Annotated in this window: 49 protein-coding genes and 5 pseudogenes (1 of these 54 running past the window's edge); 36 read left to right on the forward strand and 18 right to left on the reverse strand. The window is 70.2% G+C overall.

The genetic code is table 11. The features are described 5' to 3' along the window. Positions 1–265, forward strand: a 265-nt coding sequence (locus E0F75_RS35175) for a lysyl oxidase family protein (protein ID WP_267499940.1), incomplete at its 5' end; no start/stop codon positions are given. 246 nt (positions 266–511) lie between these two features. On the opposite strand, the gene E0F75_RS35180 is transcribed toward E0F75_RS35175, so the two are convergent. Then, positions 512–769 carry a hypothetical protein gene (locus E0F75_RS35180; protein ID WP_229315047.1) on the reverse strand — a complete coding sequence of 86 codons (258 nt, stop codon included), beginning with the start codon at positions 767–769 and terminating at the stop codon, positions 512–514. Positions 770–1,263: 494 nt separating this feature from the next. Between E0F75_RS35180 and E0F75_RS35185 the strand changes: the two genes are divergently transcribed. Then, entirely contained in the window at positions 1,264–1,806 is a 543-nt protein-coding gene (locus E0F75_RS35185; protein ID WP_229315110.1) for a GNAT family N-acetyltransferase, read from the forward strand. 316 nt (positions 1,807–2,122) lie between these two features. Here E0F75_RS35185 and E0F75_RS35195 read toward each other — a convergent pair whose 3' ends face one another. Continuing rightward, positions 2,123–3,670, reverse strand: coding sequence for a DUF4157 domain-containing protein (locus E0F75_RS35195; RefSeq protein ID WP_229315048.1), 1,548 nt, complete (start codon positions 3,668–3,670; stop codon positions 2,123–2,125). A 498-nt stretch (positions 3,671–4,168) separates the two neighbouring features. Between E0F75_RS35195 and E0F75_RS35200 the strand changes: the two genes are divergently transcribed. From E0F75_RS35200 to E0F75_RS35210, 3 genes are all read left to right on the forward strand, one after another. After that, the gene (locus E0F75_RS35200) at positions 4,169–5,110 is read left to right on the forward strand and encodes an SMP-30/gluconolactonase/LRE family protein (protein WP_229315049.1); all 942 of its coding nucleotides are present in this window, start codon (positions 4,169–4,171) and stop codon (positions 5,108–5,110) included. A gap of 464 nt (positions 5,111–5,574) precedes the next feature. Further along, positions 5,575–6,018: a CBS domain-containing protein gene (locus tag E0F75_RS35205; protein WP_229315050.1), complete on the forward strand. Its 444-nt coding sequence runs from the start codon at positions 5,575–5,577 to the stop codon at positions 6,016–6,018. 112 nt (positions 6,019–6,130) lie between these two features. Continuing rightward, complete coding sequence (locus E0F75_RS35210; protein ID WP_229315051.1) at positions 6,131–7,336, forward strand: amidohydrolase; 1,206 nt, start codon at positions 6,131–6,133, stop codon at positions 7,334–7,336. Between the two features lie 286 nt (positions 7,337–7,622). On the opposite strand, the gene E0F75_RS35215 is transcribed toward E0F75_RS35210, so the two are convergent. From E0F75_RS35215 to E0F75_RS35225, 3 genes are all read right to left on the reverse strand, one after another. After that, a complete protein-coding gene (locus E0F75_RS35215; protein ID WP_229315052.1) occupies positions 7,623–9,659 on the reverse strand; it encodes a prolyl oligopeptidase family serine peptidase in 2,037 nt (678 codons plus the stop codon). Next, a complete protein-coding gene (locus E0F75_RS35220) occupies positions 9,632–11,416 on the reverse strand; it encodes an N-acetylglutaminylglutamine amidotransferase (protein WP_229315053.1) in 1,785 nt (594 codons plus the stop codon). The genes E0F75_RS35215 and E0F75_RS35220 overlap by 28 nt, the downstream gene beginning before the upstream one ends. 238 nt (positions 11,417–11,654) lie before the next feature. Beyond that, the gene (locus tag E0F75_RS35225) at positions 11,655–12,824 is read right to left on the reverse strand and encodes a glutamate--cysteine ligase (protein ID WP_229315054.1); all 1,170 of its coding nucleotides are present in this window, start codon (positions 12,822–12,824) and stop codon (positions 11,655–11,657) included. A gap of 467 nt (positions 12,825–13,291) precedes the next feature. On the opposite strand from E0F75_RS35225, the gene E0F75_RS35230 reads away from it, so the two are divergent. Next, positions 13,292–14,137 (forward strand): class II glutamine amidotransferase, encoded by an 846-nt coding sequence (locus E0F75_RS35230; protein ID WP_229315055.1) that lies wholly within the window; start codon positions 13,292–13,294, stop codon positions 14,135–14,137. A 291-nt stretch (positions 14,138–14,428) separates the two neighbouring features. Beyond that, on the forward strand, positions 14,429–14,578 hold the full coding sequence (locus E0F75_RS35235; protein WP_229315056.1) for a hypothetical protein: 150 nt from the start codon (positions 14,429–14,431) through the stop codon (positions 14,576–14,578). Positions 14,579–14,769: 191 nt separating this feature from the next. On the opposite strand, the gene E0F75_RS35240 is transcribed toward E0F75_RS35235, so the two are convergent. After that, on the reverse strand, positions 14,770–15,393 hold the full coding sequence (locus tag E0F75_RS35240; protein WP_229315057.1) for a DJ-1/PfpI family protein: 624 nt from the start codon (positions 15,391–15,393) through the stop codon (positions 14,770–14,772). An 88-nt stretch (positions 15,394–15,481) separates the two neighbouring features. On the opposite strand from E0F75_RS35240, the gene E0F75_RS35245 reads away from it, so the two are divergent. Beyond that, on the forward strand, positions 15,482–16,819 hold the full coding sequence (locus E0F75_RS35245) for a PLP-dependent aminotransferase family protein (RefSeq protein WP_229315058.1): 1,338 nt from the start codon (positions 15,482–15,484) through the stop codon (positions 16,817–16,819). Positions 16,820–17,971: 1,152 nt separating this feature from the next. Here the strand turns inward: E0F75_RS35245 and E0F75_RS40495 are convergent. Both E0F75_RS40495 and E0F75_RS35255 read right to left on the reverse strand, forming a co-directional pair. After that, positions 17,972–19,816 (reverse strand): N-acetylmuramoyl-L-alanine amidase, encoded by a 1,845-nt coding sequence (locus E0F75_RS40495; protein WP_229315059.1) that lies wholly within the window; start codon positions 19,814–19,816, stop codon positions 17,972–17,974. Between the two features lie 189 nt (positions 19,817–20,005). After that, positions 20,006–20,125, reverse strand: a pseudogene (locus E0F75_RS35255) (IS5/IS1182 family transposase); the annotation flags it as partial. A 98-nt stretch (positions 20,126–20,223) separates the two neighbouring features. Between E0F75_RS35255 and E0F75_RS35260 the strand changes: the two are divergent. Beyond that, positions 20,224–20,363: pseudogene (locus tag E0F75_RS35260) on the forward strand (IS5/IS1182 family transposase); the annotation flags it as partial. Positions 20,364–20,619: 256 nt separating this feature from the next. After that, entirely contained in the window at positions 20,620–21,981 is a 1,362-nt protein-coding gene (locus tag E0F75_RS35265; RefSeq protein ID WP_229315060.1) for a PQQ-binding-like beta-propeller repeat protein, read from the forward strand. Positions 21,982–22,126: 145 nt separating this feature from the next. On the opposite strand, the gene E0F75_RS35270 is transcribed toward E0F75_RS35265, so the two are convergent. Next, positions 22,127–22,324 (reverse strand): hypothetical protein, encoded by a 198-nt coding sequence (locus tag E0F75_RS35270; protein WP_229315061.1) that lies wholly within the window; start codon positions 22,322–22,324, stop codon positions 22,127–22,129. A gap of 122 nt (positions 22,325–22,446) precedes the next feature. On the opposite strand from E0F75_RS35270, the gene E0F75_RS35275 reads away from it, so the two are divergent. Together E0F75_RS35275 and E0F75_RS35280 are read left to right on the forward strand one after the other, a co-directional pair. Continuing rightward, a complete protein-coding gene (locus E0F75_RS35275) occupies positions 22,447–25,119 on the forward strand; it encodes a helix-turn-helix domain-containing protein (RefSeq protein ID WP_229315062.1) in 2,673 nt (890 codons plus the stop codon). Positions 25,120–25,930: 811 nt separating this feature from the next. Then, positions 25,931–28,144, forward strand: a complete 2,214-nt coding sequence (locus E0F75_RS35280; RefSeq protein ID WP_229315063.1) for a VCBS repeat-containing protein — start codon at positions 25,931–25,933, stop codon at positions 28,142–28,144. A 1,074-nt stretch (positions 28,145–29,218) separates the two neighbouring features. Here E0F75_RS35280 and E0F75_RS35285 read toward each other — a convergent pair. Continuing rightward, positions 29,219–29,494: an isoamylase early set domain-containing protein gene (locus tag E0F75_RS35285; RefSeq protein WP_229315064.1), complete on the reverse strand. Its 276-nt coding sequence runs from the start codon at positions 29,492–29,494 to the stop codon at positions 29,219–29,221. 617 nt (positions 29,495–30,111) lie between these two features. On the opposite strand from E0F75_RS35285, the gene E0F75_RS35290 reads away from it, so the two are divergent. After that, positions 30,112–30,273 (forward strand): hydrophobic protein, encoded by a 162-nt coding sequence (locus tag E0F75_RS35290; RefSeq protein ID WP_229315065.1) that lies wholly within the window; start codon positions 30,112–30,114, stop codon positions 30,271–30,273. A gap of 175 nt (positions 30,274–30,448) precedes the next feature. After that, complete coding sequence (locus E0F75_RS35295; RefSeq protein WP_229315066.1) at positions 30,449–30,814, forward strand: PRC-barrel domain-containing protein; 366 nt, start codon at positions 30,449–30,451, stop codon at positions 30,812–30,814. 148 nt (positions 30,815–30,962) lie between these two features. Here E0F75_RS35295 and E0F75_RS35300 read toward each other — a convergent pair whose 3' ends face one another. Next, positions 30,963–31,346, reverse strand: coding sequence for a hypothetical protein (locus E0F75_RS35300; RefSeq protein ID WP_229315067.1), 384 nt, complete (start codon positions 31,344–31,346; stop codon positions 30,963–30,965). 259 nt (positions 31,347–31,605) lie between these two features. On the opposite strand from E0F75_RS35300, the gene E0F75_RS35305 reads away from it, so the two are divergent. The 15 genes from E0F75_RS35305 to hypE all read left to right on the forward strand — a co-directional run bounded on the left by E0F75_RS35305 (position 31,606) and on the right by hypE (position 46,507). Next, on the forward strand, positions 31,606–33,327 hold the full coding sequence (locus E0F75_RS35305; protein WP_229315068.1) for an enoyl-CoA hydratase-related protein: 1,722 nt from the start codon (positions 31,606–31,608) through the stop codon (positions 33,325–33,327). A gap of 34 nt (positions 33,328–33,361) precedes the next feature. Further along, positions 33,362–34,444, forward strand: coding sequence for a hydrogenase expression protein HypE (locus E0F75_RS35310; RefSeq protein ID WP_229315069.1), 1,083 nt, complete (start codon positions 33,362–33,364; stop codon positions 34,442–34,444). Positions 34,445–34,529: 85 nt separating this feature from the next. Beyond that, complete coding sequence (locus E0F75_RS35315) at positions 34,530–36,314, forward strand: nickel-dependent hydrogenase large subunit (RefSeq protein ID WP_229315070.1); 1,785 nt, start codon at positions 34,530–34,532, stop codon at positions 36,312–36,314. Further along, positions 36,311–36,868 (forward strand): hypothetical protein, encoded by a 558-nt coding sequence (locus E0F75_RS35320; protein ID WP_229315071.1) that lies wholly within the window; start codon positions 36,311–36,313, stop codon positions 36,866–36,868. The genes E0F75_RS35315 and E0F75_RS35320 overlap by 4 nt, the downstream gene beginning before the upstream one ends. Next, positions 36,865–37,524, forward strand: a complete 660-nt coding sequence (locus E0F75_RS35325; RefSeq protein WP_229315072.1) for a DUF5947 family protein — start codon at positions 36,865–36,867, stop codon at positions 37,522–37,524. The genes E0F75_RS35320 and E0F75_RS35325 overlap by 4 nt, the downstream gene beginning before the upstream one ends. Then, complete coding sequence (locus E0F75_RS35330) at positions 37,521–38,159, forward strand: DUF6084 family protein (RefSeq protein ID WP_229315073.1); 639 nt, start codon at positions 37,521–37,523, stop codon at positions 38,157–38,159. Before E0F75_RS35325 ends, E0F75_RS35330 begins: the two co-directional genes overlap by 4 nt. Continuing rightward, on the forward strand, positions 38,156–39,553 hold the full coding sequence (locus E0F75_RS35335) for a hypothetical protein (RefSeq protein ID WP_229315074.1): 1,398 nt from the start codon (positions 38,156–38,158) through the stop codon (positions 39,551–39,553). The genes E0F75_RS35330 and E0F75_RS35335 overlap by 4 nt, the downstream gene beginning before the upstream one ends. Next, positions 39,550–40,080, forward strand: a complete 531-nt coding sequence (locus E0F75_RS35340) for a hydrogenase maturation protease (RefSeq protein WP_229315075.1) — start codon at positions 39,550–39,552, stop codon at positions 40,078–40,080. The genes E0F75_RS35335 and E0F75_RS35340 overlap by 4 nt, the downstream gene beginning before the upstream one ends. Next, the gene (locus E0F75_RS35345; RefSeq protein WP_229315076.1) at positions 40,077–40,217 is read left to right on the forward strand and encodes a hypothetical protein; all 141 of its coding nucleotides are present in this window, start codon (positions 40,077–40,079) and stop codon (positions 40,215–40,217) included. Before E0F75_RS35340 ends, E0F75_RS35345 begins: the two co-directional genes overlap by 4 nt. 141 nt (positions 40,218–40,358) lie before the next feature. Beyond that, the gene (locus E0F75_RS35350) at positions 40,359–40,754 is read left to right on the forward strand and encodes a hydrogenase maturation nickel metallochaperone HypA (RefSeq protein WP_229315077.1); all 396 of its coding nucleotides are present in this window, start codon (positions 40,359–40,361) and stop codon (positions 40,752–40,754) included. A 2-nt stretch (positions 40,755–40,756) separates the two neighbouring features. Continuing rightward, positions 40,757–41,452 (forward strand): hydrogenase nickel incorporation protein HypB, encoded by a 696-nt coding sequence (gene hypB, locus E0F75_RS35355; RefSeq protein WP_229315078.1) that lies wholly within the window; start codon positions 40,757–40,759, stop codon positions 41,450–41,452. Beyond that, complete coding sequence (gene hypF, locus E0F75_RS35360) at positions 41,449–43,908, forward strand: carbamoyltransferase HypF (RefSeq protein WP_229315079.1); 2,460 nt, start codon at positions 41,449–41,451, stop codon at positions 43,906–43,908. The genes hypB and hypF overlap by 4 nt, the downstream gene beginning before the upstream one ends. Positions 43,909–43,918: 10 nt before the next feature. Further along, positions 43,919–44,236, forward strand: coding sequence for a HypC/HybG/HupF family hydrogenase formation chaperone (locus tag E0F75_RS35365; protein ID WP_229315080.1), 318 nt, complete (start codon positions 43,919–43,921; stop codon positions 44,234–44,236). Further along, on the forward strand, positions 44,233–45,417 hold the full coding sequence (hypD, locus tag E0F75_RS35370; RefSeq protein ID WP_229315081.1) for a hydrogenase formation protein HypD: 1,185 nt from the start codon (positions 44,233–44,235) through the stop codon (positions 45,415–45,417). The genes E0F75_RS35365 and hypD overlap by 4 nt, the downstream gene beginning before the upstream one ends. Before the next feature lie 49 nt (positions 45,418–45,466). After that, positions 45,467–46,507 carry a hydrogenase expression/formation protein HypE gene (gene hypE, locus E0F75_RS35375; protein ID WP_229315111.1) on the forward strand — a complete coding sequence of 347 codons (1,041 nt, stop codon included), beginning with the start codon at positions 45,467–45,469 and terminating at the stop codon, positions 46,505–46,507. Between the two features lie 2 nt (positions 46,508–46,509). Here hypE and E0F75_RS35380 read toward each other — a convergent pair whose 3' ends face one another. The 3 genes from E0F75_RS35380 to E0F75_RS35390 are packed head-to-tail and all read right to left on the reverse strand — an operon-like array spanning position 46,510 to position 47,832. Beyond that, positions 46,510–46,740 carry a hypothetical protein gene (locus tag E0F75_RS35380; RefSeq protein ID WP_229315082.1) on the reverse strand — a complete coding sequence of 77 codons (231 nt, stop codon included), beginning with the start codon at positions 46,738–46,740 and terminating at the stop codon, positions 46,510–46,512. Further along, positions 46,724–46,981 (reverse strand): DUF6400 family protein, encoded by a 258-nt coding sequence (locus E0F75_RS35385; RefSeq protein WP_229315083.1) that lies wholly within the window; start codon positions 46,979–46,981, stop codon positions 46,724–46,726. Before E0F75_RS35385 ends, E0F75_RS35380 begins: the two co-directional genes overlap by 17 nt. After that, positions 46,978–47,832, reverse strand: coding sequence for a transposase (locus E0F75_RS35390; RefSeq protein ID WP_374115490.1), 855 nt, complete (start codon positions 47,830–47,832; stop codon positions 46,978–46,980). Before E0F75_RS35390 ends, E0F75_RS35385 begins: the two co-directional genes overlap by 4 nt. A gap of 213 nt (positions 47,833–48,045) precedes the next feature. Between E0F75_RS35390 and E0F75_RS35395 the strand changes: the two genes are divergently transcribed. Continuing rightward, on the forward strand, positions 48,046–48,780 hold the full coding sequence (locus tag E0F75_RS35395; RefSeq protein ID WP_229315084.1) for an SOS response-associated peptidase: 735 nt from the start codon (positions 48,046–48,048) through the stop codon (positions 48,778–48,780). Positions 48,781–49,071: 291 nt separating this feature from the next. Here the strand turns inward: E0F75_RS35395 and E0F75_RS40805 are convergent. Next, positions 49,072–49,791, reverse strand: a pseudogene (locus E0F75_RS40805) (transposase); the annotation flags it as partial. A 303-nt stretch (positions 49,792–50,094) separates the two neighbouring features. Here E0F75_RS40805 and E0F75_RS35405 point away from each other — a divergent pair. Next, the gene (locus E0F75_RS35405) at positions 50,095–50,691 is read left to right on the forward strand and encodes a hypothetical protein (RefSeq protein ID WP_229315085.1); all 597 of its coding nucleotides are present in this window, start codon (positions 50,095–50,097) and stop codon (positions 50,689–50,691) included. Between the two features lie 8 nt (positions 50,692–50,699). On the opposite strand, the pseudogene E0F75_RS35410 reads toward E0F75_RS35405, so the two are convergent. Continuing rightward, positions 50,700–50,903 (reverse strand): annotated as a pseudogene (locus tag E0F75_RS35410) (response regulator transcription factor); the annotation flags it as partial. A 169-nt stretch (positions 50,904–51,072) separates the two neighbouring features. Here E0F75_RS35410 and E0F75_RS35415 point away from each other — a divergent pair. Together E0F75_RS35415 and E0F75_RS35420 are read left to right on the forward strand one after the other, a co-directional pair. Then, positions 51,073–51,302: pseudogene (locus tag E0F75_RS35415) on the forward strand (transposase family protein); the annotation flags it as partial. A gap of 16 nt (positions 51,303–51,318) precedes the next feature. After that, positions 51,319–51,483 carry a hypothetical protein gene (locus tag E0F75_RS35420; RefSeq protein ID WP_374115494.1) on the forward strand — a complete coding sequence of 55 codons (165 nt, stop codon included), beginning with the start codon at positions 51,319–51,321 and terminating at the stop codon, positions 51,481–51,483. A 188-nt stretch (positions 51,484–51,671) separates the two neighbouring features. On the opposite strand, the gene E0F75_RS35425 is transcribed toward E0F75_RS35420, so the two are convergent. Beyond that, complete coding sequence (locus E0F75_RS35425) at positions 51,672–52,307, reverse strand: TetR/AcrR family transcriptional regulator (protein ID WP_229315086.1); 636 nt, start codon at positions 52,305–52,307, stop codon at positions 51,672–51,674. A 132-nt stretch (positions 52,308–52,439) separates the two neighbouring features. On the opposite strand from E0F75_RS35425, the gene E0F75_RS35430 reads away from it, so the two are divergent. Genes E0F75_RS35430 through E0F75_RS35440 form a run of 3 tightly spaced genes read left to right on the forward strand, consistent with a single transcriptional unit; the run spans position 52,440 to position 56,503 of the window. Further along, complete coding sequence (locus E0F75_RS35430) at positions 52,440–53,630, forward strand: CaiB/BaiF CoA-transferase family protein (protein WP_229315087.1); 1,191 nt, start codon at positions 52,440–52,442, stop codon at positions 53,628–53,630. A 45-nt stretch (positions 53,631–53,675) separates the two neighbouring features. Further along, positions 53,676–55,079 (forward strand): MFS transporter, encoded by a 1,404-nt coding sequence (locus E0F75_RS35435; protein WP_229315088.1) that lies wholly within the window; start codon positions 53,676–53,678, stop codon positions 55,077–55,079. Beyond that, on the forward strand, positions 55,076–56,503 hold the full coding sequence (locus E0F75_RS35440; protein WP_229315089.1) for an amidase: 1,428 nt from the start codon (positions 55,076–55,078) through the stop codon (positions 56,501–56,503). The genes E0F75_RS35435 and E0F75_RS35440 overlap by 4 nt, the downstream gene beginning before the upstream one ends. A gap of 361 nt (positions 56,504–56,864) precedes the next feature. Here E0F75_RS35440 and E0F75_RS35445 read toward each other — a convergent pair whose 3' ends face one another. Then, positions 56,865–57,671, reverse strand: the 3' portion of a protein-coding gene (locus E0F75_RS35445) for an alpha/beta fold hydrolase (RefSeq protein WP_229315090.1). The gene runs 60 nt beyond the window's last position; only the last 807 of its 867 coding nucleotides appear in the window; its start codon lies off the right edge, out of view; the stop codon is at positions 56,865–56,867.

A 57,671-nucleotide genomic window follows, 5' to 3' on the forward strand; every position in this document is an offset into this window, starting at 1 on the left:
CGGCCAGGAGAACTCCATCTCCGTCCGTGAGGTCCTGGACGTCGGCTCCGGTGACACCTACACCCAGGACCTGCCGGGACAGTCCTTCGACATCACGGACCTGCCCAACGGCACCTACTACATCCAGGTCCTCGCCAACCCGGCCAAGCGGCTGAAGGAGACCAATCTCGACAACAACAGCGCCCTGCGCAAGGTCGTCCTCGGCGGCACTCCCGGTCGGCGGACCGTCACCGTCCCCGCCCACGACCTCGTGAACGCGAACTGACCACAGGGCGATCCCCGCAGTACCCGCCGAGCCGGCCCCACAGGGCCGGCTCGGTCGTCATCCGGAGCAGCTCTTCGATCTCGTGCCGAGGGTCGCGCAGCGGCAGGCAGCGGGCGAAGAAAGTGCGGTACAAGAAAGAGACAGGTGACGAACCGACTCCCGGTACGACCACCACTTGAGTCACCCCCAGAGGACGAGGCGCCTGGCGAAGTCGCAGCCACGATCCGATGATCGGAAAGACACTCCCTAGCAGTTCTCGCTGATCACGCTCTCCAGGTCCGACAGGGTCACGCGGTCATCCTCGATCTTCTTCCTCAGGTGTTCCAGGGTTTGCTTGAGGGCGCTGATCTGCGCCTGGTCCGGGTTCGCTTGCGCCTCCAACTCGGTGATCCTGTCCCTGAACTCCTTCGCGCGCTCCTTGCTCTTGTCGATGCTCTTCTCCAGCTCCTTCGCCAGGCGCTTCATCATCTGGCAGGGGGACTCCGGGGCCGGTGGCGGGTTCATCTCGGACTCCTTCTTCGTCGCGCCCCGCCGTCGGGGCTGTCGACGGCCAGTATCGAAGCCTCCGGCTGACCGAACCCGGCGAAGTAGCCCGTCCGGACCAAGGTCCGCCCGTCCCGCCGGCGTATGGCCGGCCGACGACGGGATGACAGAACCCTCACGACACAGCCACCGCCGCCACTCTTGTCCGGCTCGTAGGATCGCCTGGACAGCCCCCAGGCTGACTTCTTCCGCCGGGCTGTGGTCTTCTTGAGGGGTCTTCTTCGGGACTGCCTGCTTCTTCGGCTTCGGCATCTCGTGCAGATCGCCTCGCCCCGCCGCAGGTTTCGCCGCGGCGCTCGCGGGCGTCGGAGGAGACTCTCCGGTGGACGCCCGAGGTCTCACGACCTGGTGCGCAATTTCCTCGCGCACGAGTCGCCCCGCGATCTATCCTCGCGGCCATGACGTCACATGACGCGCCTGCAGGCTCCCGGATCGCTCCCGGTGGCACCGGGCTGGTGATCCGGCAAGAGACCGCTGACGATCACCGGGATGTGCGCGAGGTCCATACGCGCGCCTTCGGTGACAGCGATCGGGTTCCCGGGCTCGTGGAGGCACTTAGGGTTGCGGAGGCTGCATGGGCGCCGATGTCTTTCGTCGCTGTCGTTGAGGACCGGGTCGTCGGGCATGTCCTGCTGAGCGCGACGCGGTTGGACGCCCCGCGCCGGATCGTGGACGTCCTGTCGCTGTCACCACTGGGCGTGGTCCCGGAGTTCCAGCGTCAGGGCATCGGTACGCAGCTCATCGCCCACGCCCTCGAGGCGGCCGACAGCCAGGGTGTGCCGTTGGTGTTCCTGGAGGGTTCGCCGCGCTACTACGGCACGCGCGGCTTCGAGGGTGCCGGCGCGGTGGGCTTTCGTTCGCCGTCGCTGCGTATCCCTGAAGCCGCGTTTCAGGTCGCCCGGTTGTCCGCTCACGAGCCATGGATGACGGGCACCTTCGTCTACTCGGAGGCTTTTTGGGCCTTTGACTGCGTCGGCCTGCGCGACGCCGAGGACTGAGGGGCTACCCGACTCGACCTGATCTGGCCGGGCCTTGGTCAGCTCGACCTGCCGCCCACCGGCCGGGAAGGCGCTGGTTCGTCTCAGGCAAGCGGCGGGAGAACACCCACAAGTACACCGTCGCTTCCGGCAGCGAGGGCCGTCTGCTGTGGCCCCCGGCGCCCACCGGAGCGCCGGGGGCGACGTACAACCGGCGGGGTCACACCAGACCCGCCGGGGAGACGCAGGACCTCCGGGGCGCCCGACGTCGCCCACTGACGGGCTCCGGCTCCCCCTGAGGCGGCCCGTACCGTCGCCGCTCATGCCCTTGCTGTGGTCACTCGAGGATGCCCAGGCCTTGGCCCATGAACCTGGTGAGCCTTTCGCGGGTCATGTTGGGCTTCCTCAAGAGCTGCGTCAGTCCCCGGTCCAGCCCGAGCCTACGGACCATGGTGATCGCCCGGTCGGGGACCCGATCCGCCAGCACGCCGAGGTTGTCGGGGCCGGTGTCCGGGTTGAACGTCCCTCCCGCGGCCATCGGCAAGGGGATGGTGGCCGCGCCGCCGGTGATGCGGGGACTGCCGCCCGGGAGGGGCGGGTTCGGTTGCCGGTCGAGGGCCAGGACATTGAAGATGTGTTCGGGATTCCACCGGGTGGGTTCGGCCAGGAAGGCGAACACGAACTCGTCGAGATCCCGGACAGAGATCTGTTGTCCGGTTGGCGCGTCTTCCGTGTTGCTGCTTTGGATGAGCGCTTCGACGATGGGGAGGGCGGTGTTCCTTCGCAGCCCGTCATCGCCGCCGGCGTAGGTGTGCATGCCGCCGTTCGGCGGGAAGACGTAGTAGTGGTTCGTCCCCTGGCGCCCCACGCTGTAGGTCCGTCCGAGGATCGTGAAGTCCCTGCGTTGGCTCTCCTGCTCAGAGCCGGTGGACGTGATGCCGACGGCGGCGAACCTCGCCTGTTCGCGGCGCAGGATTCGCAGCTTGGGCGTGAAACTCCATTCGTTCGCGCCACCGACGGTGGGTGCTCCGGCCTCCTGTGCCGGTGCGGGCGTTCCCGCCTCCTCCGCGTCCTGCCTGTCGATATGACGGCTCAAATGGCGGTACAGGTCTTCGACCACCGAGTGCATGGCCACCCAGAGCAGCGCGTCGCGGGCGTCCCCCTGGGAGAACGTGTAGTTGATGTCCGAATCGACCATCGACGTGAGGAGGGGGCGAAGCCAGGTCCCCGCCTCGAAGTTGGCGGTGGTGAACCCGGCTGCTTGGGCGGCCTGGAGGAGGGAGTCGACGTCGTTGTACGACTGGCCCCCGGCCGTCACCATGCGCTGCACCTGAGGAGCTGCGGCCTGCGTCCCGGATCCCGCCGGAGAGGTCGCGCCGCTGTCTGGAGCGTATGCCGCGATCGACGCTGCTGGGCGGCTGAGCGCGCGGGTGGCATTGGCTTCGGCTTCGCGTTCGAATCGGTCGGAGGGGTCGGAGACCTTCAGGCCGCTGCCGTTGTCGGTGCCCGCCACCGGCCCCTGGCGCTGCTGGATGACATGGGTGAGCTCGTGGGCGAGGGTGTGCTTGTCCGCGCCGCCGTCGCCGATGACGACGTGGCTGCCGCTGGTGTAGGCGCGGGCGCCGACTTCGGCGGCGGAGGCGCGGGCTTCGCTGCCGTCGTGGATGCGGACGTCGGAGAAGTCGGCGCCGAGGCGGGCTTCCATCTCCTCTCGGACCGGTTCGTCGAGAGGACGGCCGCCTGCGTTCAGCACGTCGTGGACGGCGGAGCGCTGCACGGCGGCGGGCGGGGCGGTCTGCTGGTGGCCGCATCCGGCGCCGTGCCGGTGCTGCTCATCTCGCTGCACGGATGGCTGGGCGTAGGGGTGTCCGGAGAGCTGCAGCATGCGCAGGACCGCGGCGTTGCCCGCGGCGCGCTGGAGTGCGAGGAGCCCGGCCTGGTCCCCTGGGGCCGTCTCCCGGGGCACCGGGGATGGACTGCTGGTGGTCTGGTCGACCTGGCGTCGGTGTTGTTGCAACTGACTGCCTTTCAAGAGGAGCGGACAAGGCAAGACGATCTGCTCGCCCCGCCCGTCGCCAGGTCCGTTGGGGCAGACATCGGGCAGACATCGAGGCACGGATGCCGTCCTGCCGGGCACCGGGGCGGAATGAGGTGGAGGGTTCGGCTTGCCGCTGCGGCATGCGGGGGAGTCCTGCCGCCTCCCTCGACGCCTCGACGGGAACCGTCGGGTGTGTCAAGGTCGGCGGCCCTTGAGGCCGGTGTCTGGGACGTTGGGGTGGCCTGGGGTCGGGTGGGCGGCGTGGTTCCTGCGTGGGCCGGAGCTGCTTCCTATGGTCGGGGCAGGTACGGCAGCGGGTCGGCCGCTCAGATCTGATGGGGAGTCATGGCACGTACGACGGCAGGGTCCGGAACGGTGACGTTCGCGCCTTTGAAGGGGCGTGCCTCGCGCCGATGGGCCCGTCGGCTCGCCGCCGCGGTGGGTTTCGTGGCGCTGTGCACGCTCCCCACGACGACGGCGGGCGCGGCCCCGTCGCAGGACGGTCGTCCCCCCGCGCATGCGCCCCTGTACGTGTCCGACTACGGCAACAACCGGGTCGTCGCCCTGCCCGCGAGGGGCGGCGATCAGGAGACCGTGCCCTTTGAGGGTCTGGTACGGCCGACGGGCATGGCCGGGGACGTGGCGGGCCGCCTCTACGTGTCGGACACCGGCAACAATCGCGTGGTCGTGATGGCAGCGGACGGGGGCGGCCAGTCCACCGTCCCCACCGACGGCCTGTCACGCCCGCTGGGGCTCGCCCTGGACCGGGCGGGGAATCTCTACGTCGCCGACAGCTTCAACGACCGGGTCGTGAAGGTGTCCGTGGCCGACGGTACCCAGACGACCGTACCGACCGCAGGGCTGCTGCACCCCTGGGGGCTGGCGCTGGATGCCGCCGGGAACCTGTACGTCTCCGACTTCGTCAACGACCGCGTCGTCAAGGTGGCCGGTGACGGGAGCGGCCAGTCCACGATCCCCACCGTCGGCCTCTCCCAGCCGACCGGACTGGCACTCAGCGCCGCGGGGGACCTCTACATCGCCGACAGCGGCAACAACCGCGTGGTGAAGATCGCGGCGGGCGGCGGCCAGACCACCGTCCCCACCAGCGGTCTCAGCGACCCGCTCGGTCTCGCGCTCGACGGCTGCGGCGGTCTGTACATCGCCGACGGCTTCAACAACCGGGTGGTCCGCGTCCAGGAGACAGGTGGTGGCCAGACCACCCTCCCGGCCACCGGCCTGAACACGCCGACGGGCCTCGCCTTCCCGCCGATGGGCACCCGCCCCTGAAGATCACGATCCGGCGCCTCCGGGCCGCGCGCAGCTGCGCGCGTTCGGCAGCGTAGCGCGGACGCTTCGCCGGTCGGCGGACGACTTGCTCCCACCGTCGTCAGTCGCGCTCATGTTCCCGCCTGTAAGGCCTGAATGACCGCCCTGGAGCCGTGCTCCAGCAGCCGCCTGTGGCTGACGTTCGCGTGCCCCGCGCGTCCGAACGTATGCGTGACCCACCGTGAATTGGCTCCCGTGAAGTCCCCACAGGAGAGGCCACTGTGCTGATCGGAAGGGGCCCGTGCCTCTGTGGCATGGGGTGCCGGCTGGACGGGAACCGCAGATCCGGCGAGACACAGTCCGTGCGGGTCGAGGCGCGGCGACGGATGTCGAGCAGCGTGGCAGGCACCGGAGATGCGTGGTGCGATGGAAGAACAGGGAAGCCGACCCGTAGGCACCATGCGTGCCAGACGGGAGGAGCGATCATGGCAGAGAACAAGCCGCTCAAGGCCCGCGACATCATGACAGCGGGTACACAATGTGTCGGCGAACACGAGTCCTTGCATGACGCGGCGAAGATGATGCGGGACATTCAGGTGGGTGCGATGCCCATCTGTGGTGATGACGACAGGCTGATGGGTATGGTCACCGACCGCGACATCGTCATCGAGTGCGTGGCCGCCGGGGACGACCCCGCCCAGGTCGAGTGCGGTTCCCTCGGCGGCGAGCTGCACTGGATCGACGCTGAGGCGTCGGCGACCGATGCCCTGCACGTCATGGAGGAGAACCAGGTGAAGCGACTGCCGGTGATCGACGTGGAGAACGGACACCGTCTCTGCGGGATGATCTCGGAGGCCAACCTCGCCCAGAACCTCACCGACCAGCAGATCGCCGAGTTCGCGAGCCGCGTGTACGCGGGCGCCCGCTGAGGGCCCGTTTCTCAGGCCGACACACGGCGGACGACGAAGGGACCTGCGTCCCAGCCGCCCGCCGGTCGGCGCCGACGCACCAGAAGGGGCGACCTGGCCCGAGGAGGCCCACGTGTCACAGGTCGCGGAGTCCCTGTACGCCCGCATCAGGCAGGAGGTGTCCGCCCGGGAGGACCGGCTGTGGGACGTGAGCCTCGCGCTGCATCGCGAGCCGGAGACAGCCTACGAGGAGCATCGGGCGGCCCGGCTGCTGGCGGGCGAACTCGAACGGGACGGCTTCGAGGTGGAACGCGGGGTGGCCGACCTGCCGACCGCGTTCGTCGCCCGCACGGGGTCGGCAGGCAGGCCGGGGGCCGGTCCTTGTGTCGCCCTCCTGCTGGAGTACGACGCCCTGCCCCTCCTCGGGCACGCGTGCGGCCACAATCTGATCGCCTCGGCGGGCCTCGGCGCGGCACTCGCCGTGCGGGCCGCGCTCGGAGAGGTCGAGGGGTCTCTGCTGGCGGTCGGAGCGCCCGCGGAGGAGCGCGGCGGCGGCAAGGTCGTGGAGGTGGCGGCCGGGCTGTTCGAGGGCGTGGACGCGGCCCTGATGTTCCATCCGGGTGTCCACGACTGGACGTGGGCGCCGCTGACGGCCAGCGCACAGGTCCGGGTGGGGTTCCACGGCCGCGCCGCGCACCCGACCGGCAGCCCTACGGAGGGAATCGACGCGCTGGGGGCGCTGATCCAGCTCTTCAACACGCTCGGCGTGCTGAGCAAGCGGCTTCCCTCGGGATCGCACGTCCACGGCATCGTGACGGACGGCGGGCGGGCCACGAACATCGTCCCCGAGTACGCGGAGGGCCTGTTCGGGTTGCGCGGGGGAACCACCTCCGCGCTGGAGGAGCTGGTGGAGGAGCTGCGCTCCTGCGCGCAGGGCGTGGCGCTGGCCACCCGTACCAGGGCGGAGGTGACCGACGTGGGAGGGCGGTACGAGCACTTCCGTGACAACGAGGTGCTGTCGGGCCTGTTCGCCGGCCACCTGGGCCGGGCGGGCATCCGGTTGTCGGAGCCCGAACCGGGCGTGTACCTGGGGTCGTCCGACTTCGGGAACGTCAGCGCGCTGGTGCCCGGGATCCATCCATGGGTCGCCATCATGAGCTCGGACGGATCCGGCCACACGCCCGAGTTCGCGGAGGCGGCGGCGGGGCCCCGGGCGCGGCGTGTGATGCCGGCCGCGGCGGAGGCGCTGGCGTGCACGGCGGTCGACGTCCTGCTGCGTCCGGATGTACGGGAGCGGGCCTGGGCGCGGCTGAGGGCGAAGGTCGCCGCAGGGCTGTGACCGGCCCGATCCGCGCGAGCCCGGTCCGGCTGAGGTCGGCCGCACGCCGGGCCCGCAGAAGTCGTCGCGCCCGTGGACGTGGAGTTGGTATGTCTCGGCGATCCGGGCCCGTACGGACTCGGCAAGGCGAGCGTGTCGTCGTAGAGGGCGTGCCCGTGCTGGACCATCCGGCGGCGCCGGCCGTCGAGGGCCGCGTAGACGTCCTGAAAGGGGCGAAAACACCCATGCCCACAGCACGCACCGGGCCGCTGGGCGCTGTGTCAGGCGGAACCGGTCCGCGGGGAGCTCAGCCGAGCAGCCACCGCTGCATCCACTCCGCGGCGGCGCGCCGGAACAGCCGCCGGTTGCCGGCACGCCGGAAGTCGTGGCCCTCGTCGCGCAGCAGCAGAAGTTCCGCCACCAGCCCCCGTGCACGCGCGGCGCTGACGATCTGCTCGGACTCGCCGGGCGGGACGTTCGTGTCGTGCTCGCCGTGCACGGCGAGCAGGGGCACGCGCAGCTCGTCGACGCGGCTCATGGGGGAGAGCGCACGCAGCAGCGCGCCGTCCCGTTCAGGATGGCCGTACTTGTGTGCGGCGGATTCGGCCAGCCAAGGCTCGGTTCCGGCGAAGAACGTGGCGAAGTCCGACATCCCGCACACCGTGATGCCCGTGCGGAAGAGGTGGGGGTGCCACACGAGTGAGGCCATCGTGAGGTAGCCGCCGTACGAGTGACCCATCACGGCCAGCCGCCGGGGATCGGCGAGGCCCGACGCGACCGCGTGGGTCGCACAGTCGGCGACGTCGTCGATCGCGGCGAAGCGGCCTTCACCCAGGTCGGCGTCGACGAAGGAGCGGCCCCAGCCGGAGGAGCCGCGGACGTCGGGGGCGAAGACGTCCAAGCCCCGGCCGAGCAGTTCCTGGTAGAGCGGGTCGAAGACCGGGCGTTCCTGTTCTTCCGGGCCGCCGTGCAGATGCAGGATGCACGGTGCCGGCTCACCGGGGGCCCGGCCGGGGGCACGGTGGTACCAGCCGCCCAGGAGGAGCCCGTCGCGAGCCGTGGCCCGCAGGGGTACGGGCCGTACGGGCGGGAGCCCCCGGGGCACGGACGCGGCGTCGCTCGCCGACCACGGCATACGCGCGGGCGGCGTCGCAGCAGGCACGGACCACACGCCGGGTCGTCGCCGGGAACCCGAGAGCGCGACCACCATGCCGTCCGGCCCCGCGGGCGTCACCCGGGTGACCACCTCGTGCGCCAGCGTCACCTCGCGCGGCGCGGGCGGCTCGGTCCGTCCATCGGTCAGGGGGAGGGTCTCGAGCACGCTTGTCCCGCCGTCGTTCCAGGCCAGGGCCGCTCGCCGGTCGCTCTCCACGAGGGTGAGGAGTTCGAGGTCGCACGCGTCGCGTGCGATCACCACGGCGAGCTCCTTCCGCTCGTCGGCTCCGTCGAGGTGGAGCGCCAGCAGCGCCGCGAACTCCCGTTCGTGGTTGCTGCGCAGCCACACCGTGCGGGCGTCGGACGAGAAGCGGCCGATCCACGGGTCCCCGTCCGCGACGGGCAGCGCGCACGTCGGGGTCTGGTCTGCCGTGCGTACGACGACGGCCTCGCGCCTGCCTCGGGGCCCGCGGCGCAGCAGGGCCAGGCGCCCGTCCCGGCTGATGTCGCACACGCGCAGTGTCGCCGCCTCGGTCTCGTCGCAGAGGAGCTCGGGCGCGGTCGTCCCGGCGGGATCGACGAGATATGCCGTGAGCCGGTCACGGACCGGCGCCGGCGTCCCGACGCTCGCCCCGCCCGGGCGTACGCCGTCGAGGAGGGTCGCGTGCCCGTCGCGTTCCGTCCAGCCGGCGGGGCGGTCCCCGTCGGTGAGCGGGCCGGCGCTCTCACTCACCGGCTCGGCGACCGTCACCGCCAGGGCCGAGCCGTCCGGGGCCCAGCACCCCAGATAGGCCGAGCTCCCCTGTTCCGCGCCCGCCAGGACCCTGCGGCCCGAGCCGTCGGGGCGGACGCAGAGCACGCGCGTGTGGCCGCTCCCGCCAGGGGCCACGGTGTACGCGATCCACTCGCCGCTCGGAGACCAGGAGACCTCCGTGACGTGATCCGGACCGGTGTCAAGGAGGTGGACGTCGTTGCTGCCCACCGGCCCGGTCCAGAGCTGGGGCGCGCCCTCGCGGTCGCAGATGAACGCGACGTGCTCGCCTCGGGGGTCGGGGGAGGGGTACCAGCAGCCGTGGGCCACCCGCGGCCGCGGGGTGTCCCGCGGGCCGGCCGCTTCGGCGAGCGGCTCCGCGACGGGAGCCGTCGACAAGGGCTTGTCCGTCAGTTGATTCCGTGCGTCTGCAGCCATGTCTCCAACAACGCTACTTGCCACAGGGCGTTCGCCCCTCGGTTCGTGCGGTGGTCGTCGGGTGCCGCCAGCAGCGAGGTCACGTACTCGTCGCGGAAGAGCCCGCGTGCCCGGGCTTCCGGCGCGGACAGGGCCTCCCGAACACGTTCGAGAACGGGACCGGCCATGTGGCGGATGGCCGGCACCGGGAAGTAGCCCTTGGGACGGTCGACGATGGTGCGCGGGAGCACGGTGCGCCCAGCTTGCTTGAGCACGCCCTTGCCGCCTTCGGCGAGTTTCAGTTCGGGCGGGCAGGCGGCCGCCAGCTCGACCAGCTCGTGGTCGAGGAAGGGCACCCGCGCCTCCAGGCCCCAGTCCATGGTCATGTTGTCGACCCGCTTGACCGGATCGTCGACCAGCATGACGTGCGTGTCGAGCCGGAGTGCCGCGTCCAGTGCGGTCTCGGCGCCCCGCGCGGCCATGTGCGCGCGGACGAACGCCGAGGACGTGTCGTGGTCGGGCAGCATGTGCGGTTGCAGGATCTTCGCGAGGTCGGTGTGGGAGTGGTCGAAGTAGGTCTCTTCGTAACGCTGGGGCTCCCTTTCCCGCTCGACGCCCGCCAGCGCGGGGTACCAGTGGTAGCCGGCGAACACCTCGTCGGCTCCCTGGCCGCTCTGTACGACGCTGATCTCCTTGGAGACCAGCTCCGACAGCAGGTGGAAGGCGACGACGTCGTGGCTCATCATCGGTTCGCTCATGGCGGCGATCGCACCGCCCAGGGCGGTGGAGATCCGGTCCGACGGCACCATGAGCTGGTGGTGCTCGGTGTCGAAGAGTCGCGAGACCTGGTCCGAGTAGGCGAATTCGTCACCCTCCTCGCCCGCCTCCGACTCGAAGCCCACGCTGAAGGTCGCCAGGTCCTGCTGTCCCTCCTCGGCCAGCAGGGCCACGATGAGGCTGGAGTCGAGGCCGCCCGACAGCAGGACGCCGACCGGTACGTCGGCCACCGTCCGGCGGCGGACGGCCGTGCGGAGCGCGGCGAGCACGGCGTCCCGCCAGTCACCCGGCCCCATCCCGGCGAACTCGCTGCGGCGCGTGTAGGAGGGTTGCCAGTAGCGATGGTCGCGATGCGTGCCGTCCGGCTCCACGACACGGACGGTCGCCGGCGGGAGCTTGCGTACTCCGGCGAGGACCGTGCGTGGTGCGGCGACCGTCGCGTGCCAGCTCATGTACTGGTGCACCGCTACCGGGTCGAGTGAGGTGTTCACCCCGCCGCCCGCGAGAAGGGCCGGAAGCGTGGAGGCGAAGCGCAGTCGGCCGGGCAGCTCGGCCAGGTAGAGGGGCTTGACGCCCAGCCGGTCACGTGCGAGCACGAGCCGGCCCGTGTCGTGTTCCACCAGCGCCACGGCGAACATGCCGACGAAGTGCTGGACGAAGTCGGTGCCCCACTGGCGGTAGGCCTTGATGACCACTTCGGTGTCGGAGGTGGTGACGAAGCGGTGGCCGAGTCGCCGCAGTTCCTCGCGGAGTTGCCGGTAGTTGTAGATACAGCCGTTGAAGGCACAGGTCACCATTGCTTCGCTGTCCGTCATCGGCTGGGCTGCGCGCTCCGACAGGTCGATGATCTTCAGCCGTCGATGGCCCAGCGCGACGGCTCCCTGTGACCACATGCCCCGGCCGTCCGGGCCGCGGGCCGCCATCCGGTCGGTCATGCGCTCGACCGCCGCCAGATCGGGCCGTCCCTCGTCGAAGCGGATCTCACCGCTCAAGCCGCACACCCGGCACCTCCCGGACGGGCGGACACCTGCGCGAGCCTCGAAGACACCCGAGGCGGCGTGGCGCTGGGGAAGACGCGTGTCCGCATGTCTGTTCTCCTCCGCGCATTGTTCGACATCAGCATGGTGTTCTCTCTTCGACCTGCCGTCCGACGGCAGGGGGTCGTCCGCTCGCGACAGGCGAGAACGGCGGCCCGCGTGGCGCCGAGGTCGTTCCGTGTGGGTCGGTGGCGCCGGTGCGTCACCTCCAGTAGGCCTTCGCCGGCACGCCCCGCACCGGGGAGCGGGGCGCCCCGCCCCGCGCGCCCGCCCGCTTGCGACCGCTCCAGTCCTCACCGCGGGTCTCGGCCAGGAACAGGTCCACGGCCGCGAGCAGGTCGTCGTCGGACGCCGCTCGGCGAAGGCGGTGCGCGGCGCTGCCGCGGGCCAGGGCCTCCTCGGCCAGGCTCTGAGCGAGCTCCCAGTCCCCGTACGCCTCCAGCGTCGGGCGCAGCCGGCGAAGCAAGCCTCGTACCACCTCGGGAGCCGACGCGGGCCGACGGGTGGCGGGGTCGATCAGATCGCCCTCCAGGCCGGATCGTGCGGCCCGCCACGTCGCCGTGCGCAGCCATTCGTGCCGGTCGTCGCAGTGGGCCGGCTCGGCGTGGGCGCAGGCGTCGACGACGAGGGCCCGGAACAGGGCCGCGATCAGCACCACCGTCTCGACACGCGGGCAGGCGTCGCAGATGCGCAGTTCGAGCGTCTGCAGGTGGGCGGACGGGCGGACGTCGTAGTAGATCATTCCAGGATCGCTGATGACGCCGGTGACGATCAGCTCGCCGACTGCGGCGTCGTACTCCTCGGCGCCGGTGAAGCATCCGGCCGGTCCCGAGGTGGGCCAGCGCTGCCAGAGCATGGTGCGCCAGCTCGCGTAGCCCGTGTCGGCCCCGAGCCAGTAGGGAGAGCTCGCGGACAGCGCCAGAAGGGGCGGAAGCCATGGGTTGATCGCGCAGAGCGCCCGTACGGCGGTGTCTTTGTCGGGGACGTCGACATGCACTTGGGCGCCGCATATCAGCTGCTCGTCGGCGAGGCGCCGGTACTCCTCCGTCATGGCGATGTAGCGAGGGTCGTCGGTCGCGGGTACGGCTCCCAGTCGTGCGATCGGGGCCGCGCCCGCTGCCATGATCGCAAGCCCCTGAGAGGAAGCGGCGGCGTTGAGGCACCGCCGCGACGCGGACAGGTCCGCGTAGAGCTCGTCGAGAAGCGCGTGTACGCCACTGTTCGACTCGACGACCGACTGGGGCAGCTCCTGTGTGAAGTCGCCCCCGTGTCGGGAAAGCCGCCCGAGTACGGCGTCGGCCCGAGGTATCAGCGCGCCGCTCTCGACATCGATCACATGGAACTCTTCTTCGACACCTATGCGGGCGACCACTGCGACTCCTGTGCGAGTTCGACGATCTTCGGGCCTGTAGTTCGATCCGGCGCGGCGACCCCGTCCGGGCCTGGTGTGCGACTGCCCCATGGGGGCCGATCCAAGCATGTACTGCTCATATGTAACATATTGCGCTCATTGGAGCATCTGCGGCGATGGGGTCGGGCCTCCGTCGTTCGTCCTGCCTGCCATGGCGGTATGCCCGTTTGAGGTGGCAAGCGGACCGGGCACGCCACGACACGAACCTGTCTGTTCCTCTTCAGCGACGCCGAGTGCGCCCGGGCGTCGCTGACACGGATCCCGGCCCGCCTGGCGCCGTCCGGAGGCGGAGTCGAGAATGAGAGTCGGACGAGTAGACCCGCAGCGTGGCCCGACCCACGCGGGCATGCCGTTCCCATACGTCGAGCAGGGCCGTGCCCGGGGCGGAAGAGTTCCGCGCGGTGCTGCAGAGACCCAGGTGATCATGTATGTGCCGATGGCTCGCGTATGCGGGAACGCCCGTGCTGCTCGATACCATCCTGTACAAACCGGCCCACTCGCTGATCGACCAGAGCCGCTATGCCAAGCTCGGCGTGGAGACCACGAACGGCGACGGGTTCGGGGTCGGCTGGTACACCGACGAGAGCAGCACCCCGGCGCTTCTCAGGGACGTAGGCCCCGCCTGGAACAATCGCAATCTGCGGGAGTTGGCGGATCACATTCGCTCCCCGCTGTTCTTCGCCCATATCCGGGCGTCGACCGGGACAGCGGTACAGCAGTCCAATTGCCACCCGTTCCGCCGCGGTCGCTGGATGTTCATGCACAACGGAGCCATCGCCGGCTTCCACCTCATGCGTCGTGACCTGGCGCTGCTCATCGACCCCGCGCTCTTCGCCGACCTTGAGGGGACGACCGATTCCGAGGTGATGTTCTACCTGACCCTCACCTTCGGTCTGGATCAGGACCCGCTCGCCGCCGTGGCCCGGATGGCAGGCGTGGTGGAGCGTGTCGGCCGTCACCACGGGGTGGAGTTCCCGCTCCAGATGACCCTCGCGATCACCGACGGCGAACGCCTCTGGGCCTTCCGCTACTCCACGGAACAGGCATCGCGCTCGCTGTTCGAAAGCAGCCGGGTGGACGACTTGCGCAAGCTGCATCCCGACATCGCGTTCCTGCGGGACATCTCCCCGGAGTCCCGACTCATCGTGTCCGAACCCCTCGACGACCTGCCGGGCGCCTGGAACGAGGTGCCGGAAAGCAGCTACCTCGTCATTCAGCCCGGCGCTGACGAGCTGTTGCCCTTTGCTCCGGCCCCGCAGGGTCGGGGGTCGTGATCGGCTCCGTACACGAGATCGCAGCCGACCCGCGCGCAGCACACCGGACGCGGCGCCGAAGCCTCGATGAACGGCGCCTCTCCGGAGCGCGCCACCTGTCACGCCTCGCGCCACGGGCGTGGCACACGGAGACCGCTACGGCCTGTACGCGTGGAGCGCCGACGGGGAGCTGCCGCCCGGATGTCCACTGCCGAGAAGCGTTCAAGCCCTCGTCCACGTCGCCCTGCCGGAGTGCACACCCGCAGGGGAACTGCTCCTCGCACACCGCGAAGGCAGCACCTGCTGCTGCGGGTGCCAGTGCCGCAGGACCTGGACGACCTGGCGGTGACGGTGGAGGCCACGCTGAGTGGCTACGGGCGCGAGCGCACCGCGCTGAGGAAGCAGTACGCGCCTGTGAACTGGCTCTGGTCGGACAGCGCGGCCACCGTGCGCCCTCTCTGACGCTCCATCATTGCGATCGCCTCACCGGGTGCGGTGTGGCTGATCGTCCGGCCCGTGGAGCCCGTGGAGCCCGTGGAGCCCGTGGAATCACGTCCGTCCAGCGCACCCATCGCTCCCAGAGCCGGCAACCGTTCCAAGGGTGCGACGACAAGGTGCGCACTCGGCTGCTGGTGGCGCGTGAGGTCGGTGTGTCAGGCGAGCGCCTGTGTAGCTGCGGGGAGGTAGGGGGTGATGTTGCGCCAGGCACGCTCGATGTACTCCTCCTTCTCGCCGACGGGGGCGACGTAGTGCAGTGCGCTTTCGGCGGCGTCGTTGCCTTCGAGGCGGGTGATGATCCAGGCGGCGAGGTACTGCGAGGCCAGGCAGCCACCGGCGGTGGCGATGTTGTCCTTGGCGTAGAAGGGCTGGTTGAGTACATCGACGCCGGCGGCGATGACCCAGGGCTTGGTGGTCAGGTCGGTGCAGGCGGGGATGTCGTTGAGCAGGCCGAGCTTGGCGAGCACGAGCGCGCCGGAGCACTGCGCAGCGATGAGTTGGCGCGAGGGGTCCAGGCCGCGCAGGACCTTCATGATCGCCGGGTCTTCGACGACCTCGCGGGTGGCGATGCCACTGCCGACGATGACGGCGTCCGCGGCGCACGCCTCCTCAAGGGTGGACATCTGCTCGATGACGACGCCGTTCATCGAGGTCACCTTGGGGGTGGGGGTGGCGATGGTGACGCGCCAGTCGTCGGTCTTGATGCGGTTGAGGACACCGAGCGCGATCAGGGAGTCGAGCTCGTTGTAGCCCTCGAAGGTGAGGATGGCGATGTGCACGGCGGATGTCCTTCCGGCTGGGTGGGGTCTGACGGTAAGGACCCGCGAACAGGACAGTCAAAGAATTGTCATGGATACAATTCGGCGCATGGCAGCCCCGAGCTACAAACAGCTGGTCGACGCGCTCGCATCCGACATCCGGTCGGGGCGACTGGCCGCAGGTGCGCGGTTGCCGACGCACCGCGCTCTCGCCACCCGCGAGGGCATCGCCGTGGTGACCGCGACGCGGGTGTACGCGGAGCTGGAAGTGATGGGCCTGGTGAGCCGGGAACAGGGCCGCGGCACTTTCGTGCGTGACATGACGATTCCTGCTGGTCATGGCATCGATCAGCAGGCCGTCGCCACGGACGCGGTCGACCTCAGCTTCAACTATCCCTCCCTGCCCGGCCAGGCCGACCTCCTGCGCCAGGCCCTGCGAGAGGTGGCCGCCTCTGGTGATCTCGACTCGCTGCTGCGCTACCAGCCACATCGAGGACGTCCCCAGGACAGAGCCTCGATCGCGAGGCACCTGAGGCGCCGGGGAATCACCACGGACGCGGATCGGATCGCCATCGCAGGCGGTGCTCAACACGGCCTGGCCATCACGGTCATGGCCATGTTGAACGCGGGCGATGTCGTCGCGGTCGACGCACTGACCTATCCAGGTTTCAAGGTGCTCGCGCATGCGTTTCATCTCGACCTGGAGCCCATACCCGCAACCACCGACGGGCCGGACCTCGATGCCCTGGAGAAGCTGTGCGCGACCCGCCCCGTGCGCGCGATCTACACCATGCCCACCTTGCACAACCCTCTGGGCTGGGTCATGCCGGCAGCCGACCGCACCCGCCTGATCAAGATCGCCCGGCAGTACGGTCCACTCCTCATCGAGGACGCCTCGTACGCCTACCTGGCCGAGGACCCGCCACCGCCACTGGCCGCATCCGCGCCGGACATCACCGTCTACGTCTCGGGACTTTCCAAGAGCATCGCCACCGGCCTGCGGGTCGGCTTCGTCGTCGCCCCGCCGCCCGTGCTGCCGTCGCTCGAACGCGCGATCCGGGCGACCACCTGGAACACCCCGGCCCTCACCACCGCCATCGCCTGCCGCTGGCTCGACGACGGCACGGTCGACCACCTGGAGGCGCAAAAGCGAGGCGACGCCAAGGCCCGCCAGGCACTCGCCGGACAAGAGCTGGCAGGCCTGCCCCTCGTCAGTCACCCCTCGTCCTACTTCACATGGCTGCCGCTACCCGACGACGCCCGCGCCGACCGCCTGACCGCCACCCTCGCGCGTCAGCACATCTCGGTATCCACAGCGGAGCCGTACACCACTTCGCCCCACACACCACAAGCACTCCGCCTCGCTCTGGGCTCGACCGATCTGGACCGTCTGCGGACGACGCTGCGTACGGTGAGACAGGTCGTCCTCGAGGACGCCTGCACCTGAACTCCGCCCGACGAGCCGCCCTCCTACCGGGACAGGCGGTTCACCGCAGGCTGAACCAGCGTCACCCGACTGCCCAACCAACTACCGGACCAGTGTGCCGAGGTCACCTACGGCATTGTCCGCACCTCGATCGCGACCCTGCGCTCGGTCCCGTCCGACACACCTCCCCGAGCGCCCCACCGCGAGCGAGATGGGTGCCGGTTCCGCAGCGAGATCGCGTTCTGGCAGGCTGGTCGAGTGAGCGGGAACGCAGAGGCTTCCGGGGGTCGGTTTCGGGACCAGCGCGAGCGCAAGTACGGATATGACTTCCTCGATGAGGTGCTGGTGCGTTGTCCTCGGTGTGATGGATGCGCCGCTGTCACGCCCCACCCCGGGATCCCCGCAGACGCGAAGGCCGCCGGCTCCGGGGTCCTGGACCCCAGCCGGCGGCTGCGGTGCACGGGGTGCGGCTTCTTCAAGGATCGGCAGGTCGACTCTGCTGTCCTGGGCAGTCCTGTCGATCCCTACTTCCAGCGACCGGTGTGGCTTCAGGCGAGCTGCCGTGGACACGTGCTCTGGGCGTACAACGTGCGCCATCTCCATCTGCTGGAGGCCTATGTGGTGGCCAAGTTGCGTGAGCGCGGAGAGGTTGTGCCGTGGGCTCCGATGAGCCTGGTCGAGCGGCTTCCCAGCTGGCTGAAAGCTGCGAGGAACCGGACCGAGATCTTGCGGACGATCAGGCGCTTGCGTTCCACCCTGCCTGTCGCGGAGTGATGGAACGCGCGGTGACCACAGCACAGACACGGCCAGCAGGTGTCATCCGGCCGGTATGCAGGGGCCGGCCCCGCCCGTTCGATGACGTGTCGGCGCACACCAAGCGCGGGGGCACCGTTGGCGGCCGTTGACGGTGACCAGGCGCACCGTTCCGTCGTCGGTGATGCCACGCCGGCGGTCGGCCCTTACCTTGGTCGGCCTGTCGGGCAGCCTCCGGGACTTGGTTACGGACTTGCCCACGGACTCCTGAGTGATCAGCTCCCAGCCGGCGACCTCGACGAAGTCGCTGAAGTCGCTGCCTACTGCCGACGAATCTCCGACTCAGGGTAGGAAGTCATGGGAGTGCTGCCGCGGCTCTGCCGTGGCAGCACTCTGAGACGCGGGCCGGCTCCGGGGCTATCAGTCTGTCTCCGCGGTGTTCACCGTAGCCAGGCGCCGGCTGTACTGGATCACGTCGTACTTCTGGTCACCGGTGACCACAACCTCCGGGCGCGTGGGTGTGGCAGGGAAGAAGTCGTCGGCGCCCACCGATGTGCGAGCGGCCACGTACGCCTGCCCCTGAGGGAACGCGTACATGTCGAACCGCGTCTGTTCCGATGCAGGCAATCCCTGGGGGTACTCGTCTCCTCGAGGGTAGGCCGTGGTGTGAATGGAGACCGACTTCGCCCCGCTCGCGGGACGGACGATCCGCGAGTTCGGGGCGGGGCGAGTGTTCACGCCCGCCGGGTTGTGGATCCATCCCTTCTGCCCACCGAACCAGATGGCCGTCCAGTCCCCTCGCATGTCGGCGACCACGAACTCCTGCCCCCACACCACGGTGGATCCCCAGTCGTCGATGCGGTCGCTTCCCGCCGACCCGTCCGGGCGAAGGGCGAGGTCGGAGACGAGCGGAGCGTCGGCGCGAGGCTCCGTACGCACGGGGAGGAAGTTCGAAGGCTGTGTCTGGGACCGGCACGTCGGGGCGCACACCGTCACCGTCTGCGCGTTCTTGCCGTACGCCGGGGCGATCGTGACCGCCTGTCCGATTTCGATGTTCGCGACCGTCTCTCCTCCCTCGGCCTCACGCTCCTGGCGGTGGTCGGCGTCGAGGAGAGCCATGAACGTCTCCCAGTCCCAGTAGGGGCCGGGGTCCCAGTGGGCGTCCGGCGCGCGGGCCGGCCTGGGCGGAAGGACGTTGTCGTGCCCGATGATGTGCTTGCGGTCCAGCGGGACATCGAAGCGCCGTGCCAGGTAGACCACCAGCGCGGCAGTCGCCTTGTACTGGGCCGGAGTGAACCAGGTGGGCCCCTGGGCGGCGTATCCCTCCAGTTCGATGCCGACACCGTGCAGGTTGAACCAGTAGTTTCCGGCGTGGAAAGCGATGTCCTTGGTGGCAACCATCTGCGTTGCCGCACTGCCGTCGGCCTTCATCACGTAATGCGCGGAAACCCCGCTGACGGGATCCTGGAACCAGCTGATTCCGCCGTCGTATGACCCTTCGAGGTCATGAATGACGATGAAGTTGACGTCCATGCCGTTCGAGTTCCGCGTGGACACCTGGTAGTTCGAGGCAGCAGCGGGAACGAACCGGCAATTCAGCTCGCTGGGGCACTCCGGCACTGCCGCCGAAGCCGACGTCCGCAGCCCCAGGGACGCGAGCTGTGACCTCGTCGGACGGACGGACGGCGTCTTCGTCAAGGAAACCCTCTGGCCGTCCTCACGCACCTTCTGCTTGCCGCTGCGGATCACTGAGAACACGCCATCGGCGAACCGTCCGGCCGTGGCGGTGTCGGCGGCCTGGCTGTAGTGCGCCACAGCCCCGTACCAGCTACCCGGGTCGGGCGGCATCTCACGGGTGATCTGCCGCTGGTACGAGGCGAGCAGTGCGGCGCCGCCTCGAAGGTTCTGCAGTTCATCCCGCTTGAGAGTCGGGGGCGCGACGCCGAGCATCGCGGCGGCAGCCTGCAGCGTGTGCTCGGACGGGTCGTCGGTGCCCGTTGCGTCCACCGGCCCTTCGCCTGGGCGATGGTCGTACGTTCTCCCGGATGTCGTGTCCGTCAGGTGCATCGGACCGTAGCCGCCCTTGGTGCTCGGGCGGCCGTCATTGGCCTCCCACCACGAGGACTCGTAGCTGACGCCGAGTAGGACTTCCTTCGGCACACCGAATTCTGCTGCCGCTTGTTCGGCTGCCTGCTCGAAGCCGCCGGGTGCCGGGTCGGAGGGCCGGGCATTCCCAGCAGTGGCACATCCCCAGATGAGGGCCACCGCCACTCCCGCAGCGCCGAGACTCCGGTGCCGCCTGTGTCTTCTGGTCACACCATGTCCATTTCGCCGTGGCGGTCGTGGGTTGGCTCAGGGCCGATGCTGCGGCCGTCACAATCCTTTGGACGGGGGCCTCCCGGTCCCACCGACACGCCCAACACACAGAGCCCCGTCACCGCACCGGAGCAGCGATCGCGTGGCGACCAGGGTGCCGTCTGCGATCAACACGGTGTCCTTCGCGAACCGCTTGCGGGGCCACAGCGCGCACATCGGCCCGAGATGGTGAGTGATCCGGTCCGCCGCCGGCTTGGAAGGACGCCCGAGGCGAAAGCCACAGCCCGAGCATGCCTGACGGCACAGCCGGCTAAGGGTCGTCCCGGAAGTGATCTTGCCGTGGGATGATCTCGGCCGTGTCTGGTGTGATCACGGCGTCTGAGCCGTCCTGGATAGCCCCGTTCGCCGGACTGAGCCCGCGTGCCTTCGGCAAGTCGATGAGGCAGCTGCGCCGCGAGGGTGGCGACGCGTCGGCCGTGGTCGGCCATCTTCCATGCGAACGGGCAGCAGGAGCGTTGAGCCTCGGTGCCGTCCCTCATGTTGTGTTCTACGTCATGCGACCGGCCGGCACTGGTGGAGCAGAAGTCCCCGGTCGACCCACGAGCACCCGGGCAGGCCCTGGACCACGGCGAGGCGGCCGCGAGGCCTTGCGCACCTTCGACGCGGAAACCGGCAGCGGCAGGGGCGGGTCATGATCGAAGTAGGGTGGTCCGTCGGGCGTGATCAGTCAAGAAGGAAGACGGACAAAGAAGTTGAATCGCATACGTACGACGGTGGCGCTCGGTCTGGTGCTGTCAGCGGGTCTCGTGACCGGGTGCTCCGCAGGGGCGGACGCCGATGCCAAGGCCGCCGGCGGGGAGACGGGAAAGGCAACGGAGTCCGCGCCCGCGGCGCCGAAGAGCCCCGTCTACCGGGGCAAGCCGGTGCCCGGGCTGGCCGCGAAGCCGGCCTGGAGCCTGGCGGGCGATGAGTCGGCAGCCTGCGCGAGCAAGGCGTCCGAGAAGGACACGTCGGACCGCAGCGTCTGCACGGTCGGGGACGCCGTCATCGTCACCGGCTACCGCGACGGAAAGGCGGGCGCAAGCACGTTCATCGTCCAACTCCTCGATGCCGAGAGCGGCAAGCTGCGCAAGAAGTTCGACTTCCCGCTCCCCGAGGAGACCAGCGGTTCCACGTCCTCCCCGACGGTGGCCCTCGCGCAGGTGGGCGAGTGGCAGGACGGTACGCCGGCCCTGCTGATCCGCAACCGCATCGACACCCCGGCGGGCGGCCTGAAGAAAGCCTCCACCCAGACCGTGCTGACCATGTACGCGCCGTCCGGCGAGAAGCTGGGGAGCTCCTCCTTCGACGGGGACACCCACATGTCCACTCCGCTTCGCAACGGTCATCTCGTGGACACCAGCGGCACGGGGGCCACGTTCATCCCGATCGGCGGCGGCGAGCCCGTGACCACCGAAGTCTCGACGGTCGAGCTCAAGGACGCGGTCGGCCCTGGTCTCGGCTACTTCTCGCAGAAGGACATCTCCTTCCAGCCCTATGCCGACTGGCTGACCGCCAAGGACATCCGCACCGGCAAGAAGGCGTGGAACACCAAGGACCTCGCCCCACCGGCCGCCATCGCCAAGCTGGTCACGCCGACGAACGCGACCAGCGCGCGCCTGATGCCGTACCAGGGTGACAAGGCCCTCCTCGAATGGTCCTCGTACGGGGACTCCGAAGCTGTCATGACGCTGATCGACCTCAAGAGCGGCCGTCGGCTCGCCGAGGGGCCGGGTATCGACACCAACGGCACGATCGATGACGACGGCCTCGCCATCTCTCCGGACGGCAAGACCGCCGTGGTGCAGTACGGCAAGGGCGCGGTCGCGTGGAACACCGAGACCGGCAAGGAGCTGTGGCGCCAGGCCGCAGACGAGGTGACGATCATGCCGAACGCCCTTCCGGGCAACGGCGTGCTCTACGCGTACCTGGACGGCACAGGTGCCGCGCTCGACGCCCGCGACAAGAAGCTGCTGACTTCGGGGATCGAGGACATGCCGCAGTTCACGGCGAACGGGTGCGGCGTTGTCCGCAGCGGCGGGGCCCTCTTCGTCTTCGCCACCCAACCCGTCTGACAGGCGGCCCGCCCCGGTTCAGGGGGCGGGGTCCGAAGTCCGGCGGTTCCTGGAGGGGCGGGGTCCGGCGGGCGGTCCGGAGGACCGGATGACGCTTCCTGCACGGGAAGCGTCATCCGCTGTCAGGGAGCGCCCTCATCACGCTCTAGGCCAGGAGCGTGGTGAGGGCCGTGGTGACGACGGTGGCGAGGGTGAGGGCGGCGGCGAAGACGGCGGCGGCGCGGGTGAGAGCGGCGGGGTAGGTGGCGCCGTCCATGCGGGCGAGCTTGCCGGCGGCGGCGCCGGCCAACAGTGCGACGACGATGACGAGGGCGGTGGCAAGGATGACGACGGCGGCGGTCACGGCAAGCTCCTGATCCGAGATGGGGTGTTGACGCCGTCAAGGTCCCGGAAGGGCTGTGTGCCATGGTCGATGGCGACAATGATGACCAACGGCGAACACATCACCTCGTGGGGGAAAGGCACGTGTACGACGAGAAGAGCGCGGAGACCCTGGCTGCGGAGGATCTGAGCAGGGGGCTCGATGAAGGACGGGCTCGGGCGGGACTGAACCAGACCCAACTCGCCCAGCGGGCTGGTCTGGCGCGTGCAACCGTCAACCAGGCGCTCTCGACCAACGGCCCGGTGCCCTCCGTGGACACGGTGACAGCACTGGCCCGGGTGCTGAAACTGCCGCTCGCCGAGCTGCTGGTGTTGCGGCGGGACGCGAAAGGAGAGAAGGACCCGGCCGCCGCCACGGCATCAGGAGCGCTTGGCCGCCCCATCGGCCGGTGGGAGCCGCACGAGCTGGAAGTCCACCCCGCAGGCCCCGGTGCGTCCCCTTCCCCGGATGCGCCCAAGGCGCGGGCGCTGCCCGGGTACGTATCGCGCACGCACGACCAGGTGCTGGCGGATGCCGTGCGGAATGCGGCGGCAGGGTGCAGCCGAATCGTGGTGCTGGTGGGCACTTCCTCGACGGGGAAGACACGGGCGTGCTGGGAGGCGGTGCAGCCGCTCGCCCAGGAGGGGTGGCGGCTGTGGCATCCGTTCGACCCGACCCGCGCCGAGGCCGCTCTCGCGGATCTGAACCGGGTCGGGCCGCGGACGGTGGTGTGGCTGAACGAGGCCCAGCACTACCTCGGCGACCGAGCGGTCGGTGAACGGATCGCGGCTGCCGTGCACCGCCTGCTCCTGGAGCAGGAGCGCGGTCCGGTCCTGGTGCTGGGCACCCTGTGGCCCGAGTACGCCCACCAGTACACCGCCCTGCCCGCACCAGGTGGGCCAGATCCGCACAGCCGGGTCCGCGAGCTTCTGGCCGGACGCACCCAGACCGTGCCCGACGCATTCGACACCGAGGCCCTGAGCCGCGCGGCCGCCCTCGCGGACCAGGGCGACCAGCTTCTCGCTGGTGCCCTCACCCGCGCCTACGACGGCGGGCGGGTCACCCAGGATCTGGCCGGAGCCCCGGAGCTCCTGCGCCGCTACGAACAGGCCTCCCCGCCTGCCAGAGCCCTGCTTGAGGCGGCGATGGACGCCCGCTACCTCGTCGTCGGCCCCCACCTGTCCCAGGCCTTCCTCACCGATGCCGCCCCCGACTACCTGAGCCAACACGACTACGACCAGCTCACCGACGACTGGGCCGAACTCGCGTACGCCGAACTCGCCGAACCTGTCCACGGCAAGCAAGCCCCCCTCCGTCGCACCACCCCGCGGCCGCCACGACGTCCATCCGCGCCGACCAGCCCCTTCGTTCCCGCCCCTCCGTCCGCAGGGTCGCTCGTCCGGCTTGCCGACTATCTCGAACAGCACGGCCGAACCGCCCGGCGCAGTCTCTGCCCGCCCGCGACCTTCTGGCACGCCGCCCACACGCACCTCACCGACCCAGCCGACCTGAGCGCCCTCGCCAGAGCTGCTGGTGAACGGCACCGCCTCCAGTGGGCACACCACTTGTGGCAGCGTGCCGCCGAACTCGGCGACACCTCCATCCCGCCCCAGCCGGCAGTACCGCAACGGAAGGTCCCGTACGGGGAAGTCGAGAATTCCCTTCAGCAAGCGGCCGCCCGCGGCAGCACCACCGCCCTGACCCAGCTGGCCGCACTCCGGGAGGAGGCCGGGGACCAGGAAGGCGCCGAGAGGTTTCACCGACAGGCGGTCGACCACGGCGACGACCACGCCCTGATCCGCCTGGCCCGGCTCCGGGAAAAGGCCGGGGACCGGGATGGCGCCGAGAGCCTTCTCCAACAGGCCGTCGACCACGGCAACACCTTCGCCATGGGACACCTGGCTGCGATTCGGGAGAAGTCGGGTAACCGGGAAGGTGCCGAGGGTCTGGCCCGGCAGGCCGCCGACCACGACAACGGCGCCGCCCTGACCTACCTGGCCCGGGTGAGGGAGGACGTCGGCGACCGGAACGGCGCAGAGAGCCTCCTCCGACAGGCCGGCGACCGCGGCGACATCCACGCCCACGCTCGCCTGGCGCAACTTCGAGAGCTGGTCGGCGACAGGGAAGGGGCCGAAGCCCTGGCCGAGCGTGCGACGAGCCGAGGCCACGCCTTCGCCCTGATCCAACTGGCGCGGCTGCGGGAGGAAGCCGGGAACCGAGCCGCCGCCGAGGACCTCGTCCAACGCGCCGCCGACCACGGCGACACTGACGCCCTGCCCTACCTGGCGCGGCTTCGTGACGAGGCCGGCGACCGGGCCGCCGCAGAGAACCTCCTCCAACAGGCTGCCGAGCGCGGGAACACCTACGCCCACGTTCGCTTGGCAGTGATGAGGGAGGAGGCCGGGGACGCGGTAGGCGCCGAGACTCTGGCGCTGCGCGCAGCCGACCTCAGGGACACCCGCGGCCTGACCAGACTGGGCGAGCTGCGGGAGGAAGCCGGGGACAGGGAAGGCGCCGAGGCGATGGCCCGGCATGCCGCCGACCACGGCAGCATCTCCTTCCTGGTCCACCTGATCCAGACTCGGGAGGCGACCGGGGACCACGACCGTGCCGAGGGCATGGCCCGCCACATCGCCGACCGCGGTTGCCCCCTTCAGCTGTCCGAATTGGCCGAGCTACGGACGGATGTGTTCTTCAAGCTGTGGCCGTACGGGCTGGACCCAGACGGCACCCCGACGCCCCCGTGGCAACCGCCCGGTGCCTCCGTCCCCCGCTGAAGCCAGAGAGGTCGCAGACACGACGGTGCTTGCCGTGGCGGTGCGGGAGGCGCGGAGAGCGGTCACCGGTCGGCGGAAGTCCTGCCGGAGCTGCCCGAACGCCTCTGGCGCGTCACTGCCGCGGCTCGACCGCAGCTGATCCGCCGAACACGCGGCCATCGCGGTTTCCACCACGGCTTGTAAGGCTTGGTGTCGCCGGGGGCCGGCATCAGTTGCCGGTGTGTCTGCGGGATCAAGGCGGTGGACGGGGGTGCCGGCCACCGGGGAGGAAGCATCCGTCTTCGTGTACGGGGCTCGGCCCAGGTGGCTGTCCGCAGCTCGTACGCCGTTGTTGAGCGTCAGCCAAGTACGGAGCTCCGCCGGGAAAGGGACACAGAGCACCTGCACTGCCGTCACGTTGAGAGCTGCTTTCGATACTTGCCCCGCTCCAGGAGCCGACGGTCGACATGGTGAGAAACCGCTCGGCTGGTACGGACAGTCAGATGATCGGCCGGACAAGCCCTGGAAAATGATGCGGGTTCGCGTACAACCGTTCGTGCGGCCGGGGAGTCCTACCGGGCGGTGCGTACAGGTAGGCGTACCGTTCCTGTCGCTTCCGGGGGACTCGTGTGGTTGCAGATGGGGACATCGGCCACTTCGCGTGAGGCCTCACCGTGCCGCGTCCTCACGGACGCGTGTTCCGGAGCACGCGGCGGGAAGGGGAAGGCTCGCGCCCGGCGCGGGTCACCAAGCGGCGGCCTGCACTTTCGTGCGCTCGGACGCCTCGTGCGCCGCTCCCTCATGGAACAACCTTCGAAAGGTCACCGCACACGTGAAGCACCGCATCTCCGGCCGCCGGCTCGCCGCCGCGATTCTCACCCTGTCCACGGTCACGGCCGTGACAGGGACCCTCGTCACTGTCCCGGCCGTCGCTGTCGTTCCCGCGGCCGGTGCCGAGGCCGCCGACGTGGCGACGCTGCCGGTCGACACCGACATCATCAGCGTCGGCGACACCGGCTACCTCACGTCCCGCAAGGACGCCGGCGGCGCGACCGTCCTGGAGTGGCGGAAGGCAGATGGTTCGGTGGAGCCGGTCAGCGGCGCCACCGTCGGCCACGACAGCACGTCCGACTTCGTCGTCACGGGCGGGGGCGGCAGCACGATCACCGTCCGGGACATGACGGGCTCCGCCGCCTCGCCCGTCACGGTCGACCTCGCCACCGAGTTCGCCGCCGGGGCCAAGCTCGTCGGCGTGATCGGCAGGGACCTGTTCGTGCAGGTCCCCAGAGCGGGGAACTACCACGACCTGTGGCTGTACACCCCGAATGGCGAGCAGACCAGGAAGGTCCAGCTCTCCGGGTACGGCAACCACGTGAGCTTCAAGGTCGTCGCGTCCGCAGGCAACGAGGCGCTCGTCCTGGTCACCACCCGGTACGAGTCGGGAGCGACGTTCCGCAACCAGGACTCGCTGGCGCTGGTCGACTTCGTCCACGGCCGGCCTCTCCAGCACGAGAGGGACACCGGCAAGCTGGTGACGGACGCCTCGGGCGCCCTCACCCACGACTACATCGCCCGGGTCGAGGCCCGGCCCGAGGGCAACAGGATCATCGTCGACAGGGCCGGCAAGCTCCCCAAGGAGATCCGGCTCGACACCTTCAGTCAGAAGGCCGTCATCGTCGGCATCGTCGGTGACGTGCTGCTGTACGGCGTCCCGGGCGAGGCGGCCGGCAACTCGATCAACCCGCTGTACGCCGTGGACCTCTACAAGGCCGACGCCCAGCCGTACGAACTCCTGGAGCGCTTCTCCACCGTCGCCCACGCCCCGGACGGCGCTGTGCACGCGCGTGGCGTCAAGAACGACGCCGATGGCCTGTACCGGCTGTTCGACGGCGTCCAGGGCAGCGTCCCCGTGGTGACCGAGGTCGCGAGCACGGGCCGCAACTTCGCTGTCACCGTCCTGGACTCGAAGGTTCCCACGACGGTGGACCTCCAGCAGCCGGGAACCCCGGTGCGGTGGGAGTGGACGATCTCGCGCTCCGCCTTCGCGATGGTGACGCTGACGCACGTGGCCACCGGCAAGAAGATCACCCTGCCCGGCCCGGACGACCGTCCTACGAATCCGGTCATGGAGTGGAACGGTGCCATCGACGGCACCAGCGCTCCGAACGGCGCCTACACCTGGCACTTCGTCGCCATCCCCGGCGGCATCGGCAGTGCCGCGCGCGCCTCCGGCACGTTCCAGGTCAACCGGCAGGCCAACCCGCACGACTACAACGACAACGGATCGACCGACCTGCTCGCGCGGGACTCCTCGGGCACGCTGTGGCGGGACGACCTGTCCGACGCGCCGGTGGACGGGCAGTACACGTCGGCCGGCCGGTCGGCCGTCGGCACCGGCTGGCAGACGTACAAGCACATTGAGGCGGTCGGGAACATCGGCGGCGCCGCCCACGGCGACGTCGTCGCGCTCGACGGCAACGGCGATCTGTGGAGCCACCTGGCCAAGGGCGACGGCACCTTCGCGCCCCGGACGAAGGTCGGCTACGGCTGGCACGTCTACAACAAGATCACGGGCGGTTCCGACCTCACCGGCGACGGCAAGTCCGACCTGGTCGCGACCGACGGCGACGGTGTCGCGTGGCTCTACAAGGGCACCGGCGACTGGGCGAAGCCCTACACCTCCCGGGTGAGCCTCGGCGGCGGCTGGGGCGTCTACAACCAGATCACCGCTGTGGGGAACATCGCCGGCGCCGCCGCCGGCGACCTCGTCGCCCGCGACACGAACGGCGTCCTGTGGCTGCACCTCGGCAAGGGCGACGGCACCTTCGCCCCGCGCACCCGCATCGGCGGCGGCTGGAACATGTTCAGTCAGCTCGTCGGCGCCGGTGACGTGAACAACGACGGTCGCCCGGACCTGATCGGCTACGGCCCCGAGGGCACATACCTCTACCAGGCCACCGGCAGCTGGGAGACGCCCTTCACGCGGATGAGCACGCGGCTCTACGACGGCCCCGGAGAGGGCAGCGCCTACTCCGACATCGCCTGACCGAACCGTCTTCTCCAGGGGATCATCCCGTGAACCCGCTCCGGACGGCCCGACGCCACCGGCCGGCCGCGGTCACCGCCGTCCTCACCGTCGGCAGTTGACCCGCTCTCCGCCCCGGCCCCGTCGCGCGTGGCGGGGCACCAGGGACCGCGGCAAGTCCGGGCCCACCGGGCGAGCCGGCCGCCTCGCCGACCCCCGACGCGCGGTTCACGACACCCCAGGAGTGGCATCAGGCATGACATCGGAGCCGGACGAGAATTGTGTCGCCGGGAACGTCTGCGAGCCTCGCTGCCTTCCACGCGGAGAGGTTCGGCGGGGCGTGGGGCCGACAGGTTGTGCCACAGGTCCGAGGACGCGGCGGCTGCACGCTCGGAAGCGAGGGCCGGCTGCGAGAAATCGAGCAGGGCAGGCGGACCTCCGCCGCAGACGCCTGGGGCGCTGGGAAGCGGCAACCCGATGTTTCCAGGGTCGTCGTGGATGAGCCGGGGATCGTCCCGGTATCCAGGGGCGACCGCGAAACCCCTGCCGCCCGGCCGCGAGAGCGACGCCGCGACGCTCTCGCGGCAGCCCTGCCTGCCGTGCGCCGACAGGTCGTTCCGGGCCCCGACGCCTACCTTGACACCGTCGGCACCCGGCCCGTCCACGTCAAGAAAGTCACCTACGACCGCAATGTCATCGACGGCGCCCCTACCACCGCCGACGGCCTCGGCCGCATGGCCGACAGCCTGCGAAACACGCAAGCGCGCACGGCCAAACCGCTGACGCCCTCGACGGATGGGCTCAATGGTGAACGCCCACGAGACGGCCCACGAGAAGCCGGCGTGTGCAAAGGCCTTCGCGGCTCGCCGGTGCCGGCCCGGCTGCTCGACGCCCCGGCTGACCGCGTCGTGAGCGTGAGCCCCTCCCGTCACCCGGAGCGATGCGTGCCGGGCGGATCGCGCAGCTCGTCCGAGGGAACCGGAGCGTGGCGCAAGGCCAGGGGCAAGCCTCGCCTCACCGTGGCCCCTGCCGCTGGTTCGACGACGAGATGCGGCCACCGGTCCCGCTCCCCGGGTGGCGGGGCCCGGCCGGAGATCAGGTGTGGATGCGGCCGTTGGCGCCGTCGCGGCTGTCGGCGTGCTCGTCGTCGAACCAGTAGTCGCCGGCCGCGAGGTAGCGGAACGAGTGAGCGCTGCGGGCAGGCAGCGTGACGGTCGCGGCGCGGGTGCCGTCACCGCGGGGCTCAAGGGGGTGGGCGGCGGGGTTCCAGTGGTTGAAGTCCCCGACGACGCTGACCGGCCCGTCCGGAGTCTCCGCGGGGAGGACGAAGGTGACCTGCGTGCGGCCCTTGAGCTGCTTGCGTTCGAGCACTGACAAACTCCAGCCGTGAAGGGACGGGGATCCGGCCCGTGAATAGTCACGCCGCCGTGCTCGTAGTGCGGTAGACCCGCCGTACTCCGCCGGGAGGCCACCCGGGTGGCCGTTCAAGCGTCCAGCACTGCCCGACCTGATCATCCCTCCGAACGGGCGTTGTCCGGTGGAGGGCTCGACCATGACCGATGGTCAGAAGACCAGGTCGTTGCCGCTGCGCATCTCCCGTTGACGGTGAGGTGCGCGACAGATACGTCGACGGGCGCACCGGTGGCGGAACTGCGCACCGTGACGGGCGATGTCGGCAGGGGGTGGTGTCTCCCTCGGCCGGGTGTTCCACAGCGCCGAACTGCTTGAGCGGTGGGCCACCGTGATCCGGCGCGAAGCCTGACGCTCCGTCGGGTCGGGTCTCTCGGATGGGCGTGGGGGTCGGCGTAGGGCGTGTGGGCGGGCCGAGTGCGACCCCCGGGGAGCTTCGCGCGTGAAGTGTACGGCTACGGGCACGCCACCGGTTTCCTTCTCGAAGGTGGCCCCTTCGTACGGCGATTGCGGCGCCCGGTTTTTCGCAGGTGTGTGAGCAGGAGACCGGGGCACACGTTTTTCCGGAGGTAATAATCATGGTTCCCCTGATTCTCGTTCTTCTGCTGATCCTGCTTCTCTTCGGTGCCGGTTTCGCGCTGAAGATTCTCTGGTGGATCGCGATCGCCCTGCTCGTCGTCTGGCTGCTCGGATTCGTCGCCCGCCCCAAGTCTGGTAGTGGTCGGTGGTACCGGTGGTAGCGGGCCCGTTCGAACGATCCGCGCCGGGATGCCATCCGGATGAGGTGAATGGGAGACCGGAAGCCGGGTAGGCGGGATTTCGGCGGGACATGACGTCTGCCGCGCACGACGTACGGAAAGTAGAGACGGCGGGAATTACTCGCCGTCCTCCCTTTACCGGAGGAGTTGTTTTCGCGTGACTGAGCATGTGTGGAGTTTCCAGTCGACCTCGGGCCACCTGGCCGGTGCCGATCTCACCGGTTACAAGGTGGAGGCCACCGACGGGAGCATCGGCAAGGTGGACAAGCACTCCGACGAGGTCGGTGACGCCTACCTGGTCGTGGACACCGGGGTGTGGATCTTCGGGAAGGAGGTCCTGCTGCCGGCGAGCACGGTGACCCGGGTCGATCCGGAGGGCGGGAAGATCTTCGTCGACCTGACCAAGGAACAGATCAAGGACGCCCCCGAGTTCCACCGCGAGAAGCACCTCGGGGACTCCGGGTACCGCGAAGAGCTGGGCACCTACTACGGCTTCCCGCCGTTCGGCGGCCGCCCGCTCTGATCACCGAGCATGGCAGGGGTGTGGGGCCCCAACCCGACGGGTTGGGGCCCCACACCCCTGCTACAAGCCCGATCCTTGCCCGTCAGAGCGTGGTGGGGGACCGGTCCCAGGCGCGATGTCCGACCAGGGACCGCGTGCGCCGTGAGCGTCATCCCGGGCGGGGGTCAGACGAGTCGTCGTCCGGGTTCACGCCGGTGAACGCGGAGTCGTCCTTCGTGCCGCTGGGGCGCTGAGTCCGGCCTCTTCGGCCCGTGTCGCGCATGCCCTTTTCCGGCGAGCGGCCTCGCTTCTCACCTCTGGTCGTCTCGCTGTGGACGGTGTTTCCGGGAACATCCTGTTCTTCCTCCTCGGCCGCCTTTCGCCCCTTGCCGGGCGGGGGCGCGTGCTTTTCAGGGTGGAAGGAACGTGAGGCGCTCGGGTTGTCCTGCTGTCGCGTCTCGTCCACATCGGGGGACCATCCGTGCTGACCGGCCATGGCGTCGCGGCTCGGCTCGCCGCGCGAGGGCCTGGAGGACTTCGGTTTCTCGGCCATGGACCGACCTGCCTGTCCGTACGAGAGGCATGTATGCGCATACCTGCAGGACTCCCATTTTCCCACGGGACACATGGCGCGTCTCCTGGACAGCGCACTGCGGCGGCGAGGCCGCCAATCGGCCGGATGCGCATCTCGAACGGGTGAGGCGTTGGCTCCGCCGCGCGGTTGTCCGGCTCACGCTGCCCGATGATCGCAGGCGGTTGGTCGGAGCGGTTCCCAGGGCCGCACCGTCGGCCGTGACCCGGAAAGGCCGCCCATGCGCATCCTGCTCGTCTCCAGCAGCTTCAACAGTCTCACCCAGCGGGTCTGGGCCGAACTGGGCGACCGCGGGCACACCGTTCCCGTCGAGGTCACCGCCGACGGGGGTGCCGTACGCGAGGCCGTTGCGCGCCATGCGCCCGATCTGGTCGTGGCCCCCATGCTGAAGGCTGTGGTGCCCCGCGACGTGTGGAGGGCGCACCGTTGCCTGATCGTGCACCCGGGACCCGTGGGCGACCGTGGCCCGTCCTCGCTGGACCACGCGATCCACGACGGGGCCCGGGAGTGGGGCGTCACTGTCCTCCAGGCTGACGAGGAGATGGACGCGGGCGACGTCTGGGCGACCGCCACCTTCCGCGTCCCGGAGGTTGGCAAGAGCGACCTGTACCGCAACGAGCTGGCCGACGCTGCCGTGGCCGCCGTGCTGCTCGCCGTCGAGAGGGCCGCCGACGGGGCGCCACCGCGTCCCCAGACAGGTGAGGTCCGCGTCCGTCCCGTGCTCCGCCAGGAGGAGCGCCGGATCTCGTGGGACGAGGACGCCACCGAGACCGTGCTGCGCACCCTGCGGGCCGCCGACTCGCAGCCCGGTGTGCCGGACCGGCTGCTCGGCGCCGAGTGGTTCCTGCACGGCGGCCACGCGGAGGACGGCCTGCGCGGGCGGCCCGGTGCCCTGCTGGCCACCCGGGCGGGCGCGGTCTGCCGCGCCACCGTGGACGGCGCGGTGTGGATCCCCGAACTCCGCGCCCGCACCGGCCCCGGCATGCCGCGTGCCTGCAAGCTCCCCGCCACCCTGGCCCTCGCGGGCAGGTTGCCGGAGCTCCCCGAACTGCCGGCACCCGCCGATCCGGCGCCGGGCCGTCGGACCTGGTCCGACATCCGGTACCGCGAGCAGGGACCGGTCGGAGTCCTGTCGTTCGCGTTCCCCGGTGGGGCGATGAGCACCGACCAGTGTCGCCGCCTGTTGGACGCGTACGAGACCGCCCGAGGGCGCCCCACCTCCGTCCTGGTACTCGGCGGTCAGCGCGACTTCTTCTCCAATGGCATCCATCTGAACGTCATCGAGGCAGCCGCCGACCCCGCCGCAGAGTCCTGGGCCAACATCAATGCCATGAACGACCTCGTCGAGGCGGTTCTCACCACGACCGACCGGCTCGTCGTGAGTGCGATCGGCGGCAACGCCGCGGCGGGCGGGGTGATGCTCGCCCTCGCCGCCGACGAGGTCTGGTGTCGTTCGGGGTCGGTGCTCAATCCGCACTACCGGCGCATGGGCCTGTACGGGTCGGAGTACTGGACCCGTACCCTGCCCGGAAAGGTGGGCGATGCCCTGGCCGCGCGCCTCACCGAGGAGGCCAGTCCGGTGTCCGCCGCGGCATCGCTGGACATGGGTCTGGTCGACCGGGTCGTCGACTGCGGACCGGGGGAGTTCACTGCCGAGGTCACCCGGTTGGCCCTCCAGCTGGCATCCCATCGCGGTCTCCAGCCACGGATCGCGGCGAAGAAGGCGGAGCACGAGTGCCGGGAGTCCGTCCTGCCCCTTGCGGTCATTCGTGAGCGCGAGCTCGCCCGAATGCAGTCGATCTTCGCCGATCCCACCGCGAGCTACCACGCACGGCGCAGGGCCTTCGTCCGGAAGGAAGCCCCCGAGCGGCGCGCCCGGATGGTCCAGGTGCGGACGCGGGCGGATCGGCCGACTGTTAAGCAAGACCCAGGCCTGAAATGAGGCCTTCGCCCCATCCCTCCTCAGGAGGCGACTCATGAGCGCAGTGAAGCCGGTCCCGGCCGAGGACCAAGGTGCCCTACCAGGCAGCGAAGAGAAGCCGATCCACATTCTGTGGATCAACGCGGGTCTGAGCTGTGACGGCGACTCGGTGGCCCTGACCGCCGCCATGCAGCCCAGCATCGAGGAGATCGCCCTCGCGGGACTTCCAGGGCTGCCCAGGATCGCGGTCCACTGGCCACTGATCGACTTCGAGTGCGGTCCGGTGGGCGGCGCCGACACGTTCATCGAGTGGTTCTTCAAGGGAGAGCGGGGTGAGATCGACCCGTTCGTGCTGGTCGTCGAAGGATCCATCCCGAACGAGGCCATCAAGCAGGAGGGCTACTGGAGCGGCTTCGGCGACAACCCGGAGACCGGACAGCCCATCACCACCAGCGAGTGGATCGATCGGCTGGCCCCCAAGGCCCTCGCCGTGGTCGCGATCGGCACCTGCGCCACGTACGGCGGCATCCACGCCATGGCGGGGAACCCGACCGGCGCGATGGGTCTCCCGGACTACCTCGGCTGGGAATGGAAGTCGCATGCCGGCATCCCCATCGTGTGTGTGCCCGGCTGCCCCATCCAGCCGGACAACTTCGCGGAGACGCTGACCTACCTGCTCTATCAGGCGGTCGGCTCCGCGCCCATGATCCCGCTGGACGACAAGCTCCGTCCGACCTGGCTGTTCGGTGCGACCGTGCACGAGGGCTGCGACCGGGCCGGCTACTACGAGCAGGGCCAGTTCGCCTCGACGTACGACTCACCGAAGTGCCTGGTCAAGCTCGGCTGCTGGGGTCCCGTCGTCAAGTGCAACGTCCCCAAGCGCGGCTGGATCAACGGTGTCGGCGGCTGTCCGAACGTCGGCGGCATCTGCATCGCGTGCACGATGCCCGGATTCCCGGACAAGTTCATGCCGTTCATGGACGAACCTCCCGGCGGCAAGGTCTCCAGCACCGCCAGCGGCGTGTACGGCTCCGTCATCCGCCGTCTGCGGACCATCACGGCCAAGACCGTGGACAAGGAGCCGAAGTGGCGGCACACCGGCGAGCGCATCACCACCGGCTACCGGCCGCCCTGGTGACCGTGGCGCCACCACCCCCGCAGGACCTCCCATCCATCCCACTGTTCGCGAAGTCGAAGAGTTGACGAAGGGCACCACAGCGACCATGGCATCTCCGGCGAAGACGACGGGTGACGGCTCCGGACTGGTGGAGATGGCCTGGGATCCCATCACCCGGATCGTGGGCAGCCTCGGCATCCACACGAAGATCGATTTCAAGCAGAAGCGCGTCGCGGAGTGCTACAGCACGTCCTCCGTCTTCCGCGGCTACAGCGTGTTCATGCGGGGCAAGGACCCCCGGGACGCGCACTTCATCACCAGCCGCATCTGCGGCATCTGCGGTGACAACCACGCGACCTGCTCCGTGTACGCGCAGAACATGGCGTACGGCGTGAAGCCCCCGCACCTCGGTGAGTGGATCATCAACCTCGGCGAGTCCGCGGAGTACATGTTCGATCACAACATCTTCCAGGAGAACCTGGTCGGGGTCGACTACTGCGAGAAGATGGTCCGCGAGACCAATCCCGGCGTCCTGGAGCTGGCCGAGCGCACCGAGGCGCCGCACGCCGCCGAGCACGGCTACCGCACGATCGCGGACATCATGCGCTCCCTCAACCCCCTCGAAGGCGAGTTCTACCGCGAGGCGCTCCAGGTCAGCCGCTACACCCGGGAGATGTTCTGTCTCATGGAGGGGAGACACGTCCACCCCTCCACCCTCTACCCCGGCGGTGTCGGCACGGTCGCGTCCGTGCAGCTGTTCACCGACTACATGAGCCGCCTCATGCGGTACGTGGAATTCATGAAGCGGGTCGTCCCGCTCCACGACGACCTCTTCGACTTCTTCTACGAGGCGCTGCCCGGCTACGAGGAGGTCGGCCGCCGCCGTGTGCTGCTCGGCTGCTGGGGCGCGCTCAACGACCCCGAGCACTGCGACTTCACCTACGCCAACATGAGCGACTGGGGCCGGCGCATGTTCGTCACCCCCGGTGTCGTCGTCGACGGCAAGCTGGTCACCAACGACCTCACCGAGATCAACCTCGGCATCCGCATCCTGCTCGGCAGCTCGTACTACGAGGACTGGCAGGGGCAGGAACAGTTCGTCACCCACGACCCGCTGGGCAACCCGGTCGACCCGCGCCATCCGTGGAACCAGCACACGATCCCGGCCCCGCAGAAGCGGAATTTCGACGACAAGTACAGCTGGGTCATGTCCCCCCGCTGGTTCGACGGCAAGGACCACCTGGCACTGGACACCGGGGGCGGCCCCCTCGCGCGCCTGTGGTCCACCGCGCTCTCCGGCCTCGTCGACATCGGCTACATCAAGGCCACCGGGCACAGCGTCGTCATCAACCTCCCCCGGACGATGACCAAGCCGGAGACCACCTTCGAGTGGAATATCCCGAAGTGGAGCAACGCCCTGGAGCGCAACCGCGCCCGGACCTACTTCCAGGCGTACGCGGCCGCCGTCGCCCTGCACTGCGCCGAGAAGGGCCTGGAGGAGGTCCGCGCCGGACGCACGCAGACGTGGGAGAAGTTCGAAGTGCCGGACGAGTCCATCGGCGTCGGCTTCACCGAGGCCGTACGGGGTGTCCTCTCGCACCACATGGTCATCAGGGACGGCAAGATCGCCAACTACCACCCCTATCCGCCGACGCCGTGGAACGCCTCCACGCGGGACACGTTCGGGACCCCCGGCCCGTACGAGGACGCGGTGCAGAACACACCGATTTTCGAGGAGAACACGCCCGAGAACTTCAAGGGCATCGACATCATGCGCGCCGTGCGCAGCTTCGACCCCTGTCTGCCGTGCGGCGTCCACATGTACACGGGCAACGGCAGGACCGTGAAGCAGATGCACGTGCCCACCGGCCTGAGCGGTCTGGCCGGATGAGCACGACCACCGCCGAACAGGCGGGCCGACGCGTCGAGGAGGTCCTGGACCGGCTGGCCGAGAACGGCGACGCCGAGGCCTCCGCGGCCGCGGAGGAAGTCGTACGCGTCCTCATGGAGTTCTACGGCACCGGCATCGCCCGCGTCGTCGAGCTCCTCGGACGCTCCGCCGCCCGTCCGCCCGCGGACCCGCTGGGCCCGTTGCTCGCGGACGAACTCGTCGCGAGCCTCCTCAACCTGCACGGACTGCACCCCGAGGACGCGCAGACCCGTATCGACCGCGCCCTGTCCGACCTGCCGCAGCCCGTGGAGAACGCGGGATTCGACCAGGAGACAGGCGTGCTCCGGCTGAGGGCCACCGCCTCGACCGGCTGCGGTTGCTCCGGCACCCAGGAGTCCGTCCGGCAGGCGGCCGTGGACGCCCTCGCCTGCTTCGCCCCCGAGGTGACCGACGTCGAGCTGGAGAGCAGCGCCCCACGTGAACCGGCGCTGCTCCAGATCGGCACCCGTCCGTCGCTCGCGGGCGCGGACGGCCGCTCATCGGCCGCCCTGTGAACGGGCCGCCGAACAGCGCCGTGCGGCCCCCTGAGCCCACCGGCCTGCGCCGGTTCACCACCCCCCGCCCGCCCCGCGAGGAGCGCTGCGAACTGTGCGGCGCCCCGCTGGCGGCCGAGGAGCGTCACCCGCATCTCGTGGACACGGACAAGCGGGCCCTCGTCTGTGCCTGCGGCCCGTGCTCGCAGTTGATGGACCGCTCCGCCGACTCTCCCGGCCGCTTCCGGGCGGTGCCCGGCCGCTTCCTGAGCGACCCGGGGCACAGGATCGACGACCGGGCGTGGGAGTCGCTGCGGATCCCGGTCTCTGTCGCGTTCTTCTTCCGCAATTCCGCCCTCGACCGCCCGGTGGCGCTCTACCCGAGCCCGGCCGGTGCCACCGAGAGCGAACTGGAGGAGGATGCCTGGGGGTCCGTCATCGACGCCACCCGGCTGGCCGCCCACCTCGAACCCGATGTAGAGGCCCTGTTGCTCCGCCGTCACGAGGGCCGCACCGAGTGCTTCCTGGTACCGATCGACCTCTGTTACGAACTGGTGGGCCGCATGCGACTGCATTGGCAGGGGTTCGACGGAGGCGCGGAGGCGCGGGCCGATCTCGACGCCCTCTTCACGCACGTACGCGGGCTGGCACGCGAGCCGCAGGGGAGCCGGCCGTGACCGAGTTCTCCTTCGACTGCACCGACGTCCGTGCCGATCCCTACGCGGCCGGCCCCACGCTCGTGTTCCGGCTACGGATCACCGCCACCGGCGGCACCCGGGTGCACGCGATGGCCCTGCGCTGCCAGATCCGTATCGAACCCGCCCGGCGCGGCTACGACGACCATGAGGCCGCAGCCCTGGGTGACCTCTTCGGCGAGCGCTCCCGGTGGGGCAGCAGCCTCAACCCGGTCCAGTTCGCCCAGGCCTCCGTCATGGTGCCCGGCTTCACCGGCGAGATCGAGACCGACCTCGTCGTGCCGTGCACCTACGACACCGACATCGCCGCGTCCCGGTACTTCCGCGCGCTCTCCGACGGTGACGTCCCGCTGCTCCTGCTCTTTTCCGGCACCGCGTTCACCGGTCCCGGCGGCTTCCACGTCGAGCCCGTTCCCTGGGACAAGGAGGTCTCCCATCGCATGCCTGTGAAGGTGTGGCGCGAGATGATCGACCAGCACTTCCCCGGCTGCGGATGGATCCGGCTCCCGGGCGACGCGATGGACGCCCTGCTCGCCTACCGCTCGCGCCGGGCCCTCCCGTCGTGGGAGGCCACTGTCGAGTCCTTGCTCGAAGCGGCGGGGGAGAGGACAGCATGACCACCGTCGCCTTCACCCCCGGCACCGAGGCGCGGTTCGCCGTCGCCCGGCACGTCGCCGACGCCGTCCTCTTCGAGGGGTACGTCCTCTACCCATACCGTGCGTCCGCCGCGAAGAACCGGCTCCGCTGGCAGTTCGGGGTCCTGGTACCGCCGTCCTGGAGCGCCGCCGCCGAGGAGCACGACTTCCAGCTCACCGAGTGCCTGATGGAGCCCAGGACCGGCGCCGAACTCGCCGTGGAGGTCCGCTTCCTGCGGGCCCAGCGGCGTACCGTCGAGGAACTCCGTCAGGACGGGACCTTCGCTCCGACCGGTGAACTTCGCCTGCCCGACCGGGTCCTGGTGGCCTGGGACGAGGGCATCGAGGAGCGCGTCACCCTCGTCGTCCCCGTCGCCGAACTGCGAGGCGACGGCATCGCCCTGCCCTTCACCCGCCCCGCCGCCGAGGAGACGGAGGAGGTCACCGAAGCCGACGGACGCGTCCTCGGCCGACTCGTACGCCGCCGCGAGGAGATCAGGGGCACCGTACGGCTCTCGGCGGCAGAGCTCGACGGCCCGTACCGTGTCGAGCGCCTCTCGGTCACGGTGGAGAACACCAGCGCCTGGACCGCCGGGCCGGACACCGACCGTCACGCGGCACTGCCGTACTCGCTCCTTGCCACCCACACCCTGCTCCGCCTCGACGGCGGCTCGTTCCTGTCGATGACCGACCCGCCGGAATGGGCCAGGGGCGCCGTCGCCGCCTGCCGCAACCTGCACACCTGGCCCGTCCTGTCCGGCGAACCCGGCCGTGACGACCTGGTGCTCTCCTCACCGATCATCCTCGAGGATCATCCGGCCATCGCGCCCGAGAGCCCGGGCGCCCTCTACGACGCGACCGAGATCGACGAGATCCTCGCCCTGCGCACGGCGGCCCTCACCGACGAGGAGAAGCGCGAGGCCAGGGGGACCGACGCCCGCGCGGCGGCGGTGATCGAACTGGCGGACACCATGCCGCCCGAGGTCCTCGAACGTCTGCACGGAGCGGTCCGAAGCCTCCAGGACGTCACCGGGACCCCGAAGCCGGCCGGAAACATCCTCGAACCGGAGACGCCCTGGTGGGACCCGGGCGGCGACACCGGTGTCGACCCGGGCAACGACCACGTCCTCGTCGACGGACGCGCCGTCCGCGCCGGCAGCAAGGTCGTCCTGCGCCCACGACTCCGCCGCACGGACGCCCAGGACCTGTTCCTCGACGGGCGCAGCGCACTGGTCGAGGCGGTCCTCCACGACGTCGACGGCGGAGTCCACATCGCGGTCACCGTGGAGGACGACCCGGGCGCCGACATCCGTCGCGAACAGGGCCGGTACCTCTACTTCAAGCCCGACGAGGTCGAAGCCCTGGAGGACAGGTGAACGGCCCCACGCCCGAGGACGGAGCACCCGGCACGGCCCGCACCCTCGTGGCCGGGGTGGGCAACATCTTCCTCGGCGACGACGGCTTCGGCGTGGAGACCCTGCGGCGGCTCACCCGCGAGAAACTCCCCGCCACCGTCGAGCTGGCCGACGTCGGCGTCCGGGGCGTCCACCTCGCCTACCAACTCCTCGACGGCTGGGACACCCTCGTCCTCGTCGACATCACGGCTCGCGGCGGCGCACCGGGGACGCTCTATCTGATCGACGCCTCGGCGACCGGCGACCGAGGCCGCGGTACGGAGCCCGCGCCGCTCGACGGCCACCGGATGACGCCCGACGCCGTCCTCGCCCTGCTGGACACCCTGTGCGCGGGAACCGGAGCCGCGCCGCCACGGCGGATCCTCCTCGTCGGCTGCGAAGCGGCCAGTCTCGACGAGGGTATCGGGCTCAGCCCGCAGGTTGCCGCGGCCGTGCCCGAAGCCGTGCGCATGGTGACCGAACTGGTCTGGCAGGAAGCCGTCGTATGAACATGGAAACGGAGAGCACCATGCACAGGAACGTCCTCGGCATCGCAGCTGTCGCCACCGCCGCCCTGGCCGTCGCGGCCGTCGTCGCCGGAGTCCTCCCCGACCTTCGGCGCTACCTGCGCATCAGCAGGATGTGACCCTCCTCCGCCTGTTCGGTGGTGGCGGCTGCACCGAACGGACGACACAGCCGTGCGGCCCCGGCGTGCCAGGTGTTCGCCCGCCACATTCCGTTCTCTAATGACGCCCGAGACCCACCCCGGCGTCCAGGACGGAGACCGATGCACGAGATGTCTCTCGCGGTCGCCGTCGTCGACCAGGTCGAGACGGCGGCGAGGTCCCAGGGGGCCATCGGCGTCAGAAGTATCGAGCTGGACGTGGGCGAGCTCGCCGGCGTCGTCGCCGACGCCCTCGCCTTCTGCTTCGAACTCGCCTGTGCCGGAACCGTCGTCGAGGGCGCCGAGCTGATCACCCGAACCGTCCCCGGCACCGCGCGCTGCACACGGTGCGCCGAGCTCTGGCCGGTCGGCATGCCGCCGCGGCTCCTCTGCCCCGGCTGCGGCGCCGCGGCCGACGGGCTTGTCTCCGGCCGCGAACTTCAGATCCGGGAGGTCCGCTGGGCCGACCCGGAGGCGCGGCGGGAAGAACATCGCCAACCGATCACCGAGGAGAGCTGAGCATGTGCCGAGCAGTCGATCTCCAGCGTGCCGTTCTCGCGAAGAACGAGGCCGCGGCACAGATCCTGCGTACCGAGCTGACCGCCCGCGGCACCACCGTGGTCAACCTGCTCTCCAGCCCCGGCAGCGGGAAGACCGCCCTGCTGGAGCGCGAACTGCGTCTCGCCGGTGAGCGCGGCGTCAGTGTCGCCGCGCTCACCGCCGACCTCGCCACCGAGAACGACGCCCGCCGCCTGGCCCGCTCGGGTGTCCCCGTCAAGCAGGTGCTCACCGATGGCCTCTGCCATCTGGAGGCCGACATGGTCGCCCGCCACCTGCACGACTGGCTGCCCGAGTCGACCCGGCTGCTGTTCGTGGAGAACGTCGGCAACCTCGTCTGCCCCGCCGGCTACGACCTGGGCGAGTCGCTCCGCGTCGTGCTCGCCTCGGTCACCGAGGGGGAGGACAAGCCGCTCAAGTACCCCACCGCGTTCGGCCTCGCCCAGCTGGTGATCGTCACCAAGATCGACATGGCGGAGGCCGCGGAGTTCGACGAGACGGCCTTCCGCGCCAACGTGGAGCAGGTGAACCCCGGCGTCGAGGTCGTTCTCAGCTCGGTACGTGACGGCAGAGGAGCGGGCAACCTGCTTGACCGGGCCGTCGCGGCGGCCGAGGGTAACCGCGTCCACACCCCGGTGATGGCCCGGGCCGACGCGTGACCACGGCGCGGTCCGGACCCGTGGTCGCCACGGCCCCGCGGCGCAGCCGTGTGGTCGTCCGCGGCGTCGTGCAGGGTGTGGGATTCCGGCCCTTCGTCCACGCCCTCGCCACCGGGCTGCGGCTGTCCGGCCACGTCACGAACACGTCGGACGGCGTCGTCGCGGAGGTCGAGGGAGATCCCGCGGACATCGCATCCTTCTGCGCCCGCCTCGTGCCCGACGCCCCGCCCCTGGCCCGGGTCGAGTCGGTCGAGTCGGCCGAGATGACCGCGAGCGGCGACAGCGGATTCACCATCGTGCCCTCCCGTCAGGGAGGCGCCGTCCGCACCCTCGTCCCGCCGGACACCGCCACCTGCGACGACTGCCTCGCGGAGCTCGCGGACCCGGCCGACCGGCGGTACCTGCACCCCTTCATCACGTGCACCCACTGCGGCCCGCGGTTCACGATCGTCACGGGACTGCCCTACGACCGGGTCCACACCACCATGGCCGACTTCCCGATGTGTGCGGACTGCGCCCGGGAGTACGCGGACCCGGCCGACCGCCGCTTCCACGCGCAGCCCGTCGCCTGCCCTCACTGCGGCCCCCGGCTGCGGCTGGTCACGGCGCCGAGCGGCCCCGCGTCCTCCGGTACGGATCCGTCCTCCGACGACGCCCGGACGGATCCCGGCCGCGATCCCGGGGCCGACCCGATCACCGCCGCACGCAGGATGCTCGCCTCCGGCGCGATCCTCGCCGTCAAAGGCCTGGGCGGCTACCACCTCGCCTGCGACGCGACGAACGCCGACGCGGTGGCCGAACTACGCCGCCGCAAGGCACGCGGTGACAAACCGTTCGCGATGATGGCCGCGGACCTCGCCGACATCGAGCCGCTCGCGCACCTGTGCCCGCTCGAACGTGAACTCCTCACCGGCGGCGTCCGGCCCGTCGTACTGCTGCGCCGCCGCGACGACGCGCGGCCGTACCACGGGGCCGCGCCGGCGCCGGCGCGGCTGGTGGCACCGGGCAGCCCGGACCTCGGCTTCATGCTCCCGTACACCCCCGTGCACCATCTCCTCCTCGGCCTCGGTACCGCGGACGGAGAAGGACCCCGGCTGCTGGTGATGACCAGCGGCAATCTCGCGGGCGAGCCCATCGTCACGGACGACGCGGAGGCACTGACCAGACTCTCCGGACTGGCGGACGCCTGGCTCCTGCACGACCGGCCGATCCATGTTCCCTGCGACGACTCCGTCGTCCGCGTCTGCGACGGCGAGCAGCTGACGCTGCGCCGCTCCCGCGGGTATGCGCCGCTCCCGGTCGCGCTGCCCGTGGAGGTCGCCCCCGCCCTCGCCGTCGGAGGAGACCTGAAGAACACCTTCTGCCTCGGCGACGGACACCAGGCCTGGCTCTCCGCCCACATCGGCGACATGGACGACCTCACCACCCAGCTCGCCCTGACCTCAGCCGAGCGGCGGCTCGAGTCCGTCACGGGCGTACGGCCCGGACTGCTCGCCGCCGACCGCCACCCCGCCTACCGGTCCGCCCGCTGGGCCCGCCGACACGCCGCGGGACGGCCTGTCGTCTCCGTACAGCATCACCACGCGCACGTCGCGGCGGCGATGGCCGAGAACGGCCTCGACGGCACGGCTCCCGTGATCGGCGTCGCCTTCGACGGCACCGGCTACGGTCTCGACGGCGCCGTGTGGGGCGGTGAGTTCCTGCTCGCGGACTACGCCGGGTTCGAGCGGTTCGCGCACCTCTCCTACGTACCCCTGCCGGGCGGCGACGCGGCCGTACGACGGCCCTACCGCATGGCTCTGGCCCACCTGTGGGCTGCGGGTCTCGCCGCCGACAGTGCCCTGCCCTGCACGCGAGCCTGTGCGCCGGGAGAACTGCCCGTACTGGAAAGGCAGTTGGCCAGAGGGCTGAACTGCGTGTCCACGTCCAGCATGGGGCGCCTGTTCGATGCCGTCTCGTCCCTTGCGGGCATCTGCCACCACGCGGGATACGAGGCACAGGCCGCGATCGAGCTGGAGGCCGCGGCCCTGCGCGCACCCGACGTCGCCGAGGACGAACGCTACGTCTTCCGGCTCGGTTCGCCGCAGTCCGGCGCCCCGCTCACCGCAGACCCCGCACCCCTTTTGGCGGCGGTGGCCGCCGACGTGCTGGACGGGACCCAGGCAGCCGTCGTCGCGGCACGGTTCCACCGCGCCGTGGCCCGACTGGTGCGTACGGTCTGCGCCGCCGCCCGCAGCGAGACCGGCGTGGAGACCGTGGCCCTGACCGGGGGAGTGTTCGCCAACACGGTGCTCTTCTCAGCCTGCGCCGAAGGGCTGCGGCAGGACGGCCTCACCGTGTTGCGTCACCGCCTGATCCCGCCGAACGACGGCGGTCTGGCACTCGGCCAACTCGTCGTGGCCGCCCGGACGACGGACCGAGCGGCCCCCGCCACGCCGCGACGAGAGCGACAGTGAGGAGACACCCATGTGCCTGGCAGTACCTGGAAGAGTGCTGGACGTGGAGGACCGGGACGGGACCCGGATGGCCACGGTCGACTTCGGGGGTGTGGTCAAGGAGGTGTGCCTGGAGTACCTGCCGGACCTGAGACCCGGCGAGTACGCCATCGTGCACGTGGGCTTCGCCCTCCAGAAGCTCGATGAGGAGTCGGCCAAGCGGACGCTGGAGCTGTTCGAGACCCTCGGCCTGCTCCAGGAGGAGTTCGGAGACCCGTGGGAGGCCGCCGAGACCGCGGTGAGCGAGTGGCAGACGCAGGACGACGTCCACGGGGAGGTACGGCCGTGAAGTACATCGACGAGTTCCAGAACCCTGACCTGGCGCGCCGGCTGCTCGACGAGATCCGGGCGACGGTCACTCGCCCCTGGGCCCTGATGGAGGTATGCGGCGGCCAGACCCACAGCATCATCCGGCACGGCATCGACCAGCTTCTGCCCCCCGAGATCGAGCTGATCCACGGCCCGGGCTGCCCGGTCTGCGTCACTCCGCTGGAAATGATCGACAAGGCCCTGGAGATCGCTTCCCGGCCAGGAGTGATCTTCTGCTCGTTCGGCGACATGCTCCGCGTCCCAGGCACGGGCCGCGACCTGTTCCAGGTCCGCGGGCACGGCGGCGACGTCAGGGTGGTCTACTCCCCGCTGGACGCGCTGCGGATCGCCGAGCAGAACCCGGACCGGGAGGTGGTCTTCTTCGGCATCGGCTTCGAGACCACCGCCCCGCCGAACGCGATGACGGTCCATCAGGCTCGCAAGCGGAACATCCGCAACTTCAGTCTGCTCGTGTCCCACGTCCGCGTCCCTCCGGCGATCGACGCGATCATGCGGTCCCCGGACTGCCGCGTCCAGGGTTTCCTCGCCGCCGGCCACGTATGCAGTGTGATGGGCACGGCCGAGTACCCCGAGCTCGCACAGCGACACAAGGTGCCGATCGTGGTCACCGGATTCGAGCCGCTGGACATCCTGGAAGGCGTACGCAGGACCCTGCTTCAGCTGGAACGGGGCGAGCACACGGTCGAGAACGCCTACCAGCGCGCCGTGACGGCCCAGGGCAATCCGGCGGCGCAGGCGATGCTGAGCGATGTCTTCGAGATCACCGACCGGGCCTGGCGCGGCATCGGCGTCATCCTGGACAGCGGCTGGCGCCTGTCCGAACACTACCGTGACCACGACGCCGAGTACCGCTTCTCCGTCGAGGGCATCGACACCCGCGAGCCCGCCGAGTGCCGCAGCGGCGAAGTCCTCCAGGGCCTGCTGAAACCGAACGAATGCGAGGCGTTCGGCACCACCTGCACACCGCGCTCCCCGCTCGGCGCCACGATGGTGTCCAGCGAGGGCGCCTGCGCCGCCTACTACCTGTACCGGCGGCTCGACGGCGGAACCCCGGGACAACGGCCTCCCGCGGCATCCCGCGCGGCCTCCGGAACCCCGTCCCCGGTTCCCGCTTCTCTGGAGGGAAGCCCCCTTGCCTGACACCGTCAGCACCACCCCGGCGGTCGACACCGCACAGCCTGCACCCGACATGCTCGCCTGGACCTGCCCGGCGCCACTGCGCGACCAAACACGCATCGTCATGGGCCACGGCGGCGGAGGCGCACTGTCCGCCGAGCTGATCGAGCACGTCTTCGCACCCGCCTACGGCGGACCTGCCCTCGCGCACACCGCCGACGCTGCCGAGATCCGCATCGGCGGCGCCCGCCTGGCGTTCTCCACGGACTCCTTCGTGGTGCGCCCCCTGTTCTTCCCCGGCGGCAGCATCGGCGACCTCGCCGTCAACGGCACCGTGAACGACCTCGCCATGAGCGGCGCCCGGGCGAGCCACCTCTCCTGTGGGTTCATCCTGGAAGAAGGTGTCGAGACCCACGTGGTCGGCCGCGTCGCACAGGCCCTCGGTGCGGCGGCACGCATGGCCGGCGTCCAGGTCGTCACCGGTGACACCAAGGTCGTGGAGGCCGGTCACGGCGACGGCATCTACATCAACACCTCGGGGGTCGGGCTGATCCCCGACGGCGTCGACCTACGCCCGCAACGGGTGGTGCCCGGAGACGTGGTGATCGTGAGCGGCCCGATCGGCATGCACGGCGTGGCGATCATGAGTGTGCGCGAGGGGCTCGAATTCGGTGTCGAGATCACCAGCGACTGCGCACCGCTCGGGGGCCTTGTCGAGGCGATGCTGGCCGTCACGCGGGACCTGCACGTGCTGCGCGACCCCACACGCGGGGGCTTGGCCGCCTCGCTGAACGAGATCGCGGCCGCTTCGGGCACGGGCGTCGTGATCCAGGAGCGGGCCGTTCCGGTCCCCGAAGCGGTCGCCAACGCCTGCGCGGTGCTCGGACTCGACCCCATGTACGTCGCGAACGAGGGCAAGCTCGTGGCCTTCGTCCCGCGCGACCACGCAGACGCCGTACTAGCCGCGATGCGCGCCCACCCGTCGGGTATCGAGGCAGCGGTGATCGGCGAGGCGGTCGAGACACATCCAGGCATGGTGGTGGCTCGTACCGGACTCGGCGGCACCCGCGTCGTGGACATGCCGCTCGGCGAGCAGCTGCCGCGCATCTGCTGAGCTCAGGCCCGGCGGCCGTGAGGTTCACGGGAGGTGTCGAGGGTCCACATGTGTGTGCAGTTCGGACACTGCAGGTGGACCCGGGGTCCGTTGTTCCCGATCAGATAGCGCCAGTGGCTCCGGCAGTTCCGGCGCTCCAGGCAGGTCCCGCAGCCGCGGGCGTCGTCGCAACCGGGGCAGGCGACCCAGGCCCGCCGGGCCGGGTCGGCATGGGGATCAAGCGGAAGACGCACGACGCGGCACCTCCCCGGGCAGCACACCGGCCGCGACCAGCCTCGCGTGCAGCCGCTGCTGTTCCTCGTCCAGGCCTGAGTACAGCAGGGCGTGCGCCGCCTCCTCCTCGCGCAGAACGGCCACGGGGTCCCAGTCGGGCCCAAGGGCTGCCACGACTTCGGCACGCCGACGTGCCTCCTCGACGGTCAGGTCGATACTGAAGTCGATCAGGGCGGAACGGGGGCCGGGGCTGTGGTTCATGGCTGGAGCTTTCGGGTGAATCGAACACGTATGCCGCCACGTCTACCAGAGCGGTCACTGCGTACGGAAGACCCCGGCCTGCCTTCGACGCTCGCTGTGGCGCACCTCATGCCGAGATGCAGAGGCGCTGCTTGCAGGACGCTTGACACCTTGTGCGTTGGCCGGCCCGGCCATGCGGCGCCTGTCGGATGAAAGCCAGGCCCCGCGAAGCGGCGACCGTCCGGTGCTGACACGGCGGGCAGGGTGAGGCCGGCGATGACAGCGTCGCGGTCTCGGTCGATACCGGCGGCCAGGGCGTGGAGGCTGGGCAAGTCGTCCTGTCGGACGGCGTCGGGCCAGTCCGGCAGGCGCTCGCCTTGACGCCCGGTAGACATGGCCGCGAAGGACCGCACATGCTTGGTGAGTGCATCGAGTTCGGGCCAGTGCGTCCGCGTACCGAGCTGCCGGGCCACGGACCGCTTGCCGTGTCCAGCGGCCAGCAGTGCGTGAATCGTGGCGTGCTTGGCGCGGGTGCGCTCGGCGAACCGGTGGCCCATCGGCCAGGGGGAACTGGACGGATTCCTGTCGGAGGTGGGCGCCGGCCCGGTTTCAGGGGCCGTAGGAACGAGGACTCGGAGGCAGTGGCGGTGCCGGGCGACAGCTCGTTCGGCGGATTCGCTGAGGTTGTGCCAGAGGTGCCATCGGTCCGCGACCTGGATCGCCTGAGGGGCTCCGGCTGTGGCGCCTTCTGCGAAGAACGGCGCGCGGTCCCGGCAGATGACCTCGACGCCGGGCCGTTTGGCGAGCCACGCGGCCAGACTTGACGCTTCCCGGGTCTGGGAGCAGGTCGATCGGGCGGCGGGTTTCGACATCGACCAGAACGGTGCCGTAGGGGCGGCCCTTGCGGGTTGCGTACTCGTCGACGCCGACCACCCGCGGCCCCGGCACCTCCGGCTCGGGAAGAGCGTCGATCAGGCGCAACACCGTGCTCCGGCTGACGGCCACGCCGAGGACGACAGCCAGCCGAGCACCCGCCCGGCGCCTGGATGCGCTGGCCCGCGGTGGCGTCGTGGCACAGTGGTTCTATGTGCGGCCGCTACACCTCGACCCGTGGTCCTGAAGACCTGGCCCGGCTCTTCCAGGTGACCGACTGGAACCCTGCCGAGAGGCTGGCGCCCAGCTGGAACGTTGCGCCGACCGATGAGGTCTACGCGGTCCTTGAACGCGCCGGGCGGGACGGCGACGACGAGGTACGCCGTGAGCTGCGGGCGCTGCGGTGGGGTCTGGTGCCGTCGTGGGCGAAGGACCCGAAGGCCGGCTCCCGGATGATCAACGCCCGCGTGGAGACCGTGCACGAGAAACCCGCCTACCGACGCGCCTTCGCGAAACGCCGCTGCCTGCTGCCTGCCGACGGCTTCTACGAATGGGAGCCGGTGAAGGACGAGGCGACGGGCAAGACGCGCAAGCAGCCGTACTTCATCCACCCCATCGACGGTCAGGTGATGGCCATGGCGGGTCTGTACGAGTACTGGCGCAACCCCGATATCACCAGCGATGACGACCCCGACGCCTGGCTGACGACCTGCACGATCATCACCACCGAGGCCACCGACGCGGCCGGCCGCGTACACCCCCGCATGCCACTCGCCCTCACCCCGGACCACTACGACGCCTGGCTCGACCCCCGCCACCACGACATCGACGACCTCCGCGCCCTGCTCGTCCAGCCCGCGGACGGCCGGCTCGATGCCCGGCCTGTATCCACGGCCGTCAACAGCGTCCGCAGCAACGGGGCTCACCTCCTCGACGCGGCCACCTAGCCTGCTGCCCCGCTGTGCCCGGGCCGGGGACGGCCCGTCGAGACCCGCCGTGGCCGGGGCCGGGAACGGCTCGTCGGGACCCGCCCGGGGCGATCGGTCGGCTGGTGAGGAGCCGGGGTGGAACCGGACGTGTTGATTGTCGCGGTGAGGCCGGTCTCGTTGGCTTTACGGTGTCGTGGAACGCAGGGCCGGGCTCGAGCATCGTCTCCGGCGCGGCGAGGCCGGCAGCGCGGATCTTGGCGCGGAGGACCTCCGTGCGGCCGAGGACGTCTCCGGCCCCATCCGTCCGTGCTACGGATTGCAGACTTCGTCCACCGATTCCTGCCATTCCTTCTGCTTCTTCTTTGCCTCCAGCCAGATGGCCCGGGCCTGCTCGACCTTGGCCTTCTGGGCCTCGATCGCCGCCTCGTCCGGGGGCTGTGCTGCTTCCAGCTCGTGGAGCTTGCGCTCGGCGTCGTGCAGCTCCTTCAGCGTGCGAGCTGTGTCCTTTTTGGCCTTTGCAAGGCCGGCCTTGGCCGCCTCGCAGATGGGTGGTGAGATCGGCATCTGTCCTCCTCGGGAAACACGCTCGACGTACGGTGCCGGATCGGGTGCGGCCGCGTGCCAGGCGTGAACGGGACGCGGCCGCCCGCCGTTTCCCACAAGCTGATGTCCGTCCCGCTCCAGGCCGTGGCACCCGCCCATGCGCGGGGAGACGTTGCGCTGATTGGCGCACATACCCCGGGACCGTGGTGCGGCGGCAGACCGGGAGCTGCCGGTCCGGTAGCGGCGGCGTACCGGATGCCGGGAGCCGCTCCAAGCAGGCATTGAGATGTCCCTGCCGTTCGCTACGACAAGATGGCGGCGGTACTTGTCGTAGTCGTAGCCGCGGTCGGCGAACAGCCGGCCCGGCCGGTGCCTCGGCCGCCCGCGCGTCCCTCGGATGCGGGGAATGGCATCCAGCAAGGGCATCAGTTGCGTGACGTCATGACGGTTTCCGCTGGTCAGCGAGACGACCAAGGGGGAACGATCAGTAAGGAAGTAGCCATTGCCGACGTCCGCCCAGGTGACGTCGCCGACTGACTCCAGGAGTACGGCGTTGTCGACGCCGGCGCGGATCAGAAGGTCCACGGTCTGGTCATCGGCTCGAACGGCGGCGGCCTGTCCTACATCGCGAGCCCTGAGGGGTCGGTTGCCACCGGGTCCCGCTGGACTGTCCCAGCTGGTCCTGAAAGAGAACGACGGCATCTGGCTCGTGACCGAAATCTAGGGCAGGGGAGTCCGGCGCTGTGAAACCCCGGATCCTCACGCGGCTGCGGCCCCTATGCTGCGGCGGTGACCATACCCCCCGATGCCGCCGGGCCCGTCGTGCCGGCCCGGCCCGCCGCGCCCTCGCGTCTCGCCTTCGTCGCCGCGCTCGCGCTGATCGTCGTCACCCTGGCCGCCTTCTGGGCATGGCGATGGTGGGAGGGTCGGCAGGAGGGCGAATTCAAGGCCGATCCGCAGTTCTGCGAGCTCGTCACCCCCGAGACGATCCACCGGCTCGTGCCCGAGGCGTATGGCGGACGTGAGGACGTGGTGTCCTGCACGTGGGCTGCCCCGCGCGAGAAGGGGAAGTACCGGGCCAACGTCCATCTCTTCGCCAGCCGCCTCAATGTCGAGCTGGCCCAGGAGGACATGCGGGAGCTGCGCATCGACGGTGAACTGGGCTGGGAGAAGGGTACCCAGGAGGACCTGCTCGGGATCGGCGACGAAGCCTTCCTCCGCTTCAGTCCGCCCGTACCCGGCAAGAACATCACCGCGCAGGTTGTCTTCCGCCGCAGCAACATGGTGATCTACCTGGCCTACGCCCGCAGCGACGACGACCGGCAGGCTGCCCGCGCCGGAGCCGTCGACGCCGCCCGCGAGACCGCAGCTCTCCTCAAGCCCTGACGGACACCTCAGGTGGTACGCAGGGTGACCAGACCTGATTCGTAGGCGAGTACCACGAGTTGGGCGTGGTCGTGGGCGTCCAGTTTGGTCATGGCACGGTTGACGTGAGTCTTCGCGGTAAGCGGGCTGACTACCATGCGGTCCGCTATCTCGTCGTTGGACAGACCCTCTGCGACCAGGACTACGGCCTCGCGTTCGCGGGCGGTCGGTTCCGCCGACGCGGTGCGGCTGCCGGTGTCTCAGCCGCCCGCACACGCCGAGCCTCGGCCAACTGCGGGCCGCGTCAAAGGAAGAACAACAGACGAAGGCTCGAAAGACACAGCACCAGGATCCCACCAACGACTCCAACGCACCCACAGAACCAACGAAAAGGGCTTGCGGATGGAGCGGTTCGTGAAGCTGGTGAAGGTGGTCCGGGAACGAGGGGGTAACGGCCCGGGTGGTGGCCGGCCGTGGTGTCTGCCGATGCCGGACCGGTGCTGCTCGTGGCTGTGTACTACCGCACGAACCTCACCATGCGACAGCTCGCGCCGATGTTCGGGGCCTCGCCCGCCAGGGTCTGCCGAGTCATCCAACGGCTCCGTCCGCTGCTGGCGCTCGAGCCGGCTCCCCACCGACGGTCAGGTGATGGCCGTGGTGGGACTCTACGAGTACTGGCGCACCCCCGACATCGACGACCTCTGCGCCCTGCTCACCCGCCCCGCGGACGGCTGGCTCGACGTCCGGCCCGTCTCCACGGCGGTCAACCACGTCCGCAACAACGGAGCGCACCTCCTCGACGCAGCCACGTGATCGACTATCCGCGCCGTGCGGGGGGACGCGAGCCGGCCACCCACCCCGTCACCGAGCCGGCGGAACCAGGTGCTGATACGCCTCCGGCGGCGACAGCGAGCGATCGCTACAGATCGCCGGTTGCGCCGGTCTCCAGGAAGCGCACAAACGCACTGCTGGCCTTTTGGTGTCTTCGGGGCGGGGCCGTGTCAGGCCTGTGGGGTCTGCTGCGATGACGGAGCGGCCAGGCCGGCGATCATGAGGCTGAATGCTTGGGCGGCGCGTTCGTCGAGTTCGTCGAGGGGGATGCCGGTGTCGCGGGCGTAGGCCTCGCGGAAGATGACGTAGCCCATTTGTGCCGCGGCGGTCATGACGTGCGCGGCGACGGCGTCGGCGTCCTCGGGTAGCGAGCCGTCGGCCTTGTCGCGGTCCAGGCTCTGCAGGGTCTGGGGGAATCGAGGCAGCGGGCTGAAGTTGTCGTCGCGGTCGAGCGCCAGGAGCGTTTCGAGTGTGACCAGTTCGGGTTCGTCGAGGCGATGGTGGAACATCGCGAGCCGTCGTTCGGCGAAGGGCTGTTCCCAGTGGCCGTCGTGGTCTTCGGTCTGGCGCTCCACGAGGTCGGCGGCCGCGGCTCGCAGCAGGGATTGACGGCTGCCGAAGTACTGGTAGATCTGCCCGTGGTTGACCCCCGCTTCGGCGGCGATCTCCCGGAGGTTGACCCCGGCGAGCACTCCGTCGCGCTCGAGCAGGGTGCGTGCCGCGGCGAGAAGGTCCGCCTCCGTCTCCTCGCGGCTGCGCCGGCGCCGCCGCGTCTTTCCGGTCCCGCCGGTCCCGCTCTCGGTCATGTGTTGCTCCCCGATCGTTCTGGATCTTCCCGTCTCGGCTCTTGCCGCGCCGCAGGGACCACTCTATGGTCCCACTAGCAACGTTTCGTTAATAACGAAACGTGAATAACGTGAACGTGCGAAGGGGAACCCATGTCGACACCTCCGCTGGCGGGCATACGCGTTCTTGACCTGTCCACCGTGCTGGCCGCGCCGGTCACCGCCACGTTCCTCGGCGACTTCGGCGCCGAGGTCGTCAAGGTCGAGGATCCCGGCCGCGGTGACTTCACCCGCGGCCCTACTCCGGGCGCCCGGTCCCCGTACTGGGCCCAGGAGGCCCGCAACAAGAAGTCCGTCACCCTGGACCTGCGCACCGAGGCCGGGCAGCGGATCGCGCGCCGGCTCGTTCCGCACTTCGACGTCGTGATCACCAACTACCGGCCGCCGACGCTGAAGACCTGGGGGCTGGACCCGGACACCTTGCGGGAGCTCGCACCGGACACGGTGCTCGTGTATGTGACGGGGTACGGGCTGACCGGCCCGTACAGCGACCGCGGTTCCTTCGACCGGATCGCCAGTGCCTTCGCCGGCCTGACCTACGTCACCGGCGACGCGGACCGACCGCCGGTGCGCAGCGGGTACTCGACGATCGACTACATGGCCGCCTACCTGGGCGCGTTCTCGGTGGTCACCGCGCTGTACCACCGGGACACCGCGGGCGGTGGCGGGCAGGTGATCGACCTCGCGCTGTACGAGGCGGGGTTCAGGGCCTCCGAGGACGCGCTCGCCGCGTACGCGACGACCGGCAAGGTCAGGGAGCGCCTGGGCAACCGGAATCCGCAGATCGTGCCCGCCAGCGACTTCACCGCCTGCGACGGGCGCCGCGTGTCGATCCACGCAGGCACCGACGCCCTCTTCGGCCGGCTGGCCGCCGTCATGAACCGCCCGGAGCTGGCGGAGGAGCCCGCCTATGCGACGCGGGCGGCGAGGGCGGAACACGCCGATGCCCTGTACGCGCTCATCGCCGACTGGGTTGCGGGGTACTCGGCGGACGAGGTGACGAAGTTCCTGAGCGACACCGGCATTCCGGCCTCGCCGCTGATGAGCATTGCGGACATCGCTGCCGACGCGCACTACCGCGAGCGGGGCACGCTCGTCACGGTGGACGACCCCGACTTCGGGCCGCTGTCGATGGTCGCGCCGCTGCCCAGGATGTCGAAGACGCCCGGCAGCATCCGGAGCACCGGCCCGGCGCTCGGCGAGCACAACACCGACGTCTACACGGGTGTGCTCGGCCTCGGCCCGGACGAGCTCGCCTCGCTGCGCGCCGACGGCGTGATCTGACCTTCCCTCCCACCACCCCCTCTTCCTCCGGGAGGTCACGCGCCCATGGCCGTCACCCTGCACACCGCCGCACTCGGGACGCGTCTCGACCGGCTCCCGCTCAGTCCCTTCCACCGCCGCCTGGTCGTCGCCCTGGCCGGAATGATCCTCTTCGAGTGGGTGGAGACCTACGCCTTCGCGTTCGTCGCCCCCGCCCTGCGCGAACAGTGGGACATGCCGCTGTCGACCATCGCCGTCGTGGCCGGTGTAGGTCAGCTCGGGGCCTTCGCCGGCGGCGTGCTCGCCGGCTACCTCGCCGACCGAGTCGGCCGCCGCCGCACCATGCTGGCCTGCGTCATCCTCTATTGCGTCGCCACCGTCGGCTGCGTCCTGGTCCAGAACCCCTGGCAGCTGATCGCTGCCCGCACCGCCACGCACCTCGGCGCACAGGGCATGGCCGTGGTCGCCATAGTCGTTCTCACCGAGTTCGTACCCGCCACCGCGCGGGGGCGCCTGCAGACGTACAAGGTGGCGATCGGCTCGCTCGGTATCCCCATCGCCGCCTGGGCGGGCTACTTTCTGGTGCCCCAGTGGACCTGGGGCTGGCGCGTCGTCTTCGGCCTCGGCCTGTTCGGTGTCGTCTTCGCCGTACTGATCCATCGCTGGGTCCCGGAGAGCCCGCGCTGGCTCGCCTCCCGGGGCCGGCTCGCCGAAGCCGACGCCATCGTGCGCCGTGTCGAACTCCAGTGCGGCGTCGAGTCCCCGGTCGACGTGCCACCCGCCCCTGCCATGGCGGCATCAGGGCCGACCGAGACCCCGGACCAGCCCCGCATCAGCGAGTTGTGGACCGGTGCGCACCGCCGCAACTTCCTTGTCGTCACCACGATGTGGGTGACCGGACTGCTCGCCTACTCCGCCTACAACACCTGGACACCCACACTCCTCGCCGAGACCGGGCTCGATCTCGACGACACCCTGCTGCTGTCCGCTGCCCTGGCGACAGCCGCCCCACTCGGCGCGCTGGCCGCCGTACCTCTCATCGACCGCTGGGACCGGCGCCGCACCCAGCTCGTCCTCGGAGCCCTGTCCGCCACCGCGCTGCTGCTGTTCTCGCTCGTCCGCGCCCCTGCGATCGTCCTCGTGCTCGGCTGCCTGGTCAGCCTGCTCTTCCAGATGGCCGTGCCCTTCCTCCAGGTGTACTCCGCGGAGATCTTCCCCACCCGGATCCGCGCGCTCGGCTCCGGCACCGCCAACGCCCTGTCCCGCATCTTCAACTTCGCCGCCCCGATGCTTGTCGCCGCCATCTACACCGGCGCCGGCTACACCGCCGTTTTCGTCCTGCTCGCCGCGCTCAGCGCCACCGGAGGCCTGGTAGCGGTCCGCTTCGGCCCGCGCACCACCGGCGTAAGCCTCGAAGCCGCCACCACCTCCCACCCCGCCCCGACCCCCAAGGAGCCCCACACACCATGACCGACCTGTCCTTCGCCTCGGCCACCGAACTCACCGCCCTCATCCGCCGCCGGGAGCTCTCACCCACCGAGCTCATGCGCCACACCCTCGACCGAATCTCCGTCGCCGACGCGACGATCAACTCCGTCGTCGCCCTCGACCCGGAGGGAGCGCTCACCGAAGCCGCCGCCCTCGAACAGCGCATCATCCGCGGCGACAACGCAGGGCCGCTCGCCGGCCTGCCGATCCTCGTCAAAGACCTCGAAGACGCGGAAGGGTTCCCCACCGCCCGCGGCACCCGCGCCTACCAAGGCCGCCCGCCCGCCGCCCACGACAGCATCCACGTCGCCCGGCTCCGCGCCGCCGGTGCCCTGGTCATCGGCAAGACGAACACACCGCCACTCGGTGCAGCGGTCCACACCACCAACGACGCTTTCGGCACCACCCGCAACCCCTGGAACCCCGAGCGCACGCCCGGCGGCTCCAGCGGCGGCGCGGCCGCGGCCGTCGCCGCCGGACTCGTCGCCCTGGCCACCGCCGGAGACGGCGGCGGCTCCACTCGCATCCCCGCCGCGCTGTGCGGAGTCGTCGGCCTCAAGCCATCCCGCGGCCGCATCCCGCACGGCCCGGTCCGGATGCCGATCTGGCCTCAGCACGCCTGCCTGTCAGGCATGGCCCGCACCGTACGGGACACCGCACTGCACCTCGACGTCGCCGCCGGCCACCACCCGGCCGATCCCAACTCGTTGCCCGCCCCCGGCCTCTCCTACCGCGACACCCTCGACAAGCCGCTGCCCGCCCTGCGCGTCGGCGTCCTGCGCACCCTCGGCATCGCCGCACCCCGCCCTGAGATCCTGCGCGCCCTCGACCACGCCGCAGCCCTGCTGCGAGGCCAGGGCCACGACGTCCGGGACGACGAGTCGGCCCTGCCCGGCGCCGACGACTTCCCCGCTCCGTTCCAGCTGCGGCAGAGGGTCCTGGCGTACGCCCGGCTCCTCGACGTCCTCGACGACTTCACCACCCGTCGCGACACCTTCGAACCGTGGTTCGCAGACCTCCTCGACGCAAGCCGCTCTCTCACCCCGGCGGACCTGGCCGCCTACTGGGCCCACCGCGCACGCCTCGACCAATGGGCGGCCGACCTCTTCGACCGCTACGACCTCCTGCTCATGCCGACCACCCCCACGACCGCATGGCCGGCCGAAGGCCCGGACGTGGCCGCGGCCGTGCACGAGCGGGTCCTCCCCATCTCCTACACCGCCGTCTTCAACGACACCGGCCACCCGGCCGTCAGCATCCCCTCCGGCATCGCCCCGGACGGACTTCCCCTCGCCGTGCAGCTCATCGCTGCTCACCACCGCGACGACCTCGCCCTCGCAGTCGCCCACGCGCTCGAGAAGTCCCTTGGCACACAGCGCCCGCTGACCTTCCGCGCCGCGCGATGACCGGTTTGATGCCTGGGCCCAGACGAGGCGGCGATATCTGTCGCGGTCGTAGCTACGGTCGCGACAGATTGTCAGACCGCCGCAGTCGCCCGCCCAGACCGGGAACACTCGGAGTCTTGGCAAGCAGATGCATCAGCTGGGCGATGTCGTTGCGGTGTCCGCTGGTGAACGACACGGCGAGCGGGATCCCCGGAGCCACACCGGAACATGCGAGCTGACCAGCCTCAAGCCGCTACCCGTGGGACCTCTGACTCCGCGGACAGGCTTCCTCAGAGCTTACGACTCGGGGAGCGAGAGGAGTGCCCTGCTGTGTGGGGGCCCGGGGCCCGCATGGTCGGCAGACACAGCACTCGGAGGTCGGCTATCCCACGGGGGCATCGGAGGTGGGCCGGCCCGGAATCTCCAGCAAGGTGGACAGGTAGTCGGGGCGCTCTTCGACCACGAGGTGTCCGGCCTCGGAGACCACACCGAGCTCAGCGCCGAGTGTGGCGCGCACTGCCGGGCCGAGCCGCCGCGGGGGGAGGAAGACGTCGTGCTCCCCGGTGACGACCAGGCGGGGAACTGACCGCGCGGGCAGGGTGGCAGCGCCCGGCGCCCCACTGGAGCGCGCATGCCGGGCGACCAGTGTCATCCAGTCCACCAGTTCCTCGCGGGGTGAATGGCCAGGCGCGAGCATGGCGCGCAGAAGCCGGGCGCTGTGCGTCGGTGCGGGCCGCAGGAACCAGGCGGCCGAGGCGGCCAGCACGGTGGGAGTCAACCTCAGCCTGGTCAGTCCACCGGGGGAGACCAGGGCGAGTCGTTCGATCCGGGGAGAGTCGCTGGACAGGGCTATGGCGGCACCGAAGGAGTGGCCCATCACCATGACCGGCTCGGACGAGATCTTCTCGATCACCTCGCTCAGCCACGCCCCGTACCAGGACAACCGGCTGCCGGAAAGACCACGTCCGCCGGAACTGAGACCGGGCTGGCCCGGGACGTCCACCAGCAGCACCCGGTGACCGGCGGCGACGAGGGCCGTGGCCAGCGGCAGGGACGCGGCGGCGTTGAAGTTGGTGCCCGGGACGAACACGACCGTCGTCGGGCCGGAGCCGGCGAGGACCACGTGGGTCGGTGCGCCCTTGGCGGTCACCGTCTTGCGTTCGTGTGGTACCGGCCATGCGGCGAGCTG

It is taken from the genome of Streptomyces sp. CB02980 (assembly GCF_014451325.2).
Lineage (GTDB): Bacteria > Actinomycetota > Actinomycetes > Streptomycetales > Streptomycetaceae > Streptomyces.

What these genes read in the sequence shown, in the direction of transcription:
- E0F75_RS35180 (WP_229315047.1), bottom strand. Translation starts at nt 769, where the DNA reads ATGAACCCGCCACCGGCCCCGGAGTCCCCCTGCCAGATGATGAAGCGC.
- E0F75_RS35195 (WP_229315048.1), bottom strand. Translation starts at nt 3,670, where the DNA reads ATGCTGCAGCTCTCCGGACACCCCTACGCCCAGCCATCCGTGCAGCGA.
- E0F75_RS35200 (WP_229315049.1), top strand. Translation starts at nt 4,169, where the DNA reads ATGGCACGTACGACGGCAGGGTCCGGAACGGTGACGTTCGCGCCTTTG.
- E0F75_RS35205 (WP_229315050.1), top strand. Translation starts at nt 5,575, where the DNA reads ATGGCAGAGAACAAGCCGCTCAAGGCCCGCGACATCATGACAGCGGGT.
- E0F75_RS35215 (WP_229315052.1), bottom strand. Translation starts at nt 9,659, where the DNA reads ATGGCTGCAGACGCACGGAATCAACTGACGGACAAGCCCTTGTCGACG.
- E0F75_RS35230 (WP_229315055.1), top strand. Translation starts at nt 13,292, where the DNA reads ATGTGCCGATGGCTCGCGTATGCGGGAACGCCCGTGCTGCTCGATACC.
- E0F75_RS35245 (WP_229315058.1), top strand. Translation starts at nt 15,482, where the DNA reads ATGGCAGCCCCGAGCTACAAACAGCTGGTCGACGCGCTCGCATCCGAC.
- E0F75_RS35290 (WP_229315065.1), top strand. Translation starts at nt 30,112, where the DNA reads ATGGTTCCCCTGATTCTCGTTCTTCTGCTGATCCTGCTTCTCTTCGGT.
- E0F75_RS35300 (WP_229315067.1), bottom strand. Translation starts at nt 31,346, where the DNA reads ATGGCCGAGAAACCGAAGTCCTCCAGGCCCTCGCGCGGCGAGCCGAGC.
- E0F75_RS35305 (WP_229315068.1), top strand. Translation starts at nt 31,606, where the DNA reads ATGCGCATCCTGCTCGTCTCCAGCAGCTTCAACAGTCTCACCCAGCGG.
- E0F75_RS35310 (WP_229315069.1), top strand. Translation starts at nt 33,362, where the DNA reads ATGAGCGCAGTGAAGCCGGTCCCGGCCGAGGACCAAGGTGCCCTACCA.
- E0F75_RS35315 (WP_229315070.1), top strand. Translation starts at nt 34,530, where the DNA reads ATGGCATCTCCGGCGAAGACGACGGGTGACGGCTCCGGACTGGTGGAG.
- E0F75_RS35320 (WP_229315071.1), top strand. Translation starts at nt 36,311, where the DNA reads ATGAGCACGACCACCGCCGAACAGGCGGGCCGACGCGTCGAGGAGGTC.
- E0F75_RS35335 (WP_229315074.1), top strand. Translation starts at nt 38,156, where the DNA reads ATGACCACCGTCGCCTTCACCCCCGGCACCGAGGCGCGGTTCGCCGTC.
- E0F75_RS35345 (WP_229315076.1), top strand. Translation starts at nt 40,077, where the DNA reads ATGAACATGGAAACGGAGAGCACCATGCACAGGAACGTCCTCGGCATC.
- E0F75_RS35350 (WP_229315077.1), top strand. Translation starts at nt 40,359, where the DNA reads ATGCACGAGATGTCTCTCGCGGTCGCCGTCGTCGACCAGGTCGAGACG.
- hypB (WP_229315078.1), top strand. Translation starts at nt 40,757, where the DNA reads ATGTGCCGAGCAGTCGATCTCCAGCGTGCCGTTCTCGCGAAGAACGAG.
- E0F75_RS35365 (WP_229315080.1), top strand. Translation starts at nt 43,919, where the DNA reads ATGTGCCTGGCAGTACCTGGAAGAGTGCTGGACGTGGAGGACCGGGAC.
- hypE (WP_229315111.1), top strand. Translation starts at nt 45,467, where the DNA reads ATGCTCGCCTGGACCTGCCCGGCGCCACTGCGCGACCAAACACGCATC.
- E0F75_RS35385 (WP_229315083.1), bottom strand. Translation starts at nt 46,981, where the DNA reads ATGAACCACAGCCCCGGCCCCCGTTCCGCCCTGATCGACTTCAGTATC.
- E0F75_RS35390 (WP_374115490.1), bottom strand. Translation starts at nt 47,832, where the DNA reads ATGTCGAAACCCGCCGCCCGATCGACCTGCTCCCAGACCCGGGAAGCG.
- E0F75_RS35395 (WP_229315084.1), top strand. Translation starts at nt 48,046, where the DNA reads ATGTGCGGCCGCTACACCTCGACCCGTGGTCCTGAAGACCTGGCCCGG.
- E0F75_RS35420 (WP_374115494.1), top strand. Translation starts at nt 51,319, where the DNA reads ATGGCCGTGGTGGGACTCTACGAGTACTGGCGCACCCCCGACATCGAC.
- E0F75_RS35425 (WP_229315086.1), bottom strand. Translation starts at nt 52,307, where the DNA reads ATGACCGAGAGCGGGACCGGCGGGACCGGAAAGACGCGGCGGCGCCGG.
- E0F75_RS35430 (WP_229315087.1), top strand. Translation starts at nt 52,440, where the DNA reads ATGTCGACACCTCCGCTGGCGGGCATACGCGTTCTTGACCTGTCCACC.
- E0F75_RS35435 (WP_229315088.1), top strand. Translation starts at nt 53,676, where the DNA reads ATGGCCGTCACCCTGCACACCGCCGCACTCGGGACGCGTCTCGACCGG.
- E0F75_RS35440 (WP_229315089.1), top strand. Translation starts at nt 55,076, where the DNA reads ATGACCGACCTGTCCTTCGCCTCGGCCACCGAACTCACCGCCCTCATC.